Source organism: Streptococcus sciuri, from assembly GCF_024814375.1.
GTDB classification, from domain to species: Bacteria; Bacillota; Bacilli; order Lactobacillales; family Streptococcaceae; genus Streptococcus; species Streptococcus sciuri.
In genome coordinates this window covers 115,343-173,013 of the sequence record NZ_JANUXX010000001.1, presented here as the reverse complement: position 1 = coordinate 173,013, position 57,671 = coordinate 115,343, and the positions used below count along the sequence as shown (strand labels likewise).

Annotated in this window: 54 protein-coding genes, 3 pseudogenes and 1 riboswitch (2 of these 58 running past the window's edge); of the genes and pseudogenes, 9 read left to right on the top strand and 48 right to left on the bottom strand. The window is 38.0% G+C overall.

Going from position 1 to position 57,671, the window contains the following annotated elements:
• From NXS10_RS00860 to NXS10_RS00775, 17 genes and pseudogenes are all read right to left on the bottom strand, one after another.
• A pseudogene (locus NXS10_RS00860) lies at positions 1 to 533 on the bottom strand (phage major capsid protein) (it extends 672 nt beyond the left edge of the window).
• Between the two features lie 12 nt (positions 534 to 545).
• On the bottom strand, positions 546 to 1,244 hold the full coding sequence (locus NXS10_RS00855; protein ID WP_259136647.1) for a head maturation protease, ClpP-related: 699 nt from the start codon (positions 1,242 to 1,244) through the stop codon (positions 546 to 548).
• A complete protein-coding gene (locus NXS10_RS00850) occupies positions 1,237 to 2,520 on the bottom strand; it encodes a phage portal protein (protein WP_259136644.1) in 1,284 nt (427 codons plus the stop codon). The genes NXS10_RS00855 and NXS10_RS00850 overlap by 8 nt, the downstream gene beginning before the upstream one ends.
• A 68-nt stretch (positions 2,521 to 2,588) precedes the next feature.
• Positions 2,589 to 2,846 carry a hypothetical protein gene (locus NXS10_RS00845; RefSeq protein ID WP_259136642.1) on the bottom strand — a complete coding sequence of 86 codons (258 nt, stop codon included), beginning with the start codon at positions 2,844 to 2,846 and terminating at the stop codon, positions 2,589 to 2,591.
• Between the two features lie 25 nt (positions 2,847 to 2,871).
• Positions 2,872 to 3,242: pseudogene (locus NXS10_RS00835) on the bottom strand (type II toxin-antitoxin system death-on-curing family toxin).
• Positions 3,239 to 3,496 carry a type II toxin-antitoxin system Phd/YefM family antitoxin gene (locus NXS10_RS00830; RefSeq protein ID WP_259136638.1) on the bottom strand — a complete coding sequence of 86 codons (258 nt, stop codon included), beginning with the start codon at positions 3,494 to 3,496 and terminating at the stop codon, positions 3,239 to 3,241. The pseudogene NXS10_RS00835 and the gene NXS10_RS00830 overlap by 4 nt, the downstream one beginning before the upstream one ends.
• Positions 3,497 to 3,566: 70 nt before the next feature.
• Positions 3,567 to 5,146, bottom strand: a pseudogene (locus NXS10_RS00825) (terminase large subunit).
• The gene (locus tag NXS10_RS00820; RefSeq protein WP_259136637.1) at positions 5,143 to 5,616 is read right to left on the bottom strand and encodes a phage terminase small subunit P27 family; all 474 of its coding nucleotides are present in this window, start codon (positions 5,614 to 5,616) and stop codon (positions 5,143 to 5,145) included. The pseudogene NXS10_RS00825 and the gene NXS10_RS00820 overlap by 4 nt, the downstream one beginning before the upstream one ends.
• Positions 5,616 to 5,933 (bottom strand): hypothetical protein, encoded by a 318-nt coding sequence (locus tag NXS10_RS00815; protein WP_259136636.1) that lies wholly within the window; start codon positions 5,931 to 5,933, stop codon positions 5,616 to 5,618. Before NXS10_RS00815 ends, NXS10_RS00820 begins: the two co-directional genes overlap by 1 nt.
• Before the next feature lie 76 nt (positions 5,934 to 6,009).
• Entirely contained in the window at positions 6,010 to 7,284 is a 1,275-nt protein-coding gene (locus NXS10_RS00810) for a DNA cytosine methyltransferase (RefSeq protein ID WP_259136635.1), read from the bottom strand.
• Positions 7,281 to 8,582, bottom strand: coding sequence for a site-specific DNA-methyltransferase (locus NXS10_RS00805; protein ID WP_259136634.1), 1,302 nt, complete (start codon positions 8,580 to 8,582; stop codon positions 7,281 to 7,283). Before NXS10_RS00805 ends, NXS10_RS00810 begins: the two co-directional genes overlap by 4 nt.
• Positions 8,554 to 9,009, bottom strand: a complete 456-nt coding sequence (locus tag NXS10_RS00800) for a helix-turn-helix domain-containing protein (protein ID WP_259136633.1) — start codon at positions 9,007 to 9,009, stop codon at positions 8,554 to 8,556. The genes NXS10_RS00805 and NXS10_RS00800 overlap by 29 nt, the downstream gene beginning before the upstream one ends.
• Before the next feature lie 317 nt (positions 9,010 to 9,326).
• Positions 9,327 to 9,692: an HNH endonuclease gene (locus NXS10_RS00795; protein ID WP_259136632.1), complete on the bottom strand. Its 366-nt coding sequence runs from the start codon at positions 9,690 to 9,692 to the stop codon at positions 9,327 to 9,329.
• Between the two features lie 160 nt (positions 9,693 to 9,852).
• Complete coding sequence (locus NXS10_RS00790) at positions 9,853 to 10,362, bottom strand: hypothetical protein (protein ID WP_259136631.1); 510 nt, start codon at positions 10,360 to 10,362, stop codon at positions 9,853 to 9,855.
• Positions 10,355 to 11,731 carry an SNF2-related protein gene (locus tag NXS10_RS00785; RefSeq protein ID WP_259136630.1) on the bottom strand — a complete coding sequence of 459 codons (1,377 nt, stop codon included), beginning with the start codon at positions 11,729 to 11,731 and terminating at the stop codon, positions 10,355 to 10,357. The genes NXS10_RS00790 and NXS10_RS00785 overlap by 8 nt, the downstream gene beginning before the upstream one ends.
• Entirely contained in the window at positions 11,712 to 11,993 is a 282-nt protein-coding gene (locus NXS10_RS00780; RefSeq protein ID WP_259136628.1) for a VRR-NUC domain-containing protein, read from the bottom strand. The genes NXS10_RS00785 and NXS10_RS00780 overlap by 20 nt, the downstream gene beginning before the upstream one ends.
• Positions 11,994 to 12,331: 338 nt before the next feature.
• Positions 12,332 to 14,617: a phage/plasmid primase, P4 family gene (locus tag NXS10_RS00775; RefSeq protein ID WP_259136626.1), complete on the bottom strand. Its 2,286-nt coding sequence runs from the start codon at positions 14,615 to 14,617 to the stop codon at positions 12,332 to 12,334.
• A gap of 356 nt (positions 14,618 to 14,973) precedes the next feature.
• On the opposite strand from NXS10_RS00775, the gene NXS10_RS00770 reads away from it, so the two are divergent.
• The 5 genes from NXS10_RS00770 to NXS10_RS08615 are packed head-to-tail and all read left to right on the top strand — an operon-like array spanning position 14,974 to position 19,571.
• On the top strand, positions 14,974 to 15,297 hold the full coding sequence (locus tag NXS10_RS00770) for a hypothetical protein (protein WP_259136624.1): 324 nt from the start codon (positions 14,974 to 14,976) through the stop codon (positions 15,295 to 15,297).
• Positions 15,290 to 16,411: a DUF2800 domain-containing protein gene (locus NXS10_RS00765; protein WP_259136622.1), complete on the top strand. Its 1,122-nt coding sequence runs from the start codon at positions 15,290 to 15,292 to the stop codon at positions 16,409 to 16,411. Before NXS10_RS00770 ends, NXS10_RS00765 begins: the two co-directional genes overlap by 8 nt.
• 3 nt (positions 16,412 to 16,414) lie before the next feature.
• Positions 16,415 to 16,978 (top strand): DUF2815 family protein, encoded by a 564-nt coding sequence (locus tag NXS10_RS00760; RefSeq protein ID WP_259136619.1) that lies wholly within the window; start codon positions 16,415 to 16,417, stop codon positions 16,976 to 16,978.
• A gap of 18 nt (positions 16,979 to 16,996) precedes the next feature.
• Positions 16,997 to 17,161, top strand: coding sequence for a hypothetical protein (locus NXS10_RS00755; RefSeq protein ID WP_259136617.1), 165 nt, complete (start codon positions 16,997 to 16,999; stop codon positions 17,159 to 17,161).
• Between the two features lie 49 nt (positions 17,162 to 17,210).
• Positions 17,211 to 19,571, top strand: a complete 2,361-nt coding sequence (locus tag NXS10_RS08615) for a DNA polymerase (protein ID WP_259137312.1) — start codon at positions 17,211 to 17,213, stop codon at positions 19,569 to 19,571.
• 47 nt (positions 19,572 to 19,618) lie between these two features.
• On the opposite strand, the gene NXS10_RS00745 is transcribed toward NXS10_RS08615, so the two are convergent.
• The 27 genes from NXS10_RS00745 to NXS10_RS00615 all read right to left on the bottom strand — a co-directional run bounded on the left by NXS10_RS00745 (position 19,619) and on the right by NXS10_RS00615 (position 46,981).
• The gene (locus tag NXS10_RS00745) at positions 19,619 to 20,455 is read right to left on the bottom strand and encodes a nucleotidyl transferase AbiEii/AbiGii toxin family protein (RefSeq protein ID WP_259136614.1); all 837 of its coding nucleotides are present in this window, start codon (positions 20,453 to 20,455) and stop codon (positions 19,619 to 19,621) included.
• Positions 20,455 to 21,045, bottom strand: coding sequence for a type IV toxin-antitoxin system AbiEi family antitoxin domain-containing protein (locus NXS10_RS00740; RefSeq protein ID WP_259136609.1), 591 nt, complete (start codon positions 21,043 to 21,045; stop codon positions 20,455 to 20,457). Before NXS10_RS00740 ends, NXS10_RS00745 begins: the two co-directional genes overlap by 1 nt.
• A gap of 77 nt (positions 21,046 to 21,122) precedes the next feature.
• Complete coding sequence (locus NXS10_RS00735) at positions 21,123 to 21,719, bottom strand: hypothetical protein (protein WP_259136607.1); 597 nt, start codon at positions 21,717 to 21,719, stop codon at positions 21,123 to 21,125.
• Positions 21,720 to 22,110: 391 nt separating this feature from the next.
• On the bottom strand, positions 22,111 to 23,997 hold the full coding sequence (locus NXS10_RS00730) for an XRE family transcriptional regulator (RefSeq protein WP_259136605.1): 1,887 nt from the start codon (positions 23,995 to 23,997) through the stop codon (positions 22,111 to 22,113).
• A gap of 59 nt (positions 23,998 to 24,056) precedes the next feature.
• Entirely contained in the window at positions 24,057 to 24,614 is a 558-nt protein-coding gene (locus tag NXS10_RS00725; protein ID WP_259136603.1) for a phospholipase A2 family protein, read from the bottom strand.
• Between the two features lie 111 nt (positions 24,615 to 24,725).
• Positions 24,726 to 25,217: a thioredoxin family protein gene (locus NXS10_RS00720; protein ID WP_259136600.1), complete on the bottom strand. Its 492-nt coding sequence runs from the start codon at positions 25,215 to 25,217 to the stop codon at positions 24,726 to 24,728.
• Positions 25,218 to 25,220: 3 nt separating this feature from the next.
• A complete protein-coding gene (locus NXS10_RS00715) occupies positions 25,221 to 25,613 on the bottom strand; it encodes a DUF6568 family protein (protein WP_259136598.1) in 393 nt (130 codons plus the stop codon).
• Positions 25,614 to 25,616: 3 nt separating this feature from the next.
• The gene (locus NXS10_RS00710) at positions 25,617 to 26,267 is read right to left on the bottom strand and encodes a hypothetical protein (protein WP_259136596.1); all 651 of its coding nucleotides are present in this window, start codon (positions 26,265 to 26,267) and stop codon (positions 25,617 to 25,619) included.
• Between the two features lie 2 nt (positions 26,268 to 26,269).
• On the bottom strand, positions 26,270 to 27,112 hold the full coding sequence (locus NXS10_RS00705; protein WP_259136593.1) for an ABC transporter ATP-binding protein: 843 nt from the start codon (positions 27,110 to 27,112) through the stop codon (positions 26,270 to 26,272).
• Positions 27,113 to 27,116: 4 nt separating this feature from the next.
• Positions 27,117 to 27,503, bottom strand: a complete 387-nt coding sequence (locus NXS10_RS00700; protein WP_259136590.1) for a hypothetical protein — start codon at positions 27,501 to 27,503, stop codon at positions 27,117 to 27,119.
• 7 nt (positions 27,504 to 27,510) lie between these two features.
• Positions 27,511 to 29,508, bottom strand: coding sequence for an ATP-binding cassette domain-containing protein (locus NXS10_RS00695; protein ID WP_259136588.1), 1,998 nt, complete (start codon positions 29,506 to 29,508; stop codon positions 27,511 to 27,513).
• 837 nt (positions 29,509 to 30,345) lie between these two features.
• Entirely contained in the window at positions 30,346 to 31,752 is a 1,407-nt protein-coding gene (lacG, locus tag NXS10_RS00690) for a 6-phospho-beta-galactosidase (protein ID WP_259137310.1), read from the bottom strand.
• Between the two features lie 76 nt (positions 31,753 to 31,828).
• On the bottom strand, positions 31,829 to 33,520 hold the full coding sequence (locus tag NXS10_RS00685; RefSeq protein ID WP_259136587.1) for a lactose-specific PTS transporter subunit EIIC: 1,692 nt from the start codon (positions 33,518 to 33,520) through the stop codon (positions 31,829 to 31,831).
• On the bottom strand, positions 33,520 to 33,837 hold the full coding sequence (locus NXS10_RS00680; protein WP_259136585.1) for a PTS lactose/cellobiose transporter subunit IIA: 318 nt from the start codon (positions 33,835 to 33,837) through the stop codon (positions 33,520 to 33,522). The genes NXS10_RS00685 and NXS10_RS00680 overlap by 1 nt, the downstream gene beginning before the upstream one ends.
• Positions 33,838 to 33,869: 32 nt before the next feature.
• On the bottom strand, positions 33,870 to 34,700 hold the full coding sequence (locus NXS10_RS00675) for a PRD domain-containing protein (protein WP_259136583.1): 831 nt from the start codon (positions 34,698 to 34,700) through the stop codon (positions 33,870 to 33,872).
• A 206-nt stretch (positions 34,701 to 34,906) separates the two neighbouring features.
• Entirely contained in the window at positions 34,907 to 35,908 is a 1,002-nt protein-coding gene (gene lacD / locus NXS10_RS00670; protein ID WP_259136582.1) for a tagatose-bisphosphate aldolase, read from the bottom strand.
• Positions 35,909 to 35,912: 4 nt separating this feature from the next.
• Positions 35,913 to 36,845: a tagatose-6-phosphate kinase gene (gene lacC, locus NXS10_RS00665; RefSeq protein ID WP_259136581.1), complete on the bottom strand. Its 933-nt coding sequence runs from the start codon at positions 36,843 to 36,845 to the stop codon at positions 35,913 to 35,915.
• Positions 36,846 to 36,856: 11 nt separating this feature from the next.
• A complete protein-coding gene (gene lacB / locus NXS10_RS00660) occupies positions 36,857 to 37,372 on the bottom strand; it encodes a galactose-6-phosphate isomerase subunit LacB (RefSeq protein ID WP_259136580.1) in 516 nt (171 codons plus the stop codon).
• A gap of 29 nt (positions 37,373 to 37,401) precedes the next feature.
• Positions 37,402 to 37,827 (bottom strand): galactose-6-phosphate isomerase subunit LacA, encoded by a 426-nt coding sequence (gene lacA / locus NXS10_RS00655; protein WP_259136578.1) that lies wholly within the window; start codon positions 37,825 to 37,827, stop codon positions 37,402 to 37,404.
• Positions 37,828 to 38,027: 200 nt separating this feature from the next.
• Positions 38,028 to 38,786 carry a DeoR/GlpR family DNA-binding transcription regulator gene (locus NXS10_RS00650; protein WP_259136576.1) on the bottom strand — a complete coding sequence of 253 codons (759 nt, stop codon included), beginning with the start codon at positions 38,784 to 38,786 and terminating at the stop codon, positions 38,028 to 38,030.
• A 542-nt stretch (positions 38,787 to 39,328) separates the two neighbouring features.
• Positions 39,329 to 40,687, bottom strand: coding sequence for a 23S rRNA (uracil(1939)-C(5))-methyltransferase RlmD (rlmD, locus tag NXS10_RS00645; RefSeq protein ID WP_259136575.1), 1,359 nt, complete (start codon positions 40,685 to 40,687; stop codon positions 39,329 to 39,331).
• Between the two features lie 22 nt (positions 40,688 to 40,709).
• The gene (pheA, locus tag NXS10_RS00640) at positions 40,710 to 41,534 is read right to left on the bottom strand and encodes a prephenate dehydratase (protein ID WP_259136573.1); all 825 of its coding nucleotides are present in this window, start codon (positions 41,532 to 41,534) and stop codon (positions 40,710 to 40,712) included.
• Positions 41,531 to 42,007 (bottom strand): shikimate kinase, encoded by a 477-nt coding sequence (locus NXS10_RS00635; RefSeq protein ID WP_259136570.1) that lies wholly within the window; start codon positions 42,005 to 42,007, stop codon positions 41,531 to 41,533. The genes pheA and NXS10_RS00635 overlap by 4 nt, the downstream gene beginning before the upstream one ends.
• Positions 42,000 to 43,283: a 3-phosphoshikimate 1-carboxyvinyltransferase gene (gene aroA / locus NXS10_RS00630; protein ID WP_259136568.1), complete on the bottom strand. Its 1,284-nt coding sequence runs from the start codon at positions 43,281 to 43,283 to the stop codon at positions 42,000 to 42,002. Before aroA ends, NXS10_RS00635 begins: the two co-directional genes overlap by 8 nt.
• 86 nt (positions 43,284 to 43,369) lie before the next feature.
• On the bottom strand, positions 43,370 to 44,800 hold the full coding sequence (locus NXS10_RS00625; protein ID WP_259136566.1) for an NADP-dependent glyceraldehyde-3-phosphate dehydrogenase: 1,431 nt from the start codon (positions 44,798 to 44,800) through the stop codon (positions 43,370 to 43,372).
• A 180-nt stretch (positions 44,801 to 44,980) separates the two neighbouring features.
• On the bottom strand, positions 44,981 to 46,714 hold the full coding sequence (gene ptsP, locus NXS10_RS00620) for a phosphoenolpyruvate--protein phosphotransferase (protein WP_259136564.1): 1,734 nt from the start codon (positions 46,712 to 46,714) through the stop codon (positions 44,981 to 44,983).
• Between the two features lie 3 nt (positions 46,715 to 46,717).
• Positions 46,718 to 46,981, bottom strand: coding sequence for a phosphocarrier protein HPr (locus tag NXS10_RS00615; RefSeq protein WP_259136562.1), 264 nt, complete (start codon positions 46,979 to 46,981; stop codon positions 46,718 to 46,720).
• Positions 46,982 to 47,383: 402 nt separating this feature from the next.
• Here NXS10_RS00615 and nrdH point away from each other — a divergent pair, with 402 nt between their 5' ends.
• From nrdH to thiT, 4 genes are all read left to right on the top strand, one after another.
• Positions 47,384 to 47,608, top strand: coding sequence for a glutaredoxin-like protein NrdH (gene nrdH / locus NXS10_RS00610; RefSeq protein ID WP_259136560.1), 225 nt, complete (start codon positions 47,384 to 47,386; stop codon positions 47,606 to 47,608).
• A gap of 33 nt (positions 47,609 to 47,641) precedes the next feature.
• Positions 47,642 to 49,801: a class 1b ribonucleoside-diphosphate reductase subunit alpha gene (gene nrdE / locus NXS10_RS00605; protein WP_259136558.1), complete on the top strand. Its 2,160-nt coding sequence runs from the start codon at positions 47,642 to 47,644 to the stop codon at positions 49,799 to 49,801.
• A 90-nt stretch (positions 49,802 to 49,891) separates the two neighbouring features.
• Positions 49,892 to 50,863, top strand: coding sequence for a class 1b ribonucleoside-diphosphate reductase subunit beta (gene nrdF, locus NXS10_RS00600; RefSeq protein WP_259136556.1), 972 nt, complete (start codon positions 49,892 to 49,894; stop codon positions 50,861 to 50,863).
• Between the two features lie 40 nt (positions 50,864 to 50,903).
• Positions 50,904 to 51,000: riboswitch (TPP riboswitch) on the top strand.
• Between the two features lie 57 nt (positions 51,001 to 51,057).
• Complete coding sequence (gene thiT, locus NXS10_RS00595) at positions 51,058 to 51,618, top strand: energy-coupled thiamine transporter ThiT (RefSeq protein ID WP_259136553.1); 561 nt, start codon at positions 51,058 to 51,060, stop codon at positions 51,616 to 51,618.
• An 87-nt stretch (positions 51,619 to 51,705) separates the two neighbouring features.
• On the opposite strand, the gene alaS is transcribed toward thiT, so the two are convergent.
• The 4 genes from alaS to NXS10_RS00580 all read right to left on the bottom strand — a co-directional run.
• Entirely contained in the window at positions 51,706 to 54,324 is a 2,619-nt protein-coding gene (alaS, locus tag NXS10_RS00590) for an alanine--tRNA ligase (protein ID WP_259136551.1), read from the bottom strand.
• A 669-nt stretch (positions 54,325 to 54,993) separates the two neighbouring features.
• Complete coding sequence (locus NXS10_RS08610) at positions 54,994 to 55,251, bottom strand: N-6 DNA methylase (protein ID WP_373317973.1); 258 nt, start codon at positions 55,249 to 55,251, stop codon at positions 54,994 to 54,996.
• A 115-nt stretch (positions 55,252 to 55,366) separates the two neighbouring features.
• Complete coding sequence (gene galE, locus NXS10_RS00585; RefSeq protein WP_259136548.1) at positions 55,367 to 56,401, bottom strand: UDP-glucose 4-epimerase GalE; 1,035 nt, start codon at positions 56,399 to 56,401, stop codon at positions 55,367 to 55,369.
• Positions 56,402 to 57,033: 632 nt separating this feature from the next.
• Positions 57,034 to 57,671 carry the 3' portion of a peptidylprolyl isomerase PrsA gene (locus NXS10_RS00580; RefSeq protein ID WP_259136545.1) on the bottom strand. Its footprint extends 373 nt past the window's final position, so the window shows 638 of its 1,011 coding nt (coding positions 374-1,011); the start codon falls outside the window, past its right edge; it ends in the stop codon at positions 57,034 to 57,036.

Sequence of the window (57,671 nt, the reverse complement as noted above, 5' to 3'; positions counted from 1 at the left end):
ATCCATGAAGCCGTACCATGTCCTGTCACAACAGGAATCTTACGCTCTCCGCTTGACGTTTTGATAACTGTCGCAAGGCTACGGAAGAAGTTTTCTTCTTGAAGCCCTTGTACCAGTTTTTTCTCATACTCATCAGGGACAAGATGACCACCTTCTGTATCTTCCCCCACACGAAGGGCATTGTTCAAATCCAAGAAGTTCCGCTTACGGACACTCGTCCAAAACGTTTGGGCATAGACATCTGATGCAACACCTTTCTTTTCACCCTCTACTACCTTGTCTTTTAAGACTGTCGTTGGTTGTGTGGTGAGGGCTTGCGAGGTTGGTTGAGCGAGTTCAAGGTCCATTTTTTCTTGTCGTTCCAAACGGGCAATTTCTTGATTGTAGAGATTGATTTTTGACTCCATCTCTTCATAGCGTTTGGAATCTTCTTCTGACACGAGTCCGTCTTCTGTACGGACTGAGTCAAGGAAAGTTTTAGCTTGTTGCCAAGATTGGTTCCGTTTTTCTTTTAATGCAAGTAATGTAGACATATATATTTCTCCTTATTTCAGTAAGTTTAACCGTTTTTCTAATTGATAGAGGGGGATGGTAGGTTTCTGTTGGGGGTGTTCTAATTTAGCCTGTAGCTTCACCACAAGGTCATGGTCAGTCGTCACCCGACTAAAGGCATAGCTAGAAATCTCCAAATCATTAAGAGAGTCCTCCTTGTTAAAAAGAATCTTATCCGCAAAACCTAGCTCCACTGCTTTCTTGGCATTGAACCACGATTCACTGTCCATCAAGTGCGACAGCTTGGTCCTTGAAAGTCCTGTTCTAAGCTCATAAGCATTGATAATGGATTCCTTGATTTCACCCAGCATCTCGATCACTTTTGCCATATCCTTGGCTTCACCTTGTGCTACTGTCCATGGATTATGGATCATCATCATAGCCACTGGACTCATGGAGACCGTAGTCCCAGCCATGGCGATGACACTAGCGCTACTTGCGGCTAAGCCATCAATCACGACATGGACATTCCCCTTATAATCCATAAGCATGTTATAGATTTGAGCTGCCGCAAAAACATCACCCCCTGGACTGTTAATCCAGAGGGTGATGTCTCCTTTATCTGCATGTAAATCTTTCTTAAAGAGCTGTGGGGTGACTTCATCGCCAAACCACGTCTCATCCGCAATCTGTCCTTCAATGCGAAGCGTTCGGCCACTATCACCTTCTGTAAAATTCCAAAATTTATGCATTTATGTCCTCCTCAGATTGAATCTCTTGTTCTGGCAGTGCTTGTTTCATAAACCCACCTGCATCTTTCAGTTTGGTCATGTTTCCGTTAATTAAGTAAAGGTTACCTCCTTCCTCATCTGAAAGGAGGTTCAAGTCCTCAAGTTCGCGAATATCGTTAGTCGATAGCCAGCCATTTTGTCTACCAATCGCATAGCCATTCATACGACTTTGATAATCTCCACGTAGAAGACCGTCCACATTGAACTTGACAAAGTAGCTTTTCTTTTCTTCAGGTAAAAAAAGAGACCTCTTGAAGGCTTGTTCTAAACGAACCACCCATGGGTCTAAGGTATATTTGACAAATTCTAAAGACTGTTGTTCGATGTTTGAAAAAGAGGATTTCTCTAAATCACCAACCATATGTGGAGGGATGCGATAGAGCCGTGCAATCTCATTGATTTGGAATTTTCTAGTTTGAAGAAACTGGGCTTCTTCTGGTGGGATCCCAACTTGAGTGTACTTCATCCCTTCCTCAAGAACTGCCACCTTATGAGCATTTGTGACGCCATTGTAGACAGCGTTCCACGAATCCCTCACTCGTTTAGGATCTTTTAGAATTCCAGGGTGCTCCAAAACTCCTCCGGGATTTGCCCCATTCTTGAAAAAGGAAGCTCCGTAGTTTTCAGTTGCCAAGGTCATTCCAATTGCATTCTTCGCAAGTGCAATGGGAGAATAACCTACCAAACCATCAAAACCAAGACCGGGGATATGGAGCACATCTTCCTGTTTCAAGGTGACAGCCCCTTTATCCCTAAAGTTTGGATTCTCCTCAGTCTGTCGCTGGTATTTGTAGTAGAGTTTTCCACTATCATCACGGTGGACAGACATCTTATCTGGTAAGAGAGGATAAAGACTAATGACTTGACCACTCCTATCTCGGATAATCTGCACATAGGCATTTCCCCATATTAGTAAGTGAGTCATCACCGTCTCTCGAAAGACAAAAGATGACATCTCTGGATTCGGCTCATCATGGAGTAAGAAATAAAGGGGATGTTCCACCTTCTTTTCCTTGCCAGTAGCCGTTCGTTCGTAGACATGAATAGGCAGGGAGGCAATAGCTTCTGCGAGGATTCTCACACAGGCATAAACAGCTGTCGTCTGCATGGCCTTAAATTCATCCACATTCTCACCGCTAGTCGTTCGTCCAAATAGGTAGGAAAAGTCCTGACCTTCATAGCTATTTTGTGGTTTATCTCTGGCTCGTTTTAATCCAAGATAATCTAGTAATCCCATATACCCTCCTTTCGAGTACGAAAAAAGCACCTCATTTGAAGTGCCTTTAGTCTATTCTTACAAGGTATTCAACAGTCTTTCTTACAAACCATATGATTTAATTGATTAGCTCGAACATCAAAATAATGTTTGGCGAGCCATTCCGCTTTTTCATGCTCATTTGAAAATTTCTTCACCTGATCAATTACTGAATCTTCTATGCCAGTCACAAAGTCTAAGTAGTCATTTACAAGATCCTCTAGTTCCACACCTAATTCAGCACAGATTGCTCGGACGCTTAATACAAGATCTTCATCAACTTCTATAGGTAAAATATTATTTGCCACAATTGCCTCCTCACTAAGCAAATGTTTAATGGTTCCTGATGTATTCCAAAATTGCATTATAATCTAATTCTGATGAAGCAACTCCAAGACCTAGCTGAACAATTTCCTCATCAGTCTGATTTAAGACAATACCATTTAATTCAAGGAAAATAAGCATGACATAAACTCCAATTCGCTTGTTACCATCAAGGAAGGCATGATATTAACTAGCGAATAACAAAGTCTAGCAGCTTTTTCTTCTATACTTGAATATTTTTCAACACCAAAATAAGAACTAAAAGCTGAAGATAAAGAAGATTCTATTAGGCCAGCATCCCTGACACCATCTAAACCACCAGTCGTTTGAATTAGTCTACTGTGCAGTTCAATAATCTGATCAACAGTTAGTATTCTCATTTAGCCAATTCCTTAAATGCATCAAGATGGCGTGATAATACTGAAATCGCAACTTCATCCAATGTCGTTTGCTCAACAACTTCTGGTGTTTCTTGCTCCTCTTTGACTAGACTCTGGTAATCTACTAAAACATACTTTGGTGTATTATTTTTCAAAATCACTGCAGTACCGTTAATATCGACCATTCGAGCTACTTTGGAGAAGTTTTGATTCGCTTCAGAAATAGAGACTAAGTTTTCAATATTAATTTGCATAGCTATTTCCTCCTTTTCTCTATTTTATCACTTTTTAGGATATATTCAACCTATTTAGGATTTTTTTATCCTAAAAACTCAAAATGCCTCTCTCATCATAAATACTTCCATCATCTCCTTGGTGACGAATACAGCGGTCAAGTCCCATAATGAGGGCCACAATGCCATCAATCTTTTCAACTGATTTTTCCTTATCAGGTTTGATATTTCCAGCTGGGTCTTGTCGCATCACAACATTTTGTGCCATCCACTTAAGCACTGGATGCCCACCGTGTTGGATTTTCCCCTCCATCATCAGTTTGTACAGTTCCTTGGAGGGCGGACTCATATCCTTGTAGCCCTGACCAAATGGAATCATGGTCAAGCCCATGCCCTCAAGGCTCTGCACCATCTGCGTCGCATTCCAACGGTCATAAGTAATTTCCTTTATATGGTAAGTTTCAGAGAGTTGTTCAATGAATTTTTCGATAAAGCCGTAGTGAACAACGTTGCCCTCGGTAGTTTTGATGTACCCCTGACGTTCCCAAACATCATAGAGAACATGATCACGTCGACAACGAAGGGCTACAACCAAAAGAAGGGGAAGATAATGTAGTTCTCCTCGCTGTGCCTTGGAGGAAAGACCAAGACAAATGCTGTGATGTCTGAGGTGCTAGACAAATCAAGCCCTGCGTAACAGTCTCGCCCTTTGAGGGCTTCATAGTCAATTGGTATATTTCCCTTGGCAAAAACATGTTCAGGAATCCAAGCCACGCTTGAACTGGTCCACATATTTAGTCGTAGTTGCTTAAAAACATTTTCTTCTGCTGGGTTATCAAGAGCCTGCCTATAAGCCTCTCGGACACGGTCAATCCCAATGGTATGTCCAAGTGAGGGATTTGCCTTAAGTCAATTTGCCTCATCATTCCAATCGTCTTCATCTGACAAGCCATAAACCACAGGATAGAATGACGTGTCCTTCTTTCTACCTTTTAAGATATCCAGAGCCTTGGTATGGAGTTCATAACAAATGGAATTCTTATCATTACCAGCTGTTGTGATAATGAAAAAGAGGGGTTGTTCACGAGCATCTCCAGAACCCTTGGTTAAAACATCATAAAGATGACGATTGGGTTGAGCATGGATTTCATCAAAAACAAGACCTGAGACATTCAAACCATGCTTTGTTCCTGTCTCTGCAGATAAGACTTGATAGAAGCCCGCATTGGAATAATTGACAATTCGCTTGGTTGCCCCCATTATCTTGGAACGTTTCTCAAGTGCTCGACTCATCAAGACCATTTGTTTAGCGACATCAAAGACAATCGAGGCTTGATTACGGTCGCAGGCTGCCCCATACACTTCAGCACTTGCTTCACCGTCCGCATACAAAAGATAGAGGGCAATGGCGGCTGCTAGCTCTGACTTGCCATTTTTCTTTGGAATTTCAATGTAAGCCGTTAAGAATTGTCGATTGCCATCTTCTTTGACAATCCCAAAGATGTCTCGGACAATCTGTTCCTGCCACGGCAGAAGGTCAAACTTCTTTCCCGCCCACTTCCCTTTGGTGTGGGAAAGATTAGTAATAAAAGTCACTGCCCTATCCGCCTTTGCCTTATCATAATGTGAAGTCGGAAGCATAAAAGGGCTTGGTTCGTAATGATAGGTCATAGAATACCTCCTAATAAATCTTCCATCTCATCTCCTGACCCCACCTCACTATCCATCATCGCAAGGCGATTTCTGGCAGACGGTGTTAAACCAAACTGTTCACAAAACTTGAGCATGATTTTAAGATTCGTCTGACTAATAGAGACTTGGGGAACTTGTTGGAGATAACCATTAGGGGTCTTGATGATGGAGCCGTGTTTTGAGAGAAACTCCTCTGCTTCCTTCCACCTCGCATAGGCTTGACAATACCCTGCAAAGGCTGTCATATCCATCTCCGTCAGGATACCCATCTGTTCGAGGATTTTTCCCATTCGCTTCCATTCCTTCTTGGCATCATCTTCAAGCCACTGTGGGCAACGTGGAGCTTTCTTTTGGGGGTTAACCTCCTTAGTGGGCAGAGGACGTTTGCCTGGATTTCCTTCAAGTATTTTCAAATTAGTAGGCTTTGGTTTCCGCCCTCTAACTGCCACTATCTCACCTCCATTCCATCAAAAAAAGGGCTGTTGCCCTTATTGCAAGAAATAGCTTGTCTAAAGGTAAACTCTGCAACTTCTGCCTCCGCAAGTCGTTCCATTTCTTCCACTGTTGGTTGTCCTTGGCAAAATTCCCATAATTCGTTATGAGCATTGCGGGCGCATTCGAGAGCCATCTTGGCAATATCTGCCATTTCCCAAGCATGCCCGTATTGACCATTTTGGGCAGCTTTCCGAGTTGCTTCTGAATAACGTTTCACTGCCTTGGTTTCAATTTGGATTCCTTCAAAGGCTTGTTCTCTTGTTTCGTACATAGTTCTTTCTCCTTTGATTTTGGTAGCTATAGTTTAACTCTAAAAGGAGAAATTATCCAGTCATTTCTGCTTATTTTCAAAGATTTTTTTGAGTGTTTTCGGTATCTAAAATCGCTCGTCCAATGGCATATACCACGGTAACCGTCACTCCATTTCCAGCTTGTTTGTAGAGTTGGGCATCCGAGTTTACCGCTTCAGCTTTTTCAAACAAATCATCTGAAAATCCTTGGAGTCTGAAACACTCTCGTGGAGTTAGTCGTCTGATTTTCACCACTCGACCATTCCAAACCACCGTTCCCATCTGTCCACTACAAGAAAGATTATGAGCGATACCCTTACCAACCCTTGCACGTCTTGTGGAGGAGTTAGGATAGGACAAACCCACTGAATCTCCAAGTTCTGCAATCTGACAACCTTGCTTTGTCCCATTGCGAACTTTAATCCCTGCAAGGACACCATGGCGGTCTTGTGAGGTAAGTGTAAACATTGGCTCATCAACATCTTTCAGCCGTCTGCCATTTTGTCGTTTGGTCACCCTATCTGGTGTTAGAATAGGTTGCACCTCAAGGACGCCAGAGTTCATCGCCGTACGCTTAGTGGCTCCTGCTGTGTAACGAGCAGTAATACATCGTGCTTCTTCTGTTACTTTAGGTTCAGTCAAGGATTGGTCAATCAGATATAAACCAGTCTTAGCTCCCAAGCCTCCACCCTCACCAACAAGGGAGGTAGAAATACCACTAGGGTCGTAGACACGATAACTTTGCATCCCACCTATAAGTTGTTTAAGAGCCTTGCCGCCTTCTCCGCTGATAGGTAGTACTTGTCGTCGACCTCGATTTCTAAGATGTCCGAGAGTATAGATGCGTTCTCGGTTTTGGGGAACTCCGTAATCTTTTGAGTTGAACACTTGCCATTCAAGGTCATACCCTGCTTGGTCCAAGATAGAGAGATAGTCGAGATAATCTCGTCCCCCGCTACTTGATAGAAGTCCCTTAACATTTTCAAGGAGAACCCATTCGGGTCTATCTTCTTCTTTTTGGCTCTGGATAAGCTCAACAAATCTAAAAAAGAGTCCACTTCGTTCACCGTATAAGCCTGCTCGCTTTCCTGCGATAGACACATTTTGACAAGGGCTTCCCGCACACCAGATATCTGCTTTTGGAAGTCGTGTTGGGTCAATGCTTGTGATGTCGTCATGAAACCATTCTCCTTTCGTGTCATACATTGCTTCATAAGATTTTCGTGCAAATTTATCCTTTTCACAGTAACCAATACATTTGAAACCGGCTAATTCTAAACCACAACGAAAGCCACCAATTCCTGCAAAGAAATCAAGAAAGGTTAGGGTCATAGACTTTCCTCCAATTTTTCGTCTTCGAAAGAAAAGTCTTGATTCACAAAATCATAGACTTCATTAGCTAACAGTTTTTCGCCATTACGAATGACAAATACATCATCAAGGCTATTGTCTTGCAAGGCTAGATAGCGACGAATGATAGCAGAAGCATATTTAGAGTCAAGCTCCATGACAAAGCAGATACGTCTCAGTTGTTCAGCCGCAATCAGTGTCGACCCTGAGCCACCAAATAAATCTAGGACAATCCCATTCACTTGACTGGAATTTTTCATCGGATAGGCTATTAAAGGAAGTGGTTTCATCGTTGGGTGAAGTTTTGATTTGGTTGGCTTGTTAAACTCCCAAATAGTTGTCTGCTTTCGATCACCATAAAATTTATGTTTCGCTGTATCTTTAAAGGCATAAATAATTGGCTCATGTCTCATTTGGTAATCCATACGGCCAATCACCAAAGCATTCTTCACCCAGATACAAGTTGTCGAATAATGAAACCCAGAATCAACCGTCGCATGATAGAAGTTGACTTTTTCAGCATCAGAATGAAAGACATAGAGTGCCCCACCATCCGCAAGATGATGGTAAACATTTTTTAACGCCTTGAAGAGAAAGTTGTAAAATTCCTCACCTTTCAAATCATCATTGATGATGGTCATACCAGTACCACCCGTGTAGCTACACCCATAAGGGGGATCAGTGATACAGACGTTGGCTTGGTTACCGTCCATCAGTTTGGCAACATCTTCTTCTGATGTTGAATCCCCACACATTAGGCGGTGTTTTCCCAATAACCAAATGTCACCTTTTTGGACAAAGCTATCCGCCTCAAGTGCTTTATCAATATCAAAGCTATCATCTTCATCAATGTTCTTGTCATGAACATTCGATAGAATATCATCAATCTCTGGTGGCTCAAAACCAGTCAGGTCAAGGTTAAAATCAGACTCCTGCAAATCCAAAAGCAAATCGGCCAGAAGCTCTTCATCCCACTGACCCGTGATTTTGTTTAAAGCAATGTTCAGTGCTTTTTCATCTTCCTTCGATAAATCCACAATAACACATTTGGCCGTTTCGTACTTGAGGTCTTTCAACACCGTCAAACGTTGGTGACCTCCAATAACCGTCATGTCTTTGTTTACGATGATTGGGTCAACATAGCCAAACTTGAGTAGGCTTTGTTTAATCTTTTCATACTCCTTGTCACCCTTTTTCAGTTTCTTTCTAGGATTGTAAGAGGCTGGCTTTAAGTCTCTTAGAGGGAGTTCTTTAATCTCCATGTTGGGTTGAGTTGTCATTGTGACCTCCATTATAAAATCGTGTTTGAATGTAGCACTCGTGGCTACAATACTTTCTTGTTGGGTTGGCATAGGATAAAAAAGACCTGCCACAATTCTGGCAAGTCAATTCATCATATGCAGTTTTGGTTTTGTCGTGTTCATCAGAGTGGGCGTTCCACCAGCTCTTACGACAATAATCTGAGCAGAATTTCTTCGGTCTGCCCTTTGAATAGTGTTTCAATAGCTGACGACATTGCTTACAATGCTTTCCATTTCCTTCGTCAAACATCTGCTTTACAACATCTCCATAGCCTTTTAGCTCGGGAAACCTTCCACAATATTTTTTGACAGTATTGTAAGACAGATTCAACGCAGTCGCAATCTTTCCATAACTAAATCCCTCACTTCGCAGGCTCCAAATCTGTCTACGCTGATTTTCGTCCATAGGTTTTCCTCCTTAGTCTAAATTGATTGTTTTATACCATTTTTTACCACTTTTTTCCTTAAAAAAGCACATTTTTTAATAACTAAAAGACGATAATACCCCAAGAAAGAATCTAACCGTCATAAGGTATCACACCACTTTTCTTTTCATTTAGTGTACCCCTTAGCGAATTTTGCGATTTTTCACGTTTGAGGGGGCGTCGGTCTTAGAGCCTCAAGGGTTTAGAGATTTGTTCCCCCCTACCCAAAGGAGTGAAAAAAGGATACTTTTGGAACGAAACTCAGGGATTTGAAAAACGTCCCCTCTTGAGAGAATGACTAGAACCGATAGGTATATTCCACATATCGGTCAATCGTCTTGGTCTTTCTATCGTGACAAGGCTTGCAGAGAGCTTGCCAGTTGGATTGATCCCAGAAAAGTTCTTTGTCCCCTCGGTGAGGAGTGATGTGGTCAACCACAGTTGCCTTGGTCAGTCGCCCTTTTTTTTGGCAGTAAACACACAGAGGATGGAGCTTCAGATAACGAATCCTAGCCTTGTTCCACTGAGCGTTGTAGCCTTTTGATTTGGTGGACTTAGCATCGAGTAAGTGATTGCTTTTATGGTCTTCACAGTACTTGTTTCCATAGGTCACAAGGTTAGGACAACCATTCTGCTTGCAAGGGATGCTTGGTCTTCTTGGCATAACAGTCTCCTTTCCACGACAAAAGCCCATCCCTTCTGGGCTAGGCTTTGATTTATTTTACTGATTGTTGCCCTGCTTCGTGGGCCCTTCTGAGTCCCCAAAGTGAAACTGGGAGATTTTTTATCTTTTTTGACACTTACTATTCTACCACAAATTTTTATCATGTCAGTACCGACTTAGTTTCATTTTTGAATGACAGCATTAAACTCTTACCCATCAAAGAAAAATGACCACGAACCACTTCAATTGCAAGTTTGCGTTTTCTAGCGATGGTTGAACGAGACATTTTATGCTTATAGATAACTTCATCCCATGTCAATCCCTTAAACACTAAATCTTTAACCAGACCTTGATACTCTTTATCTAGTCTGGAAACGGATTGTTCAAAGAAATCCAAATCAGCCTTTAGCGATAGATATTTTTGAAGATTAGAATCAAAATATTCACGATTTTCTGACTCCATTTTTTCTCTAAAGGTCAGGGCAAGCATCTCACTTCGACCTTTACTAAAAGAGCAGCTAACTCGCTCACTCTCATTCTTTTCAAATACCAGTGACTGAATGACCGCATTTTCAGAAATAGGTTTGTAGTTCTCTAAAAAGTGCTCCATATCATACAGCTTCTCTTTCTCTTTTCGGTAATTTTCAAAGTAATATTCAACCTTATCCATCTCTTCCTCCTACTTGTGCTTTGACGGCTTCAATCAACCGTGACTGCTGGGCATCTTTGTTTTCCAATGCCTTGAGGATTTCCTCGTCAATAGTTCCTTTGGTCACGATATGCTGGATAATCACTGTCTCTGCTTCTTGCCCTTGTCGCCATAGCCTAGCATTGGTTTGTTGGTAAAGCTCCAAGGACCAAGTCAAACCGAACCAAACCAAATGATGACCACCCTTTTGAAGGTTTAGTCCGTGACCGCTACTCGCTGGATGAAGCAGACCAACTGTAATATTACCCTTGTTCCACTCACGAATGTCAGCCTCGGTTTTAAGGACGGTTCCTTTGATTTTGAGTTTCGCCAAACATTCCTCAATACGCTGGAGGTCATGCTTGAACCAGTAGGCAACGAGCACTGGCTCACCGTTGGCAGCTTCAATGATGTCTTCAAGGGCATCCAATTTTTGGTCATGGAGGTTCACCACTTGATGGTCATCAGAGTAGACTGCACCGTTTGCCATCTGCACCAGCTTATTTGACAAACTCGCCGCATTGGCAGCTGTCACCTCACCATCTTCCAAGTCCGAAAGCACATAATCTTTCTTGAATTGCTTATAGTTTTCCGTCTCTTTATCAGTGAGGTGAACCACCTTCTTGGTTGAAATCAGCTCAGGCATCTCAAGATAATCCATGGCTTTCATGGAAATGGTGATGTCATCAATCTTGTCATAAATTTGGCACTCCGCATAATCCATCGGAATGTACTCATAGACGACATTCCCGTTCCTGCGACCTTCTTCAAAATATCGGCTTCGGTATTCACCGATAAATCTCCCCAAACGCTCACCCCCATCAATAACCTTGAACTCTGCGAATAAATCCATGAGTCCATTTGAACTTGGTGTTCCAGTCAATCCAACTACACGTTTCATGTAGGGACGCATGGTCATAAAGGCCTTAAAGCGTTTAGATTGCCAAGACTTGAAGGAAGAGAGTTCATCAATCACTACCATGTCCCACTTGAAATAGGGACTGCATTGTTCCACCAGCCAAGGGAGGTTTCCTCGGTTGACAATATAGATATCCGCATCTTTTTCGAGAGCTGCTTGTCGCTGTTTAGGTGTTCCCACAATCTTGGAATAGCGGAGGTGCTTGAATGCTTCCCACTGGTCGATCTCATCACTCCATACCGTGTTTGCGACACGAAGGGGGGCAATCACCAAGACCTTAGATACTTCGTAACGGTCAAACATCAGCTCGTTAATGGCTGACAAGGTGGTGGCTGTCTTTCCCATCCCCATGTCTAGAATGACTGCCGCATAAGGTGTCCTTATGATGAAGTCCTTGGTGACTTCCTGATACTCATGTAGCTTCAATTTCATCTAACACTTCTCCAATCTTTTCAACACTGTCTAGGACATAAACGTCAAAGCCTAATCGCTTGAACATTTTATGTCTTGATTCCTGTAACTTCCGTGGTTTCTTACTAGGAGCCTTTACTTCCACCATGCCAAACTTGCCATTTGGTAAAAACACTAGCCTATCTGGCACACCATCAAAAGAAGGCGATACCCACTTAGGACAAATTCCACCACGCTTTTTGACTTCACTTACTAACTTTCTCTCAACAACTTTTTCTCGCATAACAAATCCTTTCGTCAAAACATCACCAAGGGACAAGTGCAGTTCACGATAGTCAGTTACACTACTTTCCTATATCTCTTTTATCTTTTTTTATTTTTCTTTATATCTAAGTTATAGAAAAGACCTACTAAACCTACACTTTGAAATTCTCTATGGCAACTTTTATATCCGACCTTCTCGACCTACACTTTTTACTCACCATGCAAGTCGTGGTAATCTTTTATAAACTTTTCTCACCACTAAAAAACAACAACTTTCAGTTATTCTGTGACTTGACTGTCACGACTTACACCAACACCTTTTGGCTATAAGGGGGTAACTTGCATCGTTTTACACTATCAATCAAGGAAATCATCGTCCATTTTCAACTGTAAACCTTTTACCATTACACCCTTGTTTGTTCTTTTCTTGGTGAAACTAGCATTCGTAAGAGCTGTGTAAAAGTCCGTGGTGCTGCGCGTGTACTCGTTGATGCGAGTACAGTAGGCTCTATAAGCTGAGTAGAGTTCGCCTGATTTTTCCGTCAAATGGTCTCCAACCTCACAACAGTCGCTGAGGAACTGCCCCATCCAGTCGTTGGCTTCTCGATAGGCTGAAACAGAGTCCGACACCACTTGTGGTAAGGTCAACTTGAAGTTTGCTTTGATAGCTTTTTCTGCTCCTTCAATAATCCATGCCATAATTGCCTCGGATGCTTCATCGTAGAGGTAGTCCGCAAAATTCTTGATATCCGCACGACCTGAAATTTTAGCATTAAAAGGAATGACAATCAGACGTCGCCAAATCCCATCGTCGTTCGCTCCTACTTTTGGAAGATGATTGGTATAAAGAACTAACGTGTGCGAGGGTACAAAATGGAAAGGCGCTTTGTACTTCTTCTCAGCCAATATTTCATCTGTTGAACAGAGCTGTTTGACCATGGCTGTGTTCAGTCGCATACCTTCACTCATCTCTGAAGCGATGATAAGACGCTTGCCTTTTAGCTCTGCCATTTCTGGACTGACATTTCGTCTGACACTCATGGTAAGAGCTTCCGATGACAGCTTACCAGAGTAGTTACCAAGCACTCTAGCAATCGTATTCCAAAAGGTAGACTTGCCATTTGCACCACTACCATAGGCAATAATCATATGTTCCTGATAGACCTTACCGATGGCTGCCATGCCTACAATTTCTTGGACATAGTTGATAAGGTCTTTATCACGACAAAAGAAAGTATCAAGCGTTTCCTCCCACAGTTCTTTTCCTTTATCACTTGGAGAAGCATTCGTCATCTTCGTTAAATAATCTGCAGAATCATGGTCTCTGACACCAGCCAAGCCTTGGGATAAGTCAATGGTCGCTTCAGGGGTGTTTAAAAGAAGTTCATTCTTATCTAAATCAGATACACTCATACGAACCATATGTTTGGCCGTTTTAGCGATTGCGGAAAGATTACGATAATCACGGTATTTCATGACAAATTTATAGAACTCTAGAGCCTTCTTGTATTCTTGATAGGCAACTGCTTGGACAGGAGTCTCTATAGCATTCTCTAGCTTTTTACCACCTTGACGAATCAAGGATTCTGGAACTCCTGATTGCTTAATTTTTTTGGTAGCTATATCAAGCTTTGTAACTGCGACTTCCAGTTGGAGATCAAGAAATTGATGAATTTGTCTCATCGCTAATTGCTCATCTTCTACCCAACGTTTTCCATCATAGGCAAGGTAATCCGTTTCTCTAGTAAAGGCAATTTTGTCACCAAATTCTCTAGCAAGAAGTCCTGCCTCACCGATGTCCGAATAGTCATCTGGCTGCATCTCCCCACGTTGAAATTCTTCTGGAGACTTGTAGCTTTCTGAAGTTTTAATGGTTTTGTTATAAAATCGAACAGCGCTTCCCCAAATCGTATCAAGCTCTGCTTTCTCAAGAAGGGGAACACATTTAAGCGCTTGTTCATCAAAGCCTTCTCGAGCTTCCTTTGTGACGCCTAGGCGCTTAAGAATTTTCGCCGCAAAAACTGACATGGTTGAGTTGCGACTTCCTTCAGTAATTGGTCCAGTAGGTGGTTGATAGAAATCTGCATCGAAGTCCTCTTCATCATCTTGAGCAGTCATGTCATCTAGTAAATCCTCATCAATCGTTAGCCAAGATTCATGCCAAATTACCTGAGCATTAGGATTTCCAAAAAAGAAACGAGCCGCATCCTTGGCATTGGTGTCAAAGAAACTATAACGATTAACAAGTTCTTCTTTTAGTAAGGCATAGGTATCCTTATTCGTAACTTCATTGATTTGGAAATAGATATGGAATTTGGGTCTAGCAGCTTTATTCCCTTTTTGAACCAGATGGTTTCGACTAGTAACCAAGGCAAAGTTGTAATCCGCAAAGATGTCTTTAAGCAATTTTTCTGTGACCCAATCATCAGTGTTCTCTGTATGGTCATTATCAATATCCATGACCAGCACATTAGACTTGATGAAATTGGCATTTGACCTAGTATTGTTTGAAAACAAGCCAGCCACATGGTCATACTGAGCGATGCTTTGTAAGGTTGTGTTATCAGTTATTGTTACTTGATGCGGATAGACCGTTGTCGTTTGAACGCCAGTCTGTCCAGAATGAGATAAGGTAAATTGCATAAATCATAGCCTCCATTTGGGAAAAATAAATCTATGAAGGTTTCCCTTCCTACCTACTAGGGGAAGAATGAAGGCATTTAGTCCAAAAGATTTTAAAAAAATTTTTCTCCTATAAATAGCTGTTGAGCGATGACCCATCGCTCAATTTTTTTAATTTTTTTGAAACTATTTAGACTAAAACACAAAAAAGTCCCCCTAGTAGGTGTAAGGGCAAGATAACCCAAACAACCTAAAGGAGGACTTTCTATGGAAAACACTGGAAATCATCAAGAACAAGAAAACTTGACCGATACACTCATTGCGATCAGTGTCATCGCAAAACTCTTAGCTCGTAAATTACAAAAGGAGGAAACGAAATGAGTCAGCACAAACAATTACTTGACCTCATCAATGAAATAGAAGCCACTGCTAAGTACCATCTTCGCTTGGTAGACGAGTTCAAGAAACTTCTCTCTACTGAGTACGAAACTGTACCGACATCGAAAGAACCAAAATCTGATCTACAAAAGGAACTCAAGCTGGAAGACCTTCGAGCTGTTCTTGCGACCAAAGCTAAAGACGGTTATAAAAACCAAGTTCGTGCTCTTCTCAATAAATATGGGGCAGAATCGCTGTCAGCCTTAGCGGCCGAACACTATGCCGCAGTCCTTGAAGAAGCTGGAGGAATTGGCCATGACTAACCATGCCGTCCTTTCAGCCTCTGCCTCTCACCGCTGGATGGCTTGTCCACCTTCTGTTCGGTTAACAGAGGACATGCCTGATGTGACATCAGAATTTGCCCTTGAAGGAACAGAGGCTCACGAGCTATGTGCCTATCTCCTTGAGAAGGCTTTAGGTAGAAAGACACGTGATCCAACTGAGAATTTAGCATTCTACAACGATGAGATGCAAAGCTGTGCCGAGGAATATCGCAACTTCGTTATGGAACAAGTCGAGAAAGCTAAAGGCTACTCTCGTGATCCAACGGTTCTCGTCGAACAACGTCTAGACTTCTCCAAATGGGTGCCTGAAGGCTTTGGCACAGGAGACTGCCTGATTGTGGCAGACGGACTTCTTCAAGTAATCGACTACAAGCACGGACTTGGAGTTTTGGTCGATGCAGACCATAACCCACAAATGATGTGCTACGCCCTAGGTGCACTTGACATGTTCGATGGACTCTACAACTTTGATAAGGTCACCATGACTATCTTTCAACCACGAAAAAATAACATCTCTACCTTTGAGATGGATAAGTCTGAACTGCTTGAGTGGGCAGAGACCGAGCTATCACCCAAAGCTGAACTAGCCTTTAAGGGTGAGGGCGAGATGAAGTCAGGTAAACATTGCCAGTTCTGTAAACTCAAGAATGTCTGTCGCAAACGTGCGGAGGATAACTTGGCACTCGCTAAAATGGAGTTTGCGGATCCTGCCACCCTTGATCATGAGGACATAGCTGAGATTCTACCCAAACTAGACTTACTAGTTTCGTGGGCAAACGACATCAAAGCCTACGCTCTTCAAGAAGCAACCAAAGGAAATCAAATCCCCGGTTACAAGCTGGTAGAAGGGCGTTCTGTTCGTAAATTTTCAGACGAAGCTGCCGTCAGTCAGGCTGTGCTAGAAGCTGGCTTTGACCCTTACGAGAAGAAACTCCTAACTATCACAGCCATGACCAAACTCCTTGGCAAGAAAACCTTTAATGACCTGCTTGGTGGTCTCATCATAAAACCAAGCGGTAAACCAACACTTGTTCCTCTTGACGATAGCCGTCAAGAGATGAACCTAGCAACACATGAATTTAATGAGGTATAACACATGTCAACTAAAGTACAAACAACAAAAGTCATCACTGGTAAAAACACACGCTTCAGCTACCTGAATGCCAACGAACCAAAATCCATCAACGGAAGTACACCAAAGTATAGTGTCTCTCTCATCATTCCAAAAGATGATATTGAAACTGTCGATAAAATCAAGGCAGCTATTGAGATTGCCTACAAGGAAGGCGAATCAAAACTCAAAGGCAACGGTAAAACAGTCCCTGCGCTCTCCATTCTTAAGACACCACTGCGTGATGGGGATTTGGAACGCCCCGATGATGAAGCTTATCGCAATGCCTACTTCGTCAATGCCAACTCACCACATAAGCCAGGGGTCGTTGATGGTAATCGTCAAGAAATTATAGACACCTCTGAACTTTATTCAGGTATTTACGGTCGTGCATCAATCACGTTCTACGCTTTTAATTCCAACGGGAATAAAGGGATTGCCTGTGGTTTGAACAACCTACAAAAACTCCGTGATGGTGACCCCCTTGGTGGACGTACTCGTGCAGAAGATGATTTTGCGACGGATGACGATGATGATTTTTTGAACTAAGATTAGGAGGAATATGAAATGTTTGATATTATTTTGAGCTATATTTTGATGGGCGTTTACATCTTGCTAGGACTTTACTTTAACTACATGTTAATCCGTGAAGACATCCGTCAGGAAAAGAAACGAAAAGCAGAGAAGAAACTTGAAGAAAGCAACTCAACTCCGCTACGTCGTAGCCGATAATACTTCTGGTGGTAGCCTCTCCTGCCACCTTTTTAGGAAAGGACAAGAATTGACAATGAAAGAATTAAGTATTGATATTGAATCGTATTCAGAAATCGACCTAAGAAAATCTGGCGTCTATCGCTACGCAGAAGATGATTCCTTTGAAATTCTGTTACTTGCAATTTCAATCGACAATGGACCCATCACTGTCTATGACTTAACCCAAGAAGAACTTCCTAGTGATATTCTGCATGCCTTGGTTGATGATACGATTATCAAATGGGCTTTTAATGCTTCCTTTGAACGTATCTGCCTGTCTAACTGGCTGAAGAAACATCACCCTGAATTACTATCTGAGGGATTTCTCTCTCCTGTTTCATGGCGATGTAGTATGGTTTGGTCCGCATACCTTGGACTACCACTCTCTCTGGAAGGAGTTGGTACAGTTCTAAAACTCAAAGAACAAAAGCTCAAAGAGGGCAGGGATTTGATTCGATACTTCTGCCTTCCATGTAAACCAACTAAAGTCAACGGTGGACGTACTCGCAACTTCCCCAACCACGAGCCTGACAAGTGGTCTGCCTTCATTGACTACAACAAACGAGATGTTGAGGTAGAGTTAGCCATTAAAGAAAAACTTCGTAACCATCCGGTCCCTGACTTCATTTGGGAAGAATATCATCAAGACCAAATGATCAATGACCGTGGGATTGGTATTGATATCGATTTTGTCAAAGCTGCCATTGCCATTGATGGAGAAAGTAAGTCTAAAATCCGAGAAGAACTCAAAGAGCTTACTGGACTTGAAAATCCCAACTCCGTTCTTCAGATGATTGGTTGGCTACGGGAACACGGAGTAACCACTGATTCTCTGGATAAGAAAGCTGTTAAAGAACTCCTCCAAACAGTCGATGAAAAGACGGCTCAAGTCCTTAAATTGAGACAACAGGCTGCCAAATCCAGTGTCTCCAAATACCAAGCCATGATGAACTGTGTTTGTAAGGACGGTAGGGCTAGAGGGATGTTTCAATTCTACGGTGCAAATAGAACCGGTCGCTACTCGGGGCGCTTAATTCAAATTCACAATCTACCTCAGAACCATCTTCCTGACCTTGAAGAAGCAAGGGAGCTCTTCAAAACTAGTGACCTAGACGTTACTGAACTCCTTTACGATACTCAAGATACCTTATCTCAACTCATCCGTACTGCTTTTGTCCCAAGCAATGGGAAAAAGTTCATCGTCTGTGACTTCTCTGCCATTGAAGCACGTGTATTGTCTCACCTCGCAGGAGAGAAATGGCGGAGCAAGGTCTTTGAACACGGTAAGGATATCTACTGTATGTCTGCCTCTCAGATGTTTGGTGTGCCTGTTGAGAAACATGGTCAAAACGCAGACTTGCGTCAGAAAGGGAAGATTGCGGAGTTAGCTTGTATCGCAGAAGGAGAACTTGTCTTGACTGATAAAGGATTAGTCCCCATTGAACAAGTCACCACAGATATGAAAGTCTGGGATGGACGGAATTGGGTATCTCATGAAGGAGTAATTTACAAAGGAAAAAGAGAGGTAATATCTTATGACGGACTTACAGCAACACCAGACCATCTTGTATGGATTGAAGGGCAATCGAAGCCAGTATCACTTGGAGAAGCCGCCACCAGCAGCTCACATCTCCTACAAACAGGAAATGGTAGGCGAGCAATACAGCTGGGTAAAGATTATAAGCCCAGAGAAATAGAAAAATCTCAAATTCATCAGTGCAAGGTTAGACTTTACGATATACGAAATGCCGGACCACATCACCGTTTTACCGTATCGGACAAATTAGTTCATAACTGTGGTTATGGCGGATCAGTCGGTGCGCTTAAAGCTATGGGAGCTATTGATATGGGGCTTGACGAACAAGAACTTCAACCACTTGTGGATTCTTGGCGACAAGCTAACCCCAACATTGTTCTCTTTTGGTGGAATGTGGATAGAGCCGTGAAAACTGCCGTCAAAGAACAAATCCAAACTGAAACGCACGGTATTCACTTTGAGGCTACCAAAGGAATGTTATTCATCACTCTTCCATCTGGGCGAAAACTCTCCTACGTTAAACCTAAAATGGGTGAAAATCAATTTGGAGGTGAATCCGTTACCTACGAAGGTACAGGTACCACCAAACGCTGGGAAAGGCTTGAGAGTTATGGACCAAAGTTTGTCGAAAATATTGTCCAAGCCATCAGCCGTGATATTCTTGCTTACGCTCTGAAACAGCTAAAAAATTTCAAAATTGTAGGACACGTACACGACGAAATAATCATTGAGTGTGACCAAGACCAAAGTCTTGAGGAAATCGCCACCTTGATGGGTAATGCACCAGACTGGATGCCTGATATCAATCTTCGTGCAGATGGATATGAGTGTGCCTTTTACCAGAAAGACTAGACCAAAAAACGGTTCACTACCATTTTCAGGTAGTGAACCGTTTTATATTACATAATAGCTGTCATGATTTCTCTAACAATCTGAACCGATTCCTCAAAAGAAATACCTTGTGCATATTTGAATTGTCGTTGATAACGAGTCCAAAGTTGTTTTTGATAACCAGAGGTTTCAATACTATCTAACTGACTTTTCCAGATGTTGATAGCCTCTTTACTACCTCGTTTTTCTACCGTATTGTCCAAAGCTTTACGCAATACATCAAACTCTATCTCATCTTTTCTGAGATGATACAAGGTAAAAAGGTCATAGCGATCACGAGGACGTGTTGAAGCAACTCCTCGGCTAATAATAGTTTCCAATTTTTCAGCAAGAACGGTCTCCAAGTTATAAGTCCATACTTCAATGGTTTCATTTGTAAATAGAGACGGCATCGAATAAGTAATCTCTCGAGGAGTAATCTTATCACCCGTTGTGATGTCAATAAAGACAACCTCTCTTAGCGTATCAAACAAAGCATTGAGTTTTAGAGAAAATCCTCCGTATTCATCATCTTGGCGAATTGGCTCTAGTTTGTCTACCTCAAATGAAAAGACTTCATCTGAATCTGAAAGAATCTCCTCGAAGATGACAATCAGATTCTCTTGATTGAGTGCAGTTCCTTTAAGTGTTACATCTAAATCCATTGTCGTTCGCTTATCGAGACCTATCAATTGTCCTATTAAATAACCGCCTTTTACAATGAAAAAATCCTTATAGGAACTTTTAGCAATCAACTTCAACACCTGTTCAATGAGAAAGTTTTGTTGTACTTGCTGGGCAGGAATACCTTTATCTTTAGCAATATTCTTAATCTTAGCCTTAAAGCTATTTGCGTTAGAAAACATTATGATAATACCTCCAAATAGGATTGTAACTTGTTAGCCACCTTAAATAAATGGGCATAGTGAAAAAGTTTTGGCAAGTTAACTTTGTTATTTTGAAAATACTTTCTAAATGCCGGAGCTATAATTTGAACATCAACTTGATAAATTGGTCTGAGGCACTCTGCTAAAACTCGCTCTGCCTCATATACCTTAATCTTCTGCCCCACTTGTCGCTCAATCTCTACAATTCCCTCTTCGTAGTACGAACGCAGTGTGATAGGGCGTATGCCTTCTTCCTTAATATTTTTTGTGTTAGTTCCATAAGGAAAACTCATAGTCATTTCAAAAGGAACTGTTAGGGATAGTCCGTGTAACCAAAGAGCAGTATCTAAAGAATAAATTCCTTTTGAAAAACGATGCTGGAGCACAAACCATTCATCCAAATAAGTATCAGGGAGACGATACAACCCCTTTTCTTCAACCTCTACTTGTCCCTCCTCAATCATTCTCAACAGTACCTTGTATGGGAGTTTCTCTTCAAGGACTTGTTGAAAGGTCAAAAATCCCTGATGTTGTTGAAAAGAAGTCATGATATTTTCAATACTATTCATAATGGCAGTCTCCTTTCTTCGAAAATAAAATGCTAACACTTTAATCAAATGTTAGCATTTTATTTTCTATTTATCAACTATTTAGGATTTAATTCTTCCAATAGTGCTGCCACCAGATTACGAGCTTTTGGCAAACGATAAAAACCAGTGGAACGTTTAACTCCAATCCTCGCAAACATATCTTCAATGCTCTCATCAAACTCTTTAGCGAGTAAACCCAGAGTTATGTCATACAAATCCTTATCTGCTTGCTTGACTTTCTCTAATAAATCTTGCAACATTTCTGCGAACATAAATTCTTCCAGTTCCTCAGTAGAACTATAGAGACTAGATTCATCTGTATCAATCCATGCTTCGTATGAAATAATCTCTTGAATATTTTTTGATTTTCGTGTACGGAAATTATTCAAAAAGTTTTCAACAGCGTCTTTGTAGATACGCTCCGTTGTAGCATATTCTTCAGGATATACTGGAATAAAAGCAACCAAAACATAAACGTTCAACTGTTTAGCTGGCCGCCAAGAACGAAGGGTATCTCTTTTGATCCTCATATCCTCAATAACTTGTTTGTTCTCAACTAACATTGGAGCTAAAATCTGACCCTCCAAAAGCCCTACTTCTAGTGAGCATTCTTGTTTTTGACATTCATTGTAAATTTTGTCCTTGTTTGTCATGATTGATTGACTTTCCAGTTAATACCGAAAGCACACATGACAAACCAAGGCATGCAAAAAATATTCTTGACCGCATAGTTACTTTCTTCTATGTTATCGGTCAGCCAATTTCACAAGCTGAAAAGGTGTCCTATCATCTCTACATCTGAAATTACGGTCATCGTCATGACTCTGTATTGATGATAGGTGGTCTTGATAAGTCTAGTATAGTACCATTGAACGAAATGGTACACAGCAAAAAATGAGGGGTTCTATCCGTCCCCTCATTCTGTAAAATCGCTCATATAGAGATTTTTAATGCTCTGTTGAATGATCCTATCAGACCATCACTCTAAAATCGCTGCTTCATCAATAAAAAGCACCCCTCAAAATTTGAAGGGTGTCAGTAACATTATTTTTCCCAAAATTCAGGAATATTCATCTCTATCAACTTTTGGTTGCATTCATAAGCTCCTAAGTGATAGTAATATCTCAGCAACATCTTATACGTACAATGAGTCGGCATCTCATCTCTAAAGGTTGTACCACTCTTTTCAATCAATTTGAAACTGAAATCTGGATATAATTTCATACCGAGTGTAATCCCCATCATCTTTTCCAGTTTCCTACTCGCATCTCTTTGAGTTTCAAAACGCTGAATAGTAGATAAACTAACACCTGATGCCTCGGCGAGTTCTTCTTGAGTGATATCTTTACGTGTACGATGGTAGATAAGCATAGCACAAAAACCACTCGGCATTTCCTCATTGATTCTCGCTACCTCTTCAAATAGTTTAGGGTCGTTAGGAATGATTGAATCATTCACAATATTAGTGAACTCAGAGAAATCTACCTCTATTTCAACCGTCGATTTTCCACGGTACATCACATACTCATTGAAGATAGTGATTGATATAGACTTGTTTTTATCTGTCTTATAGGAAATATCAAACAACAGGCAACACTCATCCATATGCTTGTAGGCATAGTCTGTCATTTCGTAAATACCGTACTCTACCATGTTCACATATTTAGGATCCTTCAAACAAAAATGGTTATCCACATAAACATATCGACCTAAATCCATCAACTTCCTAAACTGTTCATTCTTCCAACTCAAAAAACAAGCATTGGGAAAGGAAATGGTGAAACTTTTATTTTTAGTCATAGCTCGAAGTTCACAGCCATAGCTTCGTAAATATTCATTTCCAACAAAATTATAAATACCTTCAAATTCATGGTAGCCAAGTTGTTGTAAGCGAATTTTAGCAGCTAGACGAGAAACTTGAAAGAACTCTGCAAGGTCATCGATAATTCTTTCAAACATAGTGAATTTCTCATCACCATCATACTGCAAGGAATAATCTGTCATGAGTTGATTGACCTTCTGTTTAGTCATAGACTTAGGCATCAGAACTCTAGCTGCAATACCATTTGCCTGCCACTCCATCCAATCATAGTCACTCCACTCCGATGAACTAGAGATAGTATTATCCCTTAAACTACTGCTTCGTTTATGATTCTGATCAAAGAGCATCTTATATTCATTATGATGACGATGAAGCAACCAGTGAACTGATTCATGAACGATGGTATTATTATAGCTACCTTGATTCCGCAAGCAGATAACCTCTGGGTCAACTAGAATGGTCTTTTTCTTCACTAGTCTTGATTCTGGGGTATCCTCATCATAAAACACTACTTCTGTATCTTTGAAAACCATTTCTCCAAAGATGGAACTGTCTTCTGTTAATTTTCCCTCAACCTTAGTCAATCCGATATTCGATAAATACTCATCAATAGGCAGAGCCATGGGAGTTTCCAGTGCTTGAGGGTAATATTGCTTCAAAATTCCTTCCGCAATATCATCAAACTCATTAGCTTTAATGTATGGGACAAATTCTGGACTAAGACCTAATTCACTAGCATCATAATCGTTGGGATCAAAAGGGATTACCTGAAGTACCTTAAAATGATGCATTCCTTCATCTAATTCATACTCTACTGTGACCCGAAGCCAAATATCAGTGCTGTCTGTTTCATAACCATATTTAGTATTCCCTCCAATCTCCAAAGTCGCAATAACTTGTAACTCTGAAATAATCTTTTCATCTCTAACCTTACGGGACAACACCTTTTTTACTACAAAATCATCTAGTTTCTTAAAATTGATATTCTCTATTGTATATGACTTCACCGCTATCTCTGAATGATTACTATAGACATAATTTTCCACTTTTTTATAAATGTCGTTGTAATAGTTTGTCTGAATGAGTTTTTCAAATAGCTGCTCTCCCATAGGTCTTTCCTTTTTAATACATTCTCTTGCTTTCTATATATATTATCAAAAATGATATATTAATGACATCCCCATGAACCAATTGTATTAAAATATGTTCTAATTGCCCAAGCTGTTTTTGCCATATTGCCAGTCATTTCTGATTTATGAGCATCAATATAATCAACTAATTGTTTGTTACATTCACAATTCTGTGTCCAACTCCAGCCCCATTTAAAACATTTATCATGAGCTTGACAACCAGCGTCCAATATGTCCTGAGCAGGTTTTGTAAATTTATCCCCATCGTATCCTGGACCACAATAATTCCCCCAAACAGCAAAAGCAAAACTTCTTACCTCTGGCGATTCAACAGTCCTCTGAGAAAATTCATTACTAACTAATTCAAGAAGCAAGCCTTGCTCTAATACTTCCTCACTCTCACCTGCCAATTTAGCCTTATCATAATCAAAATAAACCCTATTATTATATAAATTTATATATTTAATGACTTTATTTCCGACTACCTCAGCTTCGTCATATACGATATTTTCTTCAGCTTGAGATACTAAAGTGATAGAGCTAACACTAAACAAAGTTACTAAACAAATTACTAATTTTAATAAAAATTTTTTCATGACTATAATTCCTTCCTTTATATTATATTTAATATAACTAGCTCCTGCTAGAAGCCAAATACTATCCTTGAAAAAAATAAATGTGAATTAACTATTTCTTTCATTACCATATTATTTATTATCTATTTTCGTAAGAAGTTCTTCTTTAATCCAAGTTTCTAGTTCACTCGGTGTGAACCCTCCTTGTTCTTCAAAATCTAATTTTTCTAATAATTTTTTATCATCATAAATAGCAAATGTCGGAGTTCCTTTTATATTAAACTTTTCTTTAAATTTTTTCCATTCATCTATATTTCTATGAAGCTCTTCTACATTAACATAAATCAATCTATCTCCCAATTTATACTTATCAATAAGTTCTTCCAAAATTTTCTCAAACTTACTGCAATCACCACAGCTAGGTCGACCAATATAAACTATTAAATTTTCACCAGCAGTATACCTAGTAATAAAATTATCTACAGTCATACTATCAAGTTTATTATACATAGTAGTCGATGTAGTTTCAATAGCAGTAGTGCGGATTCGTATATGATTTACAACTAATATAATATTAAAAAATAAGATAATTATCAGAATTATGAACCAAGTAAATTTTTTCATAAATTAATCTCCTTCTACAAATTGCTTTAACTCTTCTAAATTTTGATAACCTTGGGCTATTTTTATCTTATTATTCACTATTATTATGATTGAGGGAGTATTGTAAACTTTTACCTCAGCAGCTTTCTTTACAGTATTTAAATTAGTTGCATCCCAATAATAAATTTTAGTGTGAGTTTCATCTTGAAATTCTTTAAGTATTTTATTAAATTCTTGGCAAACTTCACAGCTAGAACTACCATAATAGAGTATTTCTCCTTCTTCAAGACTATTTATACTATTATCCTTTAATGTAGAAAAAGAGGGTCTCAAACTATTTAAATGAATAAAAACAATGAATCCTACAAATGATATAATCACGATACCTGAAAAAATTTGAAAAATTGTACGCTTCATATTTTAATATTCCTTTCTTACGAATTGAATTATAGAAAATAAAACCATTGCAACAAAGTAGATTGATGAAGTAAAGATAGCTGTAGAAGTAACACTAGAAAATGAATCTGGAGATAAATAATAGAACAACTGAATAGAGTAAAAACTTTTGTTTTCCAATAAAAAGTTGACCAAATTTGGTAATACCCATAGCAGAAGAGATGAAACAATAATCGTAACACTAGTTTTTTCAATATAAAACAAAATATTCATATTGATTCCAATATATAGACAAAAAATTATGAAATAAATCAAAATATTTTGTTCTATCCTATCAAATCTAAAAACTTGAAAAGAGCAAAAAATAAAATTTAGAAAAATATATAAACATATATATTTTAGATATTCATAACAGATAAACTTATATCTATCTGGGATATATTCTAAATAATAGCGAATAATTTTTTTATCTTGCAATTCTCCGATGGATAAGATTTGATAAAAAGTTAGAAGTAAAATCGTAATAGTTGCAAAAAATCTATATTGAGAAACTATTGTGTTTTCTCTAATATGCGTTAACAAAAATACTGATAGTACAAAATATAAAATCAAGGCAATGATAAAGAATTTCTGACGGTAGATTTTTAAAATTTCTGCTCTTATAAACTTTTTCATTCCTATCTCCTTTCATCCATCATTAGCTCTTTTATATCACTAGTGACATCAGTATATTCTATCACTTTTACATCATTAACAATCAATGATTTTAGCACTTGATGAATATCTTCTTGTAACACCTCTAACCTAAAAATAGAAGTCTGTTTTTTATCAAAACGCCATAAAATATTATATTGCTTCTGAAGATAACTTGGTATATTAATCCCTTTTGGTACTACTATTTTATACACCCTTTTATTATCATTCAAGTTGATAATATTTTGAATTTTCCCATCTCTCAGGTACCATATCACATCAGAAATTTCTCCCAATTCTTCTAATATATGACTGGAAACAATAATTAACTTTCCCTTTGAACGTAACAAAAGGATTAATTCTTTTAATTGTTCCTTAGTAAGAATGTCTAATCCATTAAATGGCTCATCTAAAAGAACAATATCACTATCAGAAAGTAATATTCTTGCAATACTCAATTTTTGTTTCATCCCTAAGGATAACTGTTTAAATTTTTTTGATTTTGATTCCTCTAATTTCACTAATTTTAAAATATCTGTACAATTAAAGTTTTTCTGTTCCGCTAGAATAGCAAATAATTCAAGATTACTCTGAACGCTAAGCTCATCATAAAATGACGGATTCTCTATTGAAAAAGATAAAGTACCATTTAAGTCAATCTCACCTCTATAATCGACAATCAATTTAGCTATACACTTCAATAACGTTGTCTTTCCTGAGCCATTATTTCCGACTAAACCAACAATTTGCCCTTTATTTATCTCAACCGAAATATTATCTAAGACAAGTTGCTTACCATACATTTTACTCAAATTCAGTATCTTCATACAGTTACCTCCTAATAAATGATACTGAAAATCCTTGATCTCCTTCAATAAAAATTTCTCCTCCATCTGGAATGAAGATTTTAGGACTTTCTTCATAAATAACTGCATTTTGAGTATTCGCAGGTTGCTTCTTAGCTTCTTCATATAAAGAAGAGTCAAGATTATATTGGTTATCTCCTATACGAAATGTTCCTTTCCCTGTTTTAGCATATACAGCATACCTTCCACTTTCCAAATCCAAACTCACCCCCTGTTTATAAGTTCCCTCTACTAATGTTGGAAAATTTCCATTTGTCAAACCAATTCGAATTTCTCTTGATTGATGACCTTTATATAATAGAATAGTCAATACACTAGCAATCAAAGCAATCAGGATTAATAATTTTTTCATATTATTTTTACTCCTTTAAATGTATAATATTGTCAGAAAATGAATCAAAGTAAGAATCATGGGAAACGACAAAAACCATTGATTTCTCTTTTAATTCTAAAATTCTCTTAACTACAATATTTTTAGAATAAGTATCTAAGTTTGAAATAGGTTCATCAAAAATGTAAATATTAGCTTCTTTATTAAATGCCCTAGAAAGTAAAACTTTTTGACGTTCTCCTTGTGATAAATTCACACCATTATAAAAAACAACCTTATTCAAATCTAGTCCAAATAAATTATCAATATCATTTCCTGAATTTGCATAAATATCATAACAAATATTTCTATATATTGAAGCGTAGTTTAAAAACTGACTAGAAAAATAACAGCTTATTCTACTTTGTAATACTTCTATCGAACAATCAATTTGTTGATCATTAATATCAAAATAAGAAATGTCTCCTTTAGAGGCTAGTAACTCTCCTATAATCAGTTGCAAAAGAGTTGTTTTACCCGTGCCATTATTTCCTTTTATTAAAGTTAAGCTAGGAGATACAATATCTAATGTTAAGCCATTTAAAATTGATTTTTGTGAATCCTCATCATATCTTACTGAGACATCTTTGATGGAAATCTTTGATATATTAATATCATCTGAAATCATCCTTGGATTTGATAAGTCCGTATGTTTTCCCATACTTAGAGCCGAGTACTTTTCCAAGTCTAGTAGCTTTTCAACAACTGGTTTTCCCAAACTATACATTAAATAAATAATAATAAAACTTACAAAAACATTACTAATCTTAAACTCAATTTCATAATAATACATTACCATAATATAGACAAAGATAAAAAATAAATTTAAATACATGAAGATATCATAAATCCCCAAAATCCATACTTTAGATTTTCTTTGAACCATATCATTATTCTTAATTTCAGTCAGAACATTCTTCAAATACTCCTTTACTTCCTGAGAACTAGAAAACACATGCCTATCCAATTTATTATGTATTGCTTCTTCAACAAAGAGAGAAAGTTCCCCTATACTATTGAAAAAAATTTTATTATAATTTTTTCTAATCTTTACTCTTAATTTAAAAATGTATGCAAAACATAAAAGGAATATAGTAGATATTAAAGTTGCCTCTTTGCTAAATACAAACGTTATCACACATAAAAGAGATATACAAAATATTTCAACATTAACTAAAAATCTCTTTAATTCCCAATCAGCAGCATTAAAGTTATTCCAAAATTTGATAAGTCTATTATAAATATTCTCTTCTCTGCCATCTAAATTATCTATCTCAGCCAAAAAAGAAAATGTTAATATCTCTTGATTACTAGAAATTTCATTTGAAAGTAATTCTGCATAATCAACTTTGGATTTTAAATAGATCCCCACAAGTAAAAACTCAAATAAAACAATTAACCAAACTTGCCAAACAAGTAAATTACGCAATTGATAAATCAAAAAATATTGAATGGAGAAAATCATACTAATAGGAATCAGCCATAGTAGAATAGTCAAATAAAACATTTCAAACTTTAATTCTCTATTCCGATTAAAACCATTTTTTATTTTGGAGTTCTTAGACTGAGTATTCAGCTCTTCTAAGTTTTCAACTAAAAAAACATATCCCTTGAAAATATCCTTTAAGTCATTAATCTTAACTTTGTTAATACTTGTACTAAGCGGATCAGAGACAATAACTTTATCTTCAATCAATCCATAAGATAAAACATAATGATTTTCTCCATTTCTATCAATAACTAAAATAGTTGGACATTCATAAGTCAATAAGTCAAAGTTATCCACCTCATAACTACTCCCTTTAATTCCAAATTGACTAAGAATATCCTCAATATCAAACAAAGATAAACCTTGGTTAATGTTTCTATTGGATAAAGTAGCTTCAAAAACACTTTCACTATACCTATTATAATGTTGTAGAAGCGATTTGATAATAGCTACGCCACAATCTGATGTAAAATCCTGCATATTATGAAAATATTTCATTTCACATCTACCTCCTTATAAAAATTTATAAGAAAAATGGGGAAACTTTCTACAGTTTCCCCATCATTATGTTCTATAACAAAGCACCTAAAACTGTATACTTCTTGTATAATAAACTTAAACAGACAAAATATACACCTTTTTAGAAATTAAATCCAAACTTTAAATATTCTGTCTGAATCTCAATGCAATGCAATAATGAAATATATACTTTAGTTAGCTGTATTAAGATAAGTTTTATCCCCAACAGATAAAGCCCCAACCAATACAAACCCAACCAGCTTTAACAAAACGTGTTTGTTTCTTTGACATTTTTTTCATGATACATTTCTCCTTCTATAAAAATACAAGTGATTGAAATAGAACATAATAACAAATGAATAGGAACTATATGTAAGCCTTTTCATTTTATAATTTAATTATACCGCTTGTTCTAAAATTTGTCAATAATTTACCAACAAATTATAAAAATAATGTATTGAAAGTTCTAAAATGAAGTTAGTCACTTGAGGATATAAAAATTACACTATACTAGCCACTGTAATAAGCTAATTAACAAAGAATAAATAAAATTATTCTCTAACATTTAACTTTTTATAAACCAAAGATGTCTCAGCGAAAACATATCATCCTTAATAACTTTGGACCTGTATCTAAAGACAGCTAAAAAGCCTTGGAAACAGCTAATTCCAAGGCTTTCCTTGTATTCTATTGTATCAATTTCCTTATTCCGATTTCCATAGCTCTAGGTAATAGATGGGCTTTTATTTATTGCAAACCAAATAACTAGATAAGGAGGGGACTATCTGACATCATCACCCTCGCTCCAAAAAAATATTATTGAATAACTTGAGTCTCAGCCACTTCTTTATACCAGTGAGCAGATTTCTTAGGATAGCGTTCTTGTGTTTCAAAGTCTACATAAAAGAGACCATACCGTTTTTCATAACCATTTGACCAAGAAAACACATCCATGAGTGACCAGATAAAGTAACCTTTGACATTTGCACCATCTGTAATAGCATCTGAAATGATTTCAAGGTGCTTCTTTACATAATCAATACGAGCATCATCATATACAGTATCATCAACAAATTCATCCTTATAACCCAAACCATTTTCAGTGATGTAAATCTTATTATAATTGGGATAATCTTTTTTAATACGCATGATTTGGTCATAAAGACCTTGAGGATAGATAATCCAATCCCAGTCTGTTTTTGGAATATTAGTTGGTGCTTGTCTGCGACCAACTCCCTTGATTTGATACTTAGAACTTCCTTTTTCGCCCGTACCATTGTGAATGATTTCTGTCTCGCCGTCAAAGGCTTGCATCCAGTCGCTCATATAATAGTTAATACCCAAAAAGTCATTAAGGTCTTTGGCAGCTTCAAGAACATCAAAATCTTCCTCACGAAAATCCAACTCACCACCATTTATCTCCAGAATATGATTAACACCTTCAATTGTTTGTTCAGAGTAATGTCCTAGGTAAGTCGCATCCAAGATAAATTTGTTATGAATAATATCTTCCAGTTCAGCTGCACGAATATCATTAGGATTTTCAGGATCGTGTGGATATTTTGTTGGAAGAGCATGGACAATACCAATTTCTCCTTTATATCCTTTATCTTTGTAAAGTTTAACAGCACGAGCGTGTGAAACCATCATATTATGATGTGACTGGAAGACTTTAGCTAAATCATATTGAATACCAGGAGGGAATTTACCAACTAGGTACTGACCATCGCCGATTGGACCAATCTCATTAAAAGTTGTCCAATAATTAACTTCTGGAAATTCTTCGAAGCAATATGCTGCATAAGCAACAAAATGCTCAATGTTTTCACGATTTAAAAAGTCTCCATTAGAATGTAGAGTTTCTGGTGTATCGAAGTGATGGAGCGTTACAAAAGCCTCTACACCACGTTTCTGACACTCCGCAAAAAGTTTGTGATAGTATTCCACCCCCTTTAGATTCACTTCATCTTTACCTGTTGGAAAAATTCGAGACCATGCTATAGAAATACGGATACCATTTACTCCATACTCCTCTGCTAATTTTAAGTCAACTGGATAGCGGTTATAAAAATCACTGGCTGGTTCTGCTGTGTACCAGTAGCTTTCTTCCAAGTACTTATCCCAAGCAACAGGTCCTTTTCCGTCAGCTTTAGTGGCACCTTCTGCCTGATAAGCTGCAGTTGCGCCTCCGAAAATAAAATCTTTTGGCAATATTTTTGTCATCATGACACCTCTTCCATATTATGTTTTAGAATAACAAGAAAGGCTGAGTTTCCTCCAACCTTCCCAAAATAAGTATTTAGTTTTCGATTTGTTGTTTGACAAATTCTAATGCTCCTTGACCATCACGAGTCAAGCTAATATATTGAGCACCTTCTGTTTTAGCAAGTTTAATACCAAGTTTGTCAGTTTCAAGTTTCATGTCTTCATAGTTAGTTGCAACTTGGGGAGCAAGAATAACCAATTGGTACTGAGGAAGAATTTCACGATGTGCACCATAACTACCAGCAGCAGCTGTAACAGGTACACAATACTCTTTTGCCGCTTTATTAAGTGCATTAGCCAAGAGACCGCTTGTACCGCCGCCAGCACATAATACCAAAACATTAGTTTGTTCAGTAATTACTTTAGAATTAGATATTCCTGCTTTTTCAAGAATTGTATCTGCCTTTTTAGTGTTGAAGTTAGCCGCAACTTTTTCTTTAAGAGCATCTGAAGCTTTACCAGAGCGTTCTTCTTCAAGAATCTGTTGATCATAAACTCTCAAAAATGGATAGTAAATGAGAACATCTACGACAATCAATGTCAATGCTAAAACGAATGACCATAAACCAAAACCAGTACCTATAATGATACCAATCGGACCAGGTGTTGTCCAAGGAAGATTCACACTAAAGCTGTTCATTCCAAGAACATCAACAAAGAATTTGAAAATCCATACGTTTGCAATTGGAGCAAATACAAATGGAATAAAGAAGATAGGATTTAATACAAGCGGAGCGCCGAAAAGGATTGGCTCATTAACACCGAAGAATGTAGGAACTACAGATGCACGTCCGATTGCTTGGTTTCGTTTAGATTTTGTCAACCACATAAACATGAATGGCACTACTAATGTTGCCCCTGTACCGCCCATCGTTACGATAAACATTTGAGTCCCTGAAGTTAAGATTTTATCTGCGTGTTGACCTGCTTGAAGTAACTGAAAGTTTGTTTCTATGTTTGCGTAAGTGATAGCTGCAATAGCAGGTTCTACAATCGATGGACCGTGAATACCTACGAACCAGAAGAGCGCATATGCACCAAAAATGATTGTGATACCAAGGTATCCGTCTGCTGCAGTGAAGAGTGGTGCAAGAAGTTTACCAATCGCTTCCGCAACGCTTGTACCTACTGTATTACGGACGATAATATCAAAGGCATACAAAGTCATTAAAGACAGTGTGAATGGAATTAAGTCTTTGAAAACTTGAGAGATATTAGGTGGAACTTCGTCAGGCATACGAATTGAAACATTATTTTTCACACAGATTTTATAAATGTTTACTACTACAAATGCTGCAACAAAAGCTGACAAAAGACCTTTTGTTCCTAAGAAGCCACTAGCAAATCCACCTTCAATCGCATCAGAGGCCAAAAGTAAGAATCCTGTGATGGAAGCCAACATAGTTGACAAGTAGTTAATCTGATTGGTGCTCTCCATATCACGGTTAACCGAATCTGTCAAAGATTTAGCCGTTGTACCAGCAACTAGAAAAGCTACAATACCCATTGTATAATTGTACGGCTTCATCAAAGCGTCAACAACATTTTCTCCCCATTCAAATCCAAAGATATTTGGAACAAACGCAATCAACAAGAAGATACTTGAGAATAGGATGACTGGCATACTAGCAATAAATCCATCACGAATCGCACGTAAATAAATATTACGAGAAATCTTTTCAAATAATGGTTTCCCTTTTTCAATTTGAGCAATAAGCTTATTCATTAGTTTGTACCTCTCTTATAAAGTTCAATCATGTGTTTCATCATGTCTTTCAACAAGAGTGTTGTCATTAAGTGGTCTTGACCATGCATCAATGTTACACTAAAGGCCAAATCTTCTCCTGCCGCTTCCTTTTGAAGTAGACTTGTTTGTGCATTGTGAGCTTCAGCAATACTTGAGTTAGCTGATTCAACTAATTGCTCAGCTTTTTCAAATTCACCATTCTGTGCAGCTTTCAAGGCATCTAAAAGTTTCGAACGTGCCTCACCAGCATAAGAAACAATTTCAAATCCCAAGAGGGTGATTTCTTCTCTATTCATCATTTTTCTCCTTTATATCTTATTTTTTTTGATTAGAGTAGACGTTGTATATGAAGTATGATATAAAATTTTTCACTTTCGTAGATTTCAATTCCGGTTTCAGATGCAATAATCTCATATATTGTACTTCCAACATCATAGGCTTCCGGGTAAGCCAACTGGATATGTTTTCCCATATCCATGAGAGAAGCATTATTCGGACTGCGGTCTAAATATTGTAGAAAGTAAGTCAAATGAATCATCAGACGATCATAAAAATTACTATTTTCTTTTGTTCTTTTGATTCCTAATTCTTCTAACTCCTGTTGCACTTTTTTAAGTACCGATCGTGTCAAATCAACTTTTGGTGATTTTTCAACTGCTGTTAACCCTTTAGCATTGATAAAATGCAAAGCTATACGACCTATTTCATCGTCTGGTAAATCATTTAAAAGTCTTTGTCGAAAGATTGCCAATGCCTCTTTAGCCATCACATACTCAATACTATATTCTTGCGAAATATTAGGTAATTTGCTTTCTTGATAATTGTCGTTCAAAATAGCTTTGTAGGCACAATGAATATGATCGGTCAAGGTAACATATAGATACTCCTGAAAAGAATAGTCATATTTATCAGAAAGCATCTCAATAACATCGTACGTAACAGTAATAAAGTCAAGTGGTACATCCTTCAAGAGTGTTCTGAAATTCTCCCTTGATTCTGTACTTTTTAGTGAAAAGACTTTCTCAATCTTGTCCTCAATAATCATGTCACCTTTACGTTTTTGAAAGGCTATTCCTAATCCCATGACAACAAATTGCTGGTCATATTCATCTTTTACGAAAGCAACATTATTATTGAGAGCCTGCAAAACACGATACATATCTTCCTCCTTCTTCTATTATGGTATTGTGTACAAAAAGAGACTACAAACAAACTCAGAGCTTCCTCCTTTCGTTCATTTGTAGTCTCGCCTATTTCTCTAGTTACGATCTACTCTTATTTGATTTATAAATCAATTATAACAAAATAATTTCATTTTGTAAACCCTTTCTGTTTAAAAAAATATACATTTATCACAAAAAATGTTTACTTTATGTTGTTTAAAAGTTGAATACGCCTTATCCAAGGAGTGGCCGTTTCTTTCAGAACCTTGTTCAATTCATCAATATTTTGTAAACCTGTTGTACGCAACCATTCACGCGCTGCGGTTTCCCCTTTTTCAATATAGTCTTTAATGCTACCAGCCCATGTCGCACGACCGCACAAAACACCGTTAAAGTTTGCACCTGATTCTTTTGCAAAAACGAGGGTATCTTGGAAGAGCTTAGCAGAAACACCTGCACTCAAGTAAATATATGGAATTGGTGTCGCTTCATCTTGTTGTTTAAAATAAGAAGCCGCTTCTTCCTTAGTGTATATAATCTCACCAATCGTAAAACCTTCAACAAAGTTCATGTTTACTGGTACTTCAACTTTAAGCACATCAATACCAAATCGTTCGTCTGAGAAGACTTTCATTGCCTCAATCACTTTACGAGGTTTTACTTTAGCGTATTCTACACTTGAAGCATCTGAAATATTTTCATCATAAGCCAAAATTTCAAGATAGAATGGAATATCCTCTGCCGTACATTCTGAACCGATACGTTCAATGTAGGCTTGTTTTTGACGGTTAGTTGCTTCATCACTGTCTACATCATAGTAAAGCAAGAATTTAATGGCATCTGCACCTTGTTCCTTCAAGCGTTTAACGGACCAGTCTCCCAAGCAATCTGGTAAACGTTTAGTACTTGAAGTGTCATAGCCAGTTTTTTCATAGGCCAGAAGGAGACCAGCATCTTTATGGAGAACTTTTGTCGCTGGAAGACCATACTCAGGATCCAAAAGCATTGATGAAGCAAATGGTGTTAATTCTTCAGAAACCAGTATTTTCAATTCTTCCATTTGTGTTACTGTTGGTTCATCAGATTGGTGTTGAGCCATCAAACGTTTCAAAGCACCACGTTGATCAAAAGCAAGAGCAGAAATGATGCCATTTTCATCACTCAGTTTTTCCATATAACGACGTTTTTGTTTCGTTAAACCCATTATTTTATACCTCTTCTACTTTCAGTTGTTTAAATAAGGTTGCGTAATTATCCATATTAACATGCCCTGTTTGTTTTTCTTGAGCATTGAGCATGCCAAGAACGTTTGCTTTTTTCAATAAATCTGCATCTGACTCACCGTGGAAAAGTGCTGACGTAATACCAGCTACCGTAGAATCTCCAGAACCAACTGGATTCACTATCTCAACCTTAGGAATTGATACCTTATAGAAAATACCACCATGCTTAGCAAATGTACCGTTCGCTCCTAATGAAACAATAACCCATTCAATTCCTTGGAAAATTTCTTCTTTCAGAGCCTCTTTAAGGCTTGGAATATCTCCTGAAATATCCTGTTCTAATAGCTGTGACAATTCTTCCATATTTGGTTTGATAACCGTTGGTTTAACGTCAGCTGTTAAAGCTTCGACAAGCTCCTGACCAGAGCAATCTAAGACAACAGACTTCTGATGCTTTACACAAAGAGCAACCATCTGAGCATAAAAATCACTAGAAAGTCCTTTTGGTAAACTGCCTGAAATCACAACAATACTTATTTTGTCTAATAAATTTTCAAAGTGAGTCAGAAAGGCTTGTCCTTCTTCCTCAGTGATATTTGGTCCTTGTTCCAAGATTTCAGTTTGTTGTTCTTCATGCAAAATAGCGATACAGTTTCTTGTCTCTCCACTAATTGACGAAAAAGCATGTTTGATAGGAACCTTGTCCAACTCAGCCTGAATAAACTCACCAATTTTACCACCAAGTAAACCCGTAGCCATAACCTGTTCTCCTACTTGAGAAAGAACTCGTGTCACGTTCAATCCCTTCCCACCAGGAGTTTTATGCGTTTCTAAAACACGGTTTATTGTATCTAAGTGAAATGTATTTAGCTGATATGCAATATCAACAGATGGGTTCATCGTAACAGTCAAAATCATAGCAGCACCTCTTAGTCGTGATATTCTCCACGATTCCATTTTTCGAGGAACTCGTCAAAAAAATGTGGATTAGCTTGCCCTTGGTTAAGACTTTCGACTTTAGCAATTTTTTCAATCAAAACCTTGTTTTCTTCAGTTGGCTTGTATTCAGCATTGATAAAAGCTTCGATAATATCAGTCATCAAAAGACCACCTGTAATTTTACCACCGAATCCGATAACATTGGCATTTAATTCTTCTTTTGCATAAATAGCAGAAGTCATGTCACGAACCAAAGCTGAACGAATACCAGGTACCTTGTTTACAGCATTGTTGATACCAACACCAGTACCACAGATACAAACACCTAAATCAGCCTCACCATTCACAACTGCTTCTCCAACTTTTTTACCGAAGATTGGATAGTGGGTACGAACATTATCATAAGTTCCACAGTCAACAACTTCATAACCTTGTGTTTTTAGATAATCAACAACTGCAATTTTATCATTTGTTACGATATGATCACAACCAACAGCGATTTTCATATATTTTTCCTCCAATATCCTATTAAAAATTAGCACATTTTGTTCAACATATCCACTCGGATTTGGTGACGGCCACCATCGTACTCACCTTCGACAAATCCTTTGGCAATGTTTTTAGCAACTCCTGGTCCTACAATCTCTGAACCCATTGTTATGATACGTGAGTTGTTGTGCCCACGTGTCATATAAGCAGAACGCTCATCTGATACTTCTGCAGCGATCATACCTTTAATTTTAGTAGCTGTCATAAATGGTCCAACACCATAAGCATCGATGACAATACCAAGATTAGTCTCGTTTGTAGTCACTTCTTTAGCGACGGCCAAAGTTATATCAACGAAATCAGTATTTTCTTTAGAAACATCTAACACGTCATGTCCTAATTTAATCAAATAATCCTTTACAGTTTCCTTTAATTCTACACCAGCTTTATCAGCTCCAACGATGACAGTCATTTGAGACCCTCCTGTTCAAAAATGTTTTTTTGTTTAATACATACTCCGATTATAAACAATAAAAATGTTTTTGTCAACATTTTGTGTGTTTTTTTGTTGTTTTTAGCTTTTGATGTTTTAAAACAAAACAAGAAAGCACTCAAAATGAGTACTTTCTTGTTGTCCTTCTAAATAGTTCTGGTATCATATAGGTTTGTTAACTAAGTATTGATAACTTCTGCCCATTTAGCTAATTGAGCAGTTTTTTCATCATCATTCTGATCACTAATAACGGCGGTTAATTGTGATAGTTGGCAAAAAACAGAAAAATCTTCCTTACCGACTTTAGAGCTGTCCAACAATAGATATTGTTCAACTGTTCTTGTCAAGGCAAGCCTTTGTGTATATCCTTCCTCCACAGTTGAAGTCATAATATCATCTTCTCTTGTGCCGTTTGCACTAAAGAACATTTTGCTAAAATGCATCTTCTCAAGACTTGTATTCGTAACTTCTCCAACAAAAGATTCTGTCACTGGTCGCATTTCCCCACCCAGTAAAAATACTTTAAACGTCTCTGACTTTCGCTTTTGTAAGATATTAAATACTGGAAGACAATTTGTCACAACACTTAATTGCTGATTGTTAATTTCTTCAGCCAAACTTTCAACTGTAGTACCTGGTCCCAAAAAAACTGTATCCCCTTCTTCAATAAGATTAGCGGCTAATTTGGCAATATAGCGCTTCTCTGCAATATTAAGTGTATGTTTTTCCTTATGTGAAATCTCTCTATACTGAAAGGCAGAATTACTACGGGCTCCGCCATGAATTTTCTTTAATAAACCTTGCTCTTCTAATTCAATCAAATCACGGCGTACTGTCATATCAGTTACCCCAAATGATTCCATAATTTCAGAGATTCGTACTGTTCCCTTTTTATTAACTAATTTTATTAGTTCTTCATGTCTTTGGGATTTGTTCATGGTTCCATTCTCCTTTTCAATATAGTTATTCCACTTTAAAAAGCATTGGAAAAATTGATACATTGAATGACCTTCAGTAAGAAAACAATCTAAAACACCGTTCCAATAGTTACTAGAATCTTATTTTCTAAAGTTGAATAACTATATTATACTTTTTTATCACAAAAGAATCAATATTTAATGTTTGTATTGTGAACATTTATAAACAATCATAACTTATTAGAAAATAAAAATATTGTATAAATCAAGTGCAAATCGTTGTTCAACTTCATCTCAAAACGAATCTTTCGTTTATACCAATTACTGAACTCTTATTTCCATCGACCATCTTGGTGATATCAAAAAAAGGGGTGCAAAACTATTCCCACAGACACTCTGTCTACCAGAACATTTTGCACCCCCTCTGCGTATGTGGGAATAAATTTCTTGTTTTTCAACTATCAGTCCAACTACCTCACATCAGACAGTTAGATTGATACTTCTATTAATAATTCAAAAAAGGCTTGAAATCAAGCCTTTTCTAAACTCTGAAACGATGGGTTTTAGTCCGTTTTCACGAGCAGAGCAACAACCTCGACATGATGTGTCTGAGGAAATAAGTCAACAGGCTGGACTTTTGTAAGTGTATATCCCAAAATTTCATAAAGTTTTACATCACGCGCCATAGTTGCAGGATTACAAGAAATATAGGTGATTTTCTCAGGATTCATAGCAACACTTGCTCGAATAAAGTATTCTGTCAGTCCTTTTCTGGGAGGATCAACCAAAATAACACTTGGTTTGAGTCCAGATTTTTGCCAACGTTTCATCACATCTTCAGCATCTCCATGGACATAGTACACATTAGTAATACCGTTACGCTCTGCATTTTCCTTAGCATCCTTAACTGCCTGTGCTACAACCTCAACACCATAGACGGCTTTGACATCTCTTGCAAAAGACAAACCAATCGTACCAATACCTGAATAAGCATCAACCACAACATCCTCTTTTGTCAGCTCTGATAAAGCAATAGCTGTTTGGTAGAGTTTTTCAGCCATCTCAGTATTGACTTGATAAAAGGACTGAGCAGAAATAGCGTAGCGATTTCCTAACATCTCATCTTCTATCGTGTCTTTCCCATACAACGTATGAAATTCTCTGCCATAGATAACATTGGTCTGTTGGTCATTTATATTTTGGATAATAGAGGTCACAGCAGGAAATGCAGTGACAATATCAGTAATTATCCTATCAATTTGAAAAATCTTAGGACGAGTTGTTACCAAAACCAGCATCATCTCACCTGTATAGTGACCTCTTCTGACAACTAACTGACGAATAAGACCTGTCCCTGCTTTTTCATCATAAGGCTTCACCGCATAATGACGCAAAATATCTCGAACAAAAACAAGAAGTCGATCTATCTCCTTATCTTGAATGAGAAAATCTTCAAGAGGCATAAGGTCATGCGATCCTTTTCTAAAAAAACCAATTTCTAATTGATTATTCACACGGCGCACAGGTACTTGCGCTTTATTGCGATAAGCAAAAGGATGAGCCATACCAAGTGTCTCCAAGACTTCAACATCTTGAATATGAGCTGTCTTGTAAAGAACATTTTTCACTTGACGGCGTTTGAAAAGAAGCTGTTGCTCATAAGAAAGATGTCCCAAATCAGCAATTCCACTTTGCAAATAAACTCTTTCTAACGTCTTTACACGGTAAGGTGATGCCTCAATAAGCTCTTCAATCTTTCCATAAGCAAGACGTTTATTTACCTTCAGCACGCGCATATCAATCACTTCACCTGGAAGAGCGCTATCAACAAAAAAGACTAGACCATCTATCTTTGCCATACCCATTCCATCATGACTAAGATCCGATATTGATATGCGTATGATATCATTTTTTTGAATCATATTAACACTTTCTAATTGCGAACTATATGCGATACACTTGGTAGTTACCCAGTATCTTCGAGGTGATACCTAGTGTTTTTAGCTCTTCAAGAGCATAAGTAATCACTTTTTCCTCCAGTACAAGCAAATCAATGATAAAAAAATACTCTCCCAAAACAGTTTTTAAAGGGCGACTTTCAATCTTTGTCAAATCAATATTACGCCAAGCAAATACGGATAAAGCTTTATAAAGAGCACCAGGTATATTATCTGGCAAAGTCAAAGCTAAAGTTATTTTAGATGACTCTTTTGTCAAAGATAAGTGTGGTGCGTTCTTTCCAAGCACCCAAAAACGCGTATAATTTTCATCTATTTCCTGAATATTTTTTGCAATCACCTGTAGATGGTAGGTATTAGCAGCTTGTAGAGGAGCAATGGCTGCTAATGCCAACTCAGGATGTTCGGCAACATAGCGAGCTGCATAGGCAGTGCTTGCAGTTGTTTCGATTGTTGCATGAGGATAATGTGTTTCAATATACTGTTTTCCTTGTGCGATTGCTTGCGGATGTGACAGGATTTTCTCAATAGGGCGATGAGTATCTATCGCCAGTAACTGTTGTTTGATAGGCTGGATAATCTCTGCTACTGCTTCAATATCATCATGATGAAACAGGTAATCTAAGGTCTCATGCACAGAACCTTCAATTGAGTTTTCGACAGGAACGATAGCATAATCCACGCTACCATTTTCGTAAAATTTGATAACTTCTGTGATATTTGCGCTAGGTACTAACTCATCGTAACTAAAACTTCTGCTAGCGACAGCATGCGTAAAAGAACCATCTGGTCCAAGATAAGCAACTTTCATTTAATAACCTCTACAATAGCTTGTGGGGTTTTATTATCCACATCAACAACCTGACTTGCTACCTCCTCATACCAGCACAAACGTCTGTCAAATATCGCTTTGAAATCTTCCATGCTATTATTGATAAATAAGGGGCGAACGGTGCTTTCATCTGACTGGATACGATTATACACAGTCTCAAAGGAAGCTCGTAGGTAAATGGTATCTGAGTGATTTCTGAGTAATCGGCGATTGCTCTTACTCGTCACAACACCGCCACCAGTTGATACGACATGATTACTCTTTAATAACTCTTCAAGAACTTGAGATTCTATCTGACGAAAAGCATTCTCACCTTGGATAGCAAAAAAATCAGCAATCGGCATTCCAATACGCTGTGCGATAACCTCATCCATATCAATATAATCAGAATCTAAGAGCCTAGCAACCGTTGATTTGCCAGCTCCCATAAAACCAATTAAAATCTTAGCCACGACCTAATACCTCCAAATCATCAAAGAAAGTTGGGTAGCTCGTATTGATAGCCTCCACTCGTTCAATTTCAACGATACCATCTTTTGCTACCTGTGCTGCGATAGCTGCCATCATACCAATGCGATGGTCGCCAAAGGTATTGACCTTAGTACCGTACAAAGATGTTTTTCCTTTGATTATCATCCCATCCGAGGTTGGGGTAATCGCAGCACCCATACTGTTGAGTACATCAGCTACTACTTGGATGCGGTCTGTCTCTTTTACCTTAAGCTCCTCAGCATCACAAATCACTGTCTCACCTTTTGCTTGTGTTGCTAGAAGAGCAATAATCGGCAATTCATCAATCAAGCGCGGAATGAGATCACCAGCAATCTTTGTACCTACCAGTTCTGACGTTTCCACTGTAATAGTTGCCGATTTTGCCATCTTATCAATATCTGATAAGTGCAGTTTTCCACCCATCGAACGAATGACATCAAGAATACCTGTACGCGTCTCATTGATACCAACATTTTTGAGGATAATCTCACTATTTGGCACAATCAGTCCAGCAACCAGCCAAAAAGCAGCACTTGAAATATCACCTGGCACAACCACTTCCTGACCAAGTAATTCTTGTCCTCCTAAAATGCGTATTTCTTTGTCATTGATAGTAATGTCACCACCAAACTGCTTAATCATATCCTCTGTATGATCACGTGTTTTTTCTTTTTCAAAGATAACAGACTCTCCTTTAGCCTGTAAAGCAGCAAAAATAAGTGCTGATTTAACTTGAGCAGAAGCTACTGGCAGATGATAGTAGATAGGTTGCAAATCCTTAGACCCTTTTAGCATTAATGGTGGCAAATCACGTTTAGTTTGTCCAGAGATGGTCACACCCATTTGGCGAAGAGGAACAGCAATGCGATCCATTGGACGTTTAGAAAGACTGTCATCACCAAACATTTCTACTGAAAAATCTTGCCCTGCTAAAACACCTGATATTAAGCGAATAGAAGTACCTGAATTTCCCATATTGAGTCTATTTTTCGGTGCTTTTAAACCATCAAAGCCAACGCCTTCTATAATGATATTATCGCCATTATCTATAATTTTTACTCCCATATCACGAAACGCCTGTATAGTGGAGAGGACATCCTCACCTCGTAAGATATCATGAACAACAGTTCTCCCCTTAGCAAGGCTACCAAACATAATAGAGCGATGGCTAATAGATTTATCTCCTGGCACTCGAATGGTACCTTGTAATTGTGTCGCATTGGTTCGTAGCTTCATACAAATCCCCCATTGTCATATTATAAAAATATTGTAGCATAATTTATAGTAAAAAAGAACTTTGCTCACAAAGTTCTTTTCATCTTTTATTTTGCAATATCAAAGACAACAGATTTAACGCTAGTCATGGCTTCAATAGAGTATTTCACACCTTGTGTTCCAGCACCAGATTTCTTAGCCCCTAAGAATGGGAAGTTATCTGTACCACGTTGTGTTTTGTTGTTGATATGAACTGTTCCAACTTCAAGTTGACCAGCAATCTTAAAAGCAAGTGGGAAGTTATTTGTAAATACTGCTGCTTGAAGACCGTATTCAGATTTATTTGAAATTTCGACAGCTTCTTCTACTGAATTAACGCGGATGATTGGGAGAACAGGACCAAACGGTTCTTCCCAAGCCAAACGCATATCAGTTGTTACTTTGTCAAACAATACTGGACTAATAAGGTTACCTTCACGTTTAAATGAAATAACTTCTTTAGCACCTTTATCTTGAGCGTCTTTGATAAGACCTTCAACATAGTCAGCAGCTTTTGTATCGATAAGCGGAGTAATGTCAGCATCATCTTCAGGCATACCAACAGTCAAATCTTTAACAAGTTCTGAAACTTTGGCAACCAATTTATCTGCAACGCTATTCATAACAAGGACACGTTTAACGGCTGTACAACGTTGACCTGAGTAACCGTAAGCACCAGCAACAATGTTTTTAGCAGCCAAGTCAAGATCAGCATCTTCAAGAACAATAGCTGAATCTTTACCACCTAACTCAAGCATAATTGGACGCATACCAGCCAATTTACCAATGCGTTCACCTACTGGTGTAGAACCTGTGAAGTTGATGTAGTTAACAGCTTCATGTTCAACGATGTAGTCACCAATTACTGAACCACGACCCGTAATAGTGTTGAATACACCAGCTGGAAGTCCAGCTTCAGCAAATGCTTCAGCCAAAAGAAGACCTGAAATAGAACCTTGCGTTGGTGGTTTAAGGGCAATAACATTCCCTGAGATAAGGGCAGGAGCAATTTTAGAACCTGCTAAATTGATGGGATAGTTAAATGGCGAGATAGCAAGTACCAAACCAACAGGCTCGCGGCGTACAACGGCAATTTTATTTTTGCTAGCAGCTTCAAAACTACCACCTTCAAGGACTTCACCTTCCATACGAAGCCCTTCTTCTGCAGCATAATTTATGATTTCTGCTGTACGAATAACTTCGCTTACTGCTGATTTATAACCCTTTGCGATTTCTTTAGATAAGACTGCACCGATTTTTTCAGCATCACGCACTAAAATATCCGCTACTTTATGAAGATAAGCTGCACGATCGACATATGAAAGCGCACGCCAAGCTGGTTGTGCAGCCTTGGCCTTTGCATACACCTCATCCACTTCTGCAGTTGTCATTGCAGGAACAGTTCCTAACGATTCGCCAGTTGCAGGGGCGAAAATTTCAATGGATTCTTCTGAAAGTTTCCATTCACCATTGACATAGTTTTTATAAGCTTTAGTCAAAAGTCAATCCTCCTAATTATAAGTTAGTTCCTATTTTATCATTTTTTAGGAAATTAGCAACGATTTACTACATAAAAATCTGAAAATTTTGAAAAGTTATCTTCTATCAAAAATGAGGAGGATTTTAAGCAAGTACCACAAAAAAAGACACTTAACCTTTTTATTAAGTGTCTTTAATAATTAATCAACATTAACGTACTCTTTACCAAGCTCGACGACTTCCTCCATCGTTGCGCATTCTGTAAGAGCGCGATTTGCATATTCTTCCATTTTCTTAGTGTCAAGTTTTTTCATCAAACTACGTGTGCGAAGAACGGAGGTAGCTGACATTGAGAACTCATCAAGTCCCATTCCCACAAGAAGGGGTACAGCAGTCTGGTCACCAGCCATTTCACCACACATACCAGCCCATTTGCCTTCAGCATGTGCTGCTTTGATAACATTGTTAATCAAACGAAGTATAGATGGGTTGTATGGTTGGTAAAGGTATGAAACTTGTTCGTTCATACGATCAGCTGCCATAGTGTATTGAATCAAGTCATTTGTACCAATTGAGAAGAAGTCAACTTCTTTTGCAAATTGATCAGCAAGCATTGCTGCTGCTGGGATTTCAATCATGATACCTACTTGGATATCATCTGCCACTGCAACACCTTCAGCTTTAAGGTTAGCTTTTTCTTCATCAAAGATTGCCTTAGCAGCACGAAATTCTTTAAGAAGTGCAACCATCGGAAACATGATACGAAGTTGTCCGTGAACAGAAGCACGAAGAAGTGCACGAATTTGTGTACGGAACATTGCATTTCCTGTCTCAGAGATAGAAATACGAAGTGCACGGAATCCAAGAAACGGATTCATTTCTTTTGGAAGGTCAAAGTATGGAAGTTCTTTATCCCCACCAATATCCATAGTACGAACCACAACTGGTTTACCATTCATACCTTCAAGAACAGCTTTATATGCTTCATACTGCTCATCTTCTGTTGGGAAATCTTGAGAATCCATATATAAGAATTCTGTTCGATAAAGTCCAACTGCTTCTGCACCATTAGCATTAACACCCTCAACATCTTTTGGTGTTCCGATATTAGCTGCCAATTCGAAGTGTTTACCATCAGCTGTTACTGTTTCAGCATCCTTAAGAAGAGCCCATTCAGCTTTTTGTTTAGCGTATGCTTCACCAGCTACTTTGAACTCTGCAACTTGCTCGTCTGTCGGATTGATAATCACATCACCTGTAATACCATTGACTGCAACAGTATCTCCATCCTTAACACGATCTGTGATATCATTTGTACCAAGAACAGCTGCAATTTCAAGAGTACGTGCCATGATAGCCGAGTGACTGGTACGTCCACCAATGTTAGTAACAAAGGCTTTTACAAATTGTTTGTTTAATTGCGCAGTATCAGATGGCGTCAAGTCGTGTGCAATAACGATTGCCTCTTCATCGATAGTTGCAGGATTAGGTAATTTTGCACCTAATAGGTGAGCTAAGACACGTTTAGCCACATCACGTATATCTGAAGCACGCTCTTGCATGTATGGGTTGTCATCCATTCCTTCAAAAATCGTGATGAACATGTCCGTCACTTCTTTGAGTCCACTTTCAGCATTGACTTGTTTCGCACGAATAGTTTCCTTTATCTGACCAATCATCTCTGGGTCAGAGAGAACCATCAAGTGAGCATCAAATACGGCTGCTGCTTCTTCACCAAGGCTTTCTACTGCTTTCTCACGGATAACAGAAAGCTCGTCTTGTGATGCTTTCAAGGCTGCATCTAGGCGAGCTTCTTCTGCGCTTGTATCCTCAACTGTAATAGTTTCAAAGGACAAATCCGGTTGAACGAGTAAGTATGCTTTGGCAACAGCAACACCATCAGATGCCGCAATTCCTTTAAGCATTTCTGTCATCTCTTATGCCAATCCTTCTTTTGTCATTGTTTCTTCGATTGCTGCAAGTGCATCATCTGCATCTGCACCTTCTGCAGAAATAGTAACATCAGCACCTTGACCAACACCAAGGCTCATAACACCCATGATAGATTTAAGGTTTACAGATTTTCCTTTGTAGTCAAGTGTGATGTCTGAAGCAAATTTGCTAGCAGTTTGAACAAGCAAAGTTGCTGGACGTGCGTGAATACCTGTTTCTGCAACAATGTGGAAATCTTTTGAAGCCATAATTGGATTCTCCTTTAATAAATAATTTGTAAATTTTGGGGTTGCCTATATGATAACCCTTACAAATGAAAATTATAACACAATCTGATTTGATTTTCAAGATTAAAATTTCAAAATAAAATTTCTTATTTTCAAAAAATGTTTTAACTCCTTGATAATACTAGCTTTAAAGCTCCTTTATTATCCGTTGTTTTTTTTATTTCTGCTTTTTCATCCATTTTCATTTAACTTCTATTAAGTAAAAATAAAAGGAATTCATTTTATTTAAAAAGATAAATCACAATATTTAGGTTTATTAAATGATTATTACACTATATCTTGTGTTTTTTAAAATAAAAGGCTTGCTTTTTTGTCCATATTGGGATATGCTAAAAGGGTATCAATTGTTAAAGGAGAATGACTATGTCTAAGATTACGCTGTTTTCAAAAAATAACTGCATGCAATGCAAAATGACAAAGAAATTTTTGGAGCAAAACGGAGCTGACTTTGAAGAGATTAATATCGACGAACACCCCGAAAAGGTTGAATACCTTGTCAATATTGGTTTTAGGGCAGTTCCTGTTATTGAAGCTAATGATGTTCGCTTTTCTGGTTTTCAACCAAATAAACTCAAAGACATTATCTAATCGTACGATATCTTAATAGAAAAAGGAAATCCTATGAGCTTAAAAAACTTGGGTGATGTATCATATTTTCGCCTAAACAATGAAATCAATCGTCCCATCAATGGACAAATCCCACTTCATAAAGATAAAGAAGCCTTACGGGCATTTTTTGTTGAAAATGTGAAGCCAAATATGATGCCATTTGACAGTATCACAGATAAAATCAACTATCTTGTTAAACATGACTATATTGAGAGCTCCTTTATCAATAAGTACACTCCTACATTTATCGAAAAGCTCTCACAAGACTTAAAACAGCACAAATTTCGCTTTAAGTCCTTTATGGCAGCCTATAAATTTTATCAACAATATGCCCTCAAAACAAATGATGGTAATTATTATTTAGAAAACATTGAAGATCGTGTCCTTTTTAATGCCCTCTACTTTGCTGATGGTAATGAACAGCTAGCTTGCGACTTAGCTGTTGAGATGATTAATCAACGCTATCAACCTGCTACACCTAGCTTTTTAAATGCTGGTCGTAGTCGCCGCGGAGAATTTGTTTCTTGTTTTCTCATTCAAGTGACAGATGATATGAACTCTATCGGACGCTCAATCAACTCAGCACTGCAGTTATCTCGTATCGGTGGAGGTGTTGGTATTTCGCTCAGCAATCTGCGCGAAGCTGGATCACCGATTAAGGGCTATGCTGGCGCAGCATCTGGCGTTGTGCCCGTCATGAAACTGTTTGAGGATAGTTTTTCTTATTCTAATCAACTGGGACAACGTCAGGGAGCTGGCGCAGTTTACTTAGATGTATTCCACCCAGATATTCTCAACTTCCTCTCAACTAAAAAGGAAAATGCCGACGAAAAAATACGTGTCAAGACCTTATCACTAGGTATCACCGTTCCTGATAAATTTTACGAGCTAGTGCGTAAAGATGCTGATATGTACCTTTTTAGCCCTTACTCTATTGAACGTGAGTATGGTGTACCTTATAACTATATCGATATTACAGCTAAATATGATGAACTGGTAGAAAATCCAAATATCGTCAAATCCAAAATCAAGGCGCGTGATTTGGAAACAGAAATTTCAAAACTCCAACAAGAATCTGGCTACCCTTATATTATCAATATCGACACTGCTAACCGTCACAATCCTATTGATGGTAAAATCATCATGTCTAACCTTTGTTCTGAGGTACTGCAAGTCCAAAAGCCAAGCCTTATCAACGATGCTCAAGAATATGAAGTCATGGGGACAGACATTTCATGTAACCTCGGTTCTACCAATATTGTCAATATGATGACCTCCCCAGACTTTGGACATTCTATAAGAACGATGACACGTGCTCTTACTTTTGTAACAGATAACTCAAATATTGAAGCCGTACCAACTATAAAAAATGGTAACCAGCAAGCACACACGATTGGTCTTGGAGCAATGGGATTACATTCCTACTTTGCACAACATCATATCCACTATGGTAGCAAGGAATCTATCGAATTTACCGATATTTACTTCATGTTGATGAACTATTGGACACTAGTTGAATCCAACAATATAGCCCGTGAACGCAAAACAAGCTTTGTTGGTTTTGAAAAATCTGACTACGCTAATGGTTCTTACTTTGATAAGTATATAATGGGAGACTTTGTCCCAAAATCAGAGCAAGTCAAAAAACTCTTTAAAGGGCACTTTATCCCACAGGCGAAAGATTGGATTGCCCTACGTGATGCAATTATAGCAGATGGGCTTTATCATCAAAATCGCTTAGCTGTAGCACCTAATGGTTCTATCAGCTATATCAATGACGTATCGGCCTCACTTCATCCCATCACACAACGTATCGAAGAGCGCCAAGAAAAGAAAATCGGAAAAATCTACTACCCTGCTTTCGGTTTGTCAACTGATACGATTCCTTACTACACTTCTGCTTACGATATGGACATGCGAAAGGTGATTGATGTCTATGCTGCAGCGACAGAACATGTTGACCAAGGTCTTTCTCTCACATTATTCTTGCGTAGTGAAATTCCTGAAGGTCTCTACGAGTGGAAGAAACAATCTAAACAAACTACACGAGATCTCTCTATCCTACGCAACTACGCTTTTAATAAAGGGGTCAAATCTATTTACTACATTCGCACTTATACAGATGATGGCGATGAGGTAGGAGCTAATCAATGTGAAAGTTGCGTTATCTAATAATATACAACTTTTGAGGAAACAGCCAAAAAGTTGTTACAAAAACTATAACACATCTGATTGTATCATGTTTTACCAAAGGAGAATAGAATGCCGACTTACTATGAAGCTATTAATTGGAATGAAATTGAAGATATTATCGATAAGTCTACATGGGAAAAATTAACTGAGCAATTTTGGTTAGACACACGTATCCCCCTGTCTAATGATCTCGATGATTGGCGCAAGCTCTCAGATACCGAAAAAGACTTGGTAGGAAAAGTATTTGGAGGGCTGACTTTACTTGATACCATGCAATCTGAATCTGGCGTTGAAGCTATCCGATCTGATGTCCGTACACCGCACGAAGAAGCCGTCCTCAACAACATCCAATTCATGGAGTCTGTCCACGCTAAATCTTATTCATCTATCTTTTCAACCCTAAATACTAAATCTGAAATTGAGAGCATCTTTGAGTGGACTAATAACAATGAATACTTACAAGAAAAGGCGCATATTATTAACGATATCTATCAAAATGGCAGTGCCTTACAAAAGAAAGTTGCCTCAACTTATCTTGAGACTTTCCTGTTTTACTCTGGCTTTTTTACACCACTCTATTATCTTGGTAATAATAAGCTAGCTAACGTCGCTGAAATCATCAAGCTTATCATACGAGATGAGTCTGTGCATGGTACCTATATCGGCTATAAGTTCCAATTGGGCTTTAATGAATTATCTGAGCAAGAACAAGAAGACTTTCGTGAATGGATGTATGATCTCCTCTATCAGCTCTACGAAAATGAAGAAAAGTACACTCACACACTATACGATGCAGTTGGCTGGACTGAAGAAGTGATGACTTTCTTGCGCTACAATGCTAACAAAGCGCTTATGAACCTTGGGCAAGATCCACTCTTTCCCGATACAGCAAACGACGTTAACCCTATTGTCATGAATGGTATCTCAACAGGTACATCTAACCATGACTTTTTCTCACAAGTTGGTAATGGCTACCTCCTTGGAACTGTTGAAGCCATGACAGATGATGACTATCTCTATGGCCTTGATAAAACAAATTAATTGACAAAATGTGTTTTTCTTGCTAAATTAACAGTAATTACATATCACAAAGGAGTGCTTTGAGCTGAGATCGCATTTGCGAAATCCTCTAACCTGATCTCGTTAGGACGAGCGTAGGGATTGTGACATTAACGGTTAAATATACTATTTGAACGCAAGACACAAAACTCCTTTCTGATTTGAGAGGAGTTTTTATGTCAACATCATCAAACAGCAGAGCACTTATAGAGACAGCTCTCTTTGCCGCTTTGGCTATGGTTTTATCTTTTATCCCCGACTTTGCTTCATGGATTACACCATCTTTTGGTGCCATTCCTCTTATTTTTATCTGCCTACGCCGTGGACTCAAGCATGGTTTGGTAAGCGGCTTTATCTGGGGACTCTTGCACTTTATTCTTGGAAAAGTCTACTATCTCAATCTTAGCCAAGTCATCATTGAGTACCTTATCGCCTTTACAGTCATGGGGCTTGCAGGGCTTTTTGCTAATCGTTTTCAGAAACAACTAAAAACACAGCGAAAATATGAAGCTCTTACAACAGTTTATCTAGCTTCTTTTATCGCCTGTGCTGTACGCTATTTCTTTCACTTTGTGGCTGGATTCCTCTTTTGGGGGTCTTATGCTCCAAAAGGCATGGGTGCTGTCTGGTACTCTCTGACAGTGAACGTTCCTGCCGGTCTTGCCACATGGATTATTGTCGTTGTCTGCTTGACGGCATTAACCCTATCCTACCCTCACTTATTTGAGATTGACTAACAAAAACAGACTTATCATAAATTGGTTTTTGTTTACACAATGATTCAAACGATATAAAAAAAACGAACATAAAGTTCGTTTTTTTCGTCAAAGTTTCTCTCCAATCGATGCAAGAAGTTTGTGGACAGCAGAAACATCACTACCTCCTGCCATTGCCATATCAGGTTTACCACCACCACGACCATTGACAATTGGAGCAATAGTTTTGATAAGATTGCCAGCATGAACATCACCTGATTTGCTTGCCACAAGGATGTTCACCTTGTCACCGATAACAGCCGCTAGAACCAATACATCTGAGTAATCTTGCTGTTTCCATTTGTCTGCCAAAGTACGAAGTGCACCAGCATCAGATACAGAAACTTGAGCCGCAATATAGCGTTTACCTGCTGCTTCTCTGACCTCCTTAAAGATGTCGCTAGCTACTGCAACTACTGCTTTTTCTTTCAAACTTGTGTTTTCTTTTTGGAGCTTATGAACTTGCTCTTGAAGCGTTGCGACTTTACTTGGAACTTGTTGCAATTGCGGTGCTTTAAGCGTTTGAGCAATTGACTTGAGTGCTTCTTCCTCTTTACGGAATGCCATGTAAGCTTCACGCCCTGTCACCGCTAAAATACGACGTGTTCCAGATCCAATCCCCTCTTCTTTGATAATTTTAAAGATGCCAATTTCAGATGTATTATTAACGTGTGTACCTCCACACAGCTCAATAGAATAATCACCTATGGTCACGACACGGACTTCTTTACCGTATTTTTCACCAAAGAGTGCCATAGCTCCCATTCCTTTAGCAGTATCAATATCGGTCTCAATAGTAGTTATAGGAATTGCTTCCCAAATTTTCTCGTTGACTTCACGCTCAATACACTTGAGTTCCTCTGTACTCACCGCCTCAAAGTGAGTAAAGTCAAAACGCAAAAAATCAGTTTCATTGAGAGAGCCTGCTTGTGTAGCATGTTCTCCTATGATATGATGAAGCGCAGCATGCAATAAATGTGTCGCCGTATGATTTTTCATGACACGTTGACGACGTTTTTTATCAATAAGCAAACGATAAGTCTCACCAATAGCAAGGGAGGCACGAACTTCTACGGTATGAAGTGCTTGACCATTTGGCGCTTTTTGAACATCTGTCACCTGAGCAAGGACTTCGCCTTTGGCATTTTGAATAACTCCATGGTCAGCTACTTGCCCTCCCATCTCAGCGTAGAAAGGAGTATTATCAAAAACGAGAAGTGCCTGACCTTCAGAAACCATTTCTGTGCGTTTATTATCGCTGATAATAACAGACAGTGTCCCTTCCAACTCTTGATGTTCATAGTCAAAGTTTGATGGCTCTGTAATGCCTGATAATGTTTCGTTTTGCATCCCCATTGAACCACCTTTGACAACATTAGCGCGCGCACGTTCTTGTTGCTCTTTCATGGCAGCTTCAAAGCCAGCATGGTCAATCTTAAAGCCTTGATCCTGTGCTAACTCCTCTGTCAACTCAACTGGAAAACCGTAGGTGTCATAGAGTTTGAAAATAGCTTTACCATCGAGTGTATCCTTATGTGCAGCCTTTAGTTCTGTTAGTAAATCATCAAGCATACTAGATCCAGCATCTATGGTACGAGCAAACGTTTCCTCCTCACGTTTGATGATCTTTTCAATGAAATCACGTTTTTCGAGAATCTCTGGATAATAACTTTGCATAATTTGCCCAACGGTTGGAACGAACTTGTAAAGGAAAGTATCTTTAATACCGAGGCGACGCCCATGCATAACAGCACGACGCAGCAAACGACGAAGAACATAACCACGCCCTTCATTTCCAGGAAGCGCTCCATCACCGATAGCAAAAGCAAGTGAGCGGATGTGGTCAGCAATGACCTTAAAGCTCATATTATCTCCATCTGGGTCATAGGTTTTGCCTGACAGCTTTTCGATTTCACGGATAATCGGCATAAAAAGATCCGTTTCAAAATTTGTCTTAGCCCCCTGAATAACCGCTACTAAGCGTTCTAAACCAGCACCCGTATCAATATTTTTATGTGGTAATTCTTTGTACTCACTACGTGGTATAGATGGATCAGCATTAAATTGAGATAAGACAATATTCCAAATTTCGATATAACGGTCATTTTCAATATCTTCTTTTAAAAGGCGAATACCAATATGCTCTGGATCAAAATCTTCACCACGGTCAAAGAATATTTCTGTATCTGGTCCAGAAGGTCCTGCACCGATTTCCCAGAAATTGTCTTCAATTGGAATCAAATGGCTAGGTTCTACTCCCATCTCAATCCAGCGATTATAAGAATCTTTATCATCTGGATAGTAAGTCATATAAAGCTTATCTTTTGGAAAATCAAACCATTCAGGGCTTGTTAGCAATTCATATCCCCAAGCAATCGCCTCATCCCGGAAATAATCACCGACTGAAAAGTTTCCAAGCATTTCAAACATCGTATGATGACGAGCGGTCTTACCAACATTTTCAATATCATTTGTACGAATAGCTTTTTGTGCATTGGTAATGCGGGGATTTTCAGGGACAACAGAACCATCAAAATATTTTTTCAGGGTTGCAACTCCAGAGTTAATCCAAAGAAGTGTTGGATCATTGACAGGGACAAGATTAGCTGATGGCTCAATGCTATGTCCTTTTGATTTCCAAAAATCTAACCACATCTGACGCACTTGTGCGCTGGTCATCTGTTTCATAAAATTGTACTTCCTTTCTGCGTAGACGATGGCAGTTGATGTCTAATCACATTCTTTCACACACCTATCATAGATAGAAAATATCAGGTATTCAATGCAACTAACAACACCTACAGAGCCACCGCAATACTGTTTCAAAAAAAGACAAGTCATCTCACGAAGGGCGAAAAACCGCGGTACCACCTTCATTCAATGAACTTGTCATTCTCATTTATCTTTATATTATGACTATCAAGTAGCCAACTATCACACTGTCCTTGGCTCGCAACGACCGCCAATTTTCTGTCTCTAGTGTTTGAAAGTATCCTCTTGATAATAGGCGCTACAGCACCACATTTCTTTTCATTATACAGTCTTTTAAATCTTAAGTCAAGTAAAATTCTAATTAATTATATATTCCAATAATCAGGTGGTAATGATAAAACTTGATTATTGGAAGTGTGTTTCAACTTCAATTTGTTCAAAAATACCACTTTCACGTTGTGCATTTCATTTTATTTTAAAAATATAATTATGCTGTAGGTAATTAAACTATACAAACGAATCAAATTGACTGATTTCTTTACGATTAAAGAATGCGTTTAACCAGTAAGCCTCTAATCCATTTTCCTCACTCCAACAATTATTTGCATCTGAACGTCCATATTTCTTGGTCTTTACAAATTTATCTCACCAATAACCAAACCATGTTTCTTTAAGTGGCGGATGTGGAACATGAGCAGTCATTACAATCCCAACTGTAACCACGGATGTCTTACTATTAGAGAATAGTTCCTCTGGCAAAGAGACAACTGCTTCAAGTGTATGATTTTTTAATAATTCTTTTTTATATTCGTAATCAATACCAGTAGTATCTGTAACAACAGTAGCAGGAACTAAAGCAATTACAGTTCCTTTTCTTTTTACTGCGCTGAGGTTTGAAAATATAAATTTCCACTCACTGATTGGAATATATAACTCATTAAGACTGTGTATGTTTTTTTGAAAAATAGCACCACATTTATATCAAAAGATTCCTCTAATGTATCTTTTTGACTTCTTTTTATTCTTCATTGAAACCATTTGGATGTTTCTGTTGCCACCTCCACGTATCTTGGCACATTTTCATAATATCATACCTTGGCTTCCATCCCAGTAGCTCTTCTGCTTTTGAAATATCTGCAAGTGATTTGTCAATATCTCCTGGTCTGCGATCAGTTACTTTATAGGGAATTGACTCCCCAATGACTTCTTCAAGATGATGTAAGATATCAAATACACTATACCCAATACCACTTCCTAAATTAATTGCTTCATAAAGTCCTTTGTTGTTACTAAAAATGTATTCTAAAGCTTTTCTATGACCATATGCTAAGTCATTAATATGGACATAATCTCTAATACAAGTACCATCAGGTGTATTATAATCAGTTCCAAATATATTTAGAAATGGTAGCTTTCCAACTGCAACTTGTGTAATGTAAGGAACAAGGTTATTCGGAATTCCATTTGGATCCTCTCCTAAATCTCCACTTTCATGTGCACCCAATGGATTAAAATACCTTAGACAAACAATTTTCCAATTTGAATTTGAAATAAACAAGTCTTTCAACATCATTTCTATAAATTGTTTCGTTCGCCCATATGGACTAGAAGCGTTTAGAGTATTCCATTCATGAAACGGCATTTCGGAGATAGTCTCATAGACCGTTGCTGAGGAGCTAAAAACAAAGTTAAAAACCTTATATTTTTCCATTAATTTAAGAAGGTTAATAGTTGAGAATAAGTTATTTTCATAATACATTAACGGATTAATCACCGATTCACCTACAGCCTTATAACCTGCAAAATGAATAACACCATCAAAACGATGTTTTTGAAAAACTTTTTCTACTCTGGTAATATCTTTCAAATCAATTTTATAAAAAGATAAACTGTCATTCTGCTTCGATAATTTTTTAATAGTACCAATAACTTTTTCGCTGGCATTGCTCAAATCATCAATAATGACAACTTCATAGCGGTGCTCTAAAAGTTCTAAAACAGTGTGTGAACCAATGTAGCCGGCTCCACCAGTTACCAATAACGTTTTTTTCATCTCAATTCTCCCAACTTTTGATACCATTCATTTGAAATTTATCCTGATTAAAAATAACTTTCCTAATATTTACAATCCTTATTTTTTAAAATGAATTTCTGATTTTTAAAATTCAACCGCCTTGTGAAAAGCTAAAAAGTAGATTCAAATTAATAAATAAAGATTCGAAACATAAGATATGATTGAAAAATTGTAATAACAATCTCCAATAAAAATCAGATTGCAATTTACTCTTTTCTATTCTAAATTCTCAATCATCTTCTTCACCTATTTTCTGACTATTATTAATTTTACTTCTTATCTGATTTTGAGTCAAGAAAAAGTCAGTAAATCATATTTTACCTTACCTAGCTGACTTTTATCATATTATCTTAGTTTGAACATTCAACCACGTTTTAAGAATCAACTCTTCTATCACAAGACCAACCTTTTGTTGCTTTATAGATAGAATCATTAAATGTCTTGACTGTCTTTGTTTGGCACATAATTTTTCTGGTCTGACTATTTCAAATGACATCTCTTCGTAACATTTTCATCATCGAAAACATAGAAAAAGAGAACAATTTTCATTGCTCTCTTGGGTTATAAAACTATTTTTATTAATTTTTCAAAACTTTAGACACTTCTCTTGACTACTCAGAAGCTGCGCTACTTTCTTCAGTTGAGCTAGCTTCTGAACTTGCTTCACTAGATGATGAGTTTGAACTGCTTGAAGAACTTGATGAAGAAGATGTACCACTTGAACTGTTATTGATATAAGCAGACATGATACTACTGAAAGCAGTATCTTTCACCTTAACATTAGCTTTTTTAAGCGCATTTGCGATAACCTGATTTTGGAAGCTTTGATCTGATTTCTTCTCGTTTAAAATGACTTGTTTCAACTGACTCTTGTAATCTTTCCAATTGGATTTTTTTGTTTCACGACTCGTCACTTTCACAATATAATAAGAAGAACTACTTGATTCCGAAACAGTGATAACATCCGAAACACTATTAACATCTTGTGATAAAGCAGCGCTCAATACTGCTGATGGTAAAGTTGAGCTCGTCGTTGCCGAGTTAACGGTGTATTCGTATTTCTTATCTGACTCAGTTGTTTTTTCCTTAGCAATGCTTGCAAAGTCAGCACCATCTGCTCTAGCTTCTTCAAGGACTGATTTTGCTGTATCTTCAGAATCTAGTTTGATAACTTGAATCTTGGTGTCAGGGACATAGTTTTTGAAAGCAGCCTTATAGTTTTTGGTCGTCAATTCCTTTTTCGCCGCTT

Coding starts and splice junctions, on each gene's coding strand:
- NXS10_RS00700 (WP_259136590.1), bottom strand. CDS start 27,503: ATGAAAAAATTATTAATCCTGATTGCTTTGATTGCTAGTGTATTGACT.
- NXS10_RS00775 (WP_259136626.1), bottom strand. CDS start 14,617: ATGCAATTTACCTTATCTCATTCTGGACAGACTGGCGTTCAAACGACA.
- NXS10_RS00735 (WP_259136607.1), bottom strand. CDS start 21,719: ATGACAAACAAGGACAAAATTTACAATGAATGTCAAAAACAAGAATGC.
- NXS10_RS00685 (WP_259136587.1), bottom strand. CDS start 33,520: ATGAATAAGCTTATTGCTCAAATTGAAAAAGGGAAACCATTATTTGAA.
- NXS10_RS00650 (WP_259136576.1), bottom strand. CDS start 38,786: ATGAACAAATCCCAAAGACATGAAGAACTAATAAAATTAGTTAATAAA.
- NXS10_RS00740 (WP_259136609.1), bottom strand. CDS start 21,045: ATGAATAGTATTGAAAATATCATGACTTCTTTTCAACAACATCAGGGA.
- nrdE (WP_259136558.1), top strand. CDS start 47,642: ATGAGCTTAAAAAACTTGGGTGATGTATCATATTTTCGCCTAAACAAT.
- NXS10_RS00705 (WP_259136593.1), bottom strand. CDS start 27,112: ATGAAGATACTGAATTTGAGTAAAATGTATGGTAAGCAACTTGTCTTA.
- NXS10_RS00850 (WP_259136644.1), bottom strand. CDS start 2,520: ATGGGATTACTAGATTATCTTGGATTAAAACGAGCCAGAGATAAACCA.
- lacD (WP_259136582.1), bottom strand. CDS start 35,908: ATGGGTTTAACGAAACAAAAACGTCGTTATATGGAAAAACTGAGTGAT.
- NXS10_RS00755 (WP_259136617.1), top strand. CDS start 16,997: ATGTTTGATATTATTTTGAGCTATATTTTGATGGGCGTTTACATCTTG.
- NXS10_RS00715 (WP_259136598.1), bottom strand. CDS start 25,613: ATGAAGCGTACAATTTTTCAAATTTTTTCAGGTATCGTGATTATATCA.
- NXS10_RS00760 (WP_259136619.1), top strand. CDS start 16,415: ATGTCAACTAAAGTACAAACAACAAAAGTCATCACTGGTAAAAACACA.
- NXS10_RS00780 (WP_259136628.1), bottom strand. CDS start 11,993: ATGCGAGAAAAAGTTGTTGAGAGAAAGTTAGTAAGTGAAGTCAAAAAG.
- NXS10_RS00785 (WP_259136630.1), bottom strand. CDS start 11,731: ATGAAATTGAAGCTACATGAGTATCAGGAAGTCACCAAGGACTTCATC.
- NXS10_RS00795 (WP_259136632.1), bottom strand. CDS start 9,692: ATGCCAAGAAGACCAAGCATCCCTTGCAAGCAGAATGGTTGTCCTAAC.
- NXS10_RS00770 (WP_259136624.1), top strand. CDS start 14,974: ATGAGTCAGCACAAACAATTACTTGACCTCATCAATGAAATAGAAGCC.
- rlmD (WP_259136575.1), bottom strand. CDS start 40,687: ATGATTCAAAAAAATGATATCATACGCATATCAATATCGGATCTTAGT.
- NXS10_RS00805 (WP_259136634.1), bottom strand. CDS start 8,582: ATGACAACTCAACCCAACATGGAGATTAAAGAACTCCCTCTAAGAGAC.
- lacC (WP_259136581.1), bottom strand. CDS start 36,845: ATGATTTTGACTGTTACGATGAACCCATCTGTTGATATTGCATATCAG.
- alaS (WP_259136551.1), bottom strand. CDS start 54,324: ATGAAACAGATGACCAGCGCACAAGTGCGTCAGATGTGGTTAGATTTT.
- NXS10_RS00695 (WP_259136588.1), bottom strand. CDS start 29,508: ATGAAATATTTTCATAATATGCAGGATTTTACATCAGATTGTGGCGTA.
- lacA (WP_259136578.1), bottom strand. CDS start 37,827: ATGACTGTCATCGTTGGAGCTGATAAAGCTGGTGTAGAATTAAAGGAA.
- NXS10_RS00615 (WP_259136562.1), bottom strand. CDS start 46,981: ATGGCTTCAAAAGATTTCCACATTGTTGCAGAAACAGGTATTCACGCA.
- lacB (WP_259136580.1), bottom strand. CDS start 37,372: ATGAAAATCGCTGTTGGTTGTGATCATATCGTAACAAATGATAAAATT.
- NXS10_RS00730 (WP_259136605.1), bottom strand. CDS start 23,997: ATGGGAGAGCAGCTATTTGAAAAACTCATTCAGACAAACTATTACAAC.
- NXS10_RS00745 (WP_259136614.1), bottom strand. CDS start 20,455: ATGTTTTCTAACGCAAATAGCTTTAAGGCTAAGATTAAGAATATTGCT.
- NXS10_RS00790 (WP_259136631.1), bottom strand. CDS start 10,362: ATGGATAAGGTTGAATATTACTTTGAAAATTACCGAAAAGAGAAAGAG.
- lacG (WP_259137310.1), bottom strand. CDS start 31,752: ATGACAAAAATATTGCCAAAAGATTTTATTTTCGGAGGCGCAACTGCA.
- NXS10_RS00765 (WP_259136622.1), top strand. CDS start 15,290: ATGACTAACCATGCCGTCCTTTCAGCCTCTGCCTCTCACCGCTGGATG.
- NXS10_RS00855 (WP_259136647.1), bottom strand. CDS start 1,244: ATGCATAAATTTTGGAATTTTACAGAAGGTGATAGTGGCCGAACGCTT.
- aroA (WP_259136568.1), bottom strand. CDS start 43,283: ATGAAGCTACGAACCAATGCGACACAATTACAAGGTACCATTCGAGTG.
- NXS10_RS00675 (WP_259136583.1), bottom strand. CDS start 34,700: ATGTATCGTGTTTTGCAGGCTCTCAATAATAATGTTGCTTTCGTAAAA.
- NXS10_RS00815 (WP_259136636.1), bottom strand. CDS start 5,933: ATGTACGAAACAAGAGAACAAGCCTTTGAAGGAATCCAAATTGAAACC.
- NXS10_RS00720 (WP_259136600.1), bottom strand. CDS start 25,217: ATGAAAAAATTTACTTGGTTCATAATTCTGATAATTATCTTATTTTTT.
- thiT (WP_259136553.1), top strand. CDS start 51,058: ATGTCAACATCATCAAACAGCAGAGCACTTATAGAGACAGCTCTCTTT.
- galE (WP_259136548.1), bottom strand. CDS start 56,401: ATGAAAAAAACGTTATTGGTAACTGGTGGAGCCGGCTACATTGGTTCA.
- NXS10_RS00800 (WP_259136633.1), bottom strand. CDS start 9,009: ATGGACGAAAATCAGCGTAGACAGATTTGGAGCCTGCGAAGTGAGGGA.
- NXS10_RS00710 (WP_259136596.1), bottom strand. CDS start 26,267: ATGAAAAAGTTTATAAGAGCAGAAATTTTAAAAATCTACCGTCAGAAA.
- ptsP (WP_259136564.1), bottom strand. CDS start 46,714: ATGACAGAAATGCTTAAAGGAATTGCGGCATCTGATGGTGTTGCTGTT.
- pheA (WP_259136573.1), bottom strand. CDS start 41,534: ATGAAAGTTGCTTATCTTGGACCAGATGGTTCTTTTACGCATGCTGTC.
- NXS10_RS00680 (WP_259136585.1), bottom strand. CDS start 33,837: ATGAATAGAGAAGAAATCACCCTCTTGGGATTTGAAATTGTTTCTTAT.
- NXS10_RS00725 (WP_259136603.1), bottom strand. CDS start 24,614: ATGAAAAAATTTTTATTAAAATTAGTAATTTGTTTAGTAACTTTGTTT.
- nrdH (WP_259136560.1), top strand. CDS start 47,384: ATGTCTAAGATTACGCTGTTTTCAAAAAATAACTGCATGCAATGCAAA.
- nrdF (WP_259136556.1), top strand. CDS start 49,892: ATGCCGACTTACTATGAAGCTATTAATTGGAATGAAATTGAAGATATT.
- NXS10_RS00810 (WP_259136635.1), bottom strand. CDS start 7,284: ATGACCCTAACCTTTCTTGATTTCTTTGCAGGAATTGGTGGCTTTCGT.
- NXS10_RS00830 (WP_259136638.1), bottom strand. CDS start 3,496: ATGCAAATTAATATTGAAAACTTAGTCTCTATTTCTGAAGCGAATCAA.